Origin of the sequence: Sutterella massiliensis (assembly GCF_016899755.1) — a bacterium.
Lineage (GTDB): Bacteria > Pseudomonadota > Gammaproteobacteria > Burkholderiales > Burkholderiaceae_F > Sutterella > Sutterella massiliensis.
On sequence record NZ_JACJJC010000012.1, the window covers coordinates 1 to 57,671 of the forward strand.

The following is a 57,671-nucleotide window of genomic DNA, read 5'->3' on the forward strand; positions in this document are numbered from 1 at the left end:
CGCCGAATGTACGGCAGGCGACCTTGATCAGACCGCGTTGGGCCCAGCGCCTGATCGTACTGGGAGAAACACCGTAGTGCTTGGCGATAATGCCAATCGAGCAGAGCATAGAAGTCCCCCTGGTAGTTTCGGAAGACTTCTCTTCAACCAGTTTAACCCCAGTGCCGCTAAAAAAACGGGGACACGCCGATGAAGCATGTCCCCTGTTCTTTTCAGCTGCCGGCGCTTTATTCCGCAGGCTTCTCGATGCGAAGGAGCTCTTCGGTGTAGCCCTCGTCCAGGGCCTTGACGTACCAGCGCGGCGCACGGCCCGTACCGTTCCAGGTCACGCCTTCTTCATAGGGGCTCTGGAACTTCGGCGCAGCGGGCTTGCGGGGCTTGCGCGGCTTCAGAGCGACGGCGGCGCGCCCGAAACCGAGCTCTTCGGGCGTGAACTCGAACTTGCGGATAAGTTCGATGCACTCCTCGAGCATCTTGCCGCGAAGCTTCGCCATCTTGAGGTCCCAGTTCTTCTTTTCTTCGAGAAGCTCGCTCAGTTCGGTATTGAGATCGTTGTCCATTTGAGACATTCCGTTGACGTTGAAATTATTCAAGTACTCGGGATTTTACGCATACGGCGTCGTTTGTCAATTCCAATTTCGAATCCGGCTTTCGATTCGAACGAATCCTTCTGGAATCCGTTTCTCACGAATGAAAACCCCGCACCCGCGAGCAAATTCGGCATTTTTCGACATTCGAAGCGCTTATGCCGAAGGGCGGCTCTTTTCAGAGAACGTAGAGCGGGCGCAGACGGCGTCGAGATCCGTCGAGGCCGACGCACCGCAACGATCATCCAACGCACGTCACGAAACCGATCAAGCGCCGAGAAGCTTCGCAATCGTGAGAATGTCCTGCGGAAGCGTACGGCAGCAGCCACCGATGCATTTGGCGCCCGCACGCTGCCAGAGCGGTACGAAGTGCGACCAGTCGTGTCCGCCCGCGACCGGATGGTGCCAGGTCTTCGTTGCGGGATCGTACGTCTCGCCCGAATTCGGATAGACGATGAGGGGCTTCTTCGTGGCGGCGGCAAGCCGCTTCAGGGCCGGTTCGGCCAATTCCCGCTTGATGCAGTTGAGTCCCATGGCTTCAACGTGCGGATTGACATCGAGCAGCGCTGCGACCGCTTCAAGCGGCGTGCCGTCGGGCAGATGCGCTTCGTCGCCGAGCGTCATCGTCACCCAGCAAACGGCGTCGCGCCCTTCGAGCATCGAGAGAATCGCTTCGATTTCGTCGAGCCGCGGCTGCGTTTCAACGGCGAGAAGATCGGCGCCCGCATCGAGAAGCGCCTCAAAGCGCAGCTTGTGAAAAGCGACGAACTCGTCCTTCGTGAGGTTGTATTGACCGGTGTATTCGCTGCCGTTGGCGAGAAACGCGCCGTAGGGACCAATGGAGCCCGCCACCACGAGGTCGCGGGGATCGCGTTCGGGATTTTCTTCGAGCACACGCCGCTTGGCGTTGAGGCCGAGCTTGACCGAGAGGCCGATGAGCTCGGCCGCACGGTCGGCGCCGATTCCCTTTTTCGCAAAGCCGGCTTCGCTCGCCTGATAGGAGGCCGTGATCGCCGCATTGGCTCCCGCACAGAAGTAGTCGTAGTGCACGCGTTCGATGCGTTCGGGCGCTTCCACGAGCTCCTTGGCGCTCCAGAGCGAGTCGTTCAAATCGGCGCCGAGCGCCTCGAGCGCGGTCGACATCGCCCCGTCGACAACAAGTGCGCCATGGCGGTCGATGATGTCGGTCAAGGGATGTCGAATGATGTTCTGCATGGGATGTTCCTTTCTTCTCGAGCCGTTTATCGAGTGTTTTTCTGCATAAACCGGTGCCGTCAGCGTGCTGCGACAAGCGCCGTGCGCTTCTGCGGTCCGGACACAATGCCTAAAATCTTAGCCGTTTTGAGAGAGCCGCCATGCAAAACACTATGTGCCCAGCTTTTACTGCGCCGCCAACCGCCTCGATCGCGCCCATCGAAGGACCGCGCCTCACGCTGCGTCTTTGGCGCGAAGCCGACCGCGATCCCTTTCGCGCACTCAACGCAGACCCGCGCGTGATGGCGCATTTCCCAAGTCCGCTCTCGGCGGACGCGTCCGACGCGCTCATGGCGCGCATTCAAAGGGAGTTTGCCGAGAACGGCTTCGGTCTTTGGGCGCTTGACATCCGCCCGGGCCTCTCCGAATGCGCGGGGTTCTCGCCCGATCACGGCTTTGCCGGCTTCGTCGGCCTCTCGCGCCCGTCGTTTGCGCCCGAGACGGTTGAAATTGCCTGGCGGCTTGCGTTGCCGTTTCAAAAGAAGGGATTTGCCGCAGAAGCGGCGGCACTCGCGCTCGAAGCGGGCTTCACGCGCTTCGGCCTCAGAAGGATCGTCGCCTTCACGGCCGTCTGCAATGAGCCGAGCCGCCGACTGATGGTGCGGCTCGGGATGGCGTACGAGCGCACTTTTGCGCATCCTGCGCTCCAGCCCGAAGATCGGCTGAGCAAACACGTCCTCTACGTAATGTCGTGCGAGCGCTGGCACGTCGAACGGCGCCGCTTTCCGTTTTTGCCCAGTTGAGCAATTGCGCCGAGTTGGTGGTCTTTCGCCGAAATTAAGCAGCCGATCGCCCGAAAAAGCGCCGGTGAAGGTACAAAGGCGCGCCCAACTTTGTCTTCGCCGCTAGTCCTCTACGACTTTTTTATTAGCGAGAGCGCTTGCTCGAAACGCTTGCAGTTGAGAAGATGTTTTCAAGGCGCCGCCCAAGGCCAGCGAATCCAAAGCCGCAGGCCGACCGGACGGACGCTCACGATTGCTTAAAAAGCATCCCACGAAGCAACAATAACGCTGAAGGACAAGTCGCCATGTTCGTTGAAACCGATGCCCGCATCGATTGCATGCACTTCGATTCGAAGTGCAGCCTTCGTGCGTGCGCGGCCGACGCGTGCAGCGATGCATCCGCGATGCTTCAGTGCTGGTGGTGGCGGGCAACGAACTCCCGCCCTGCTGCCTGATCGCATACGCAACAGTCACGCATAAAGCTTCACAAAACCCGGGCGGGCGTTCCAAGGACGCACCGCCCGGTTTCTTACCAGCATCGAAAAGATCTTCCAAAAGCGAAACGGACGGCAGGCTCCTCGAGAACGCCAAAGAAAGCGCCCCAAACGAATTCTCGATAAAAAGGACCGCCGCCATGACAAACCGCATCAAAGAAGCTGCGCAGGCCGTTACCCGCCGCTCGAGCACCGCGCTCGTTTGCGCCGCGATCGGGGCCTTCGCTCTCACGGGCGCTTTTGCCGCCGAAGCCGAAGCCAAGGAAATCACGGTCGCGCTCTCGGCCGCCTTCACGACGCTTGATTCTTACGACTCGCCCGACACCATCACGAAGGCCGTTGGCCGCGCCGTCTACGAAGGACTCATGAAGTTCGACGAGAACATGAATCCGGTGCCGAACCTCGCCGAATCCGTGGAAATGAGCCCGGACGGACTGCGCTACGTCTTTAAGCTGCGCCAGAACGTCCGCTTTCACGACGGCACGCCTTTTGACGCCGAAGCGGTCAAGATCAACTTCGACCGCGTGCTCGATCCGGCGAACCACCTGACGCGCCGCGCCGTCTACGCCTTCATCGACCATGTTGAGGTCGTCGACACGCACGCGGTCGCCTTCGTTCTCAAGCACCCGCACGCGGGCTTTCTGCGCCGCATGGCCATGAACAACGCCATGATCATCTGCCCGAAGCACATCAAGGAATATGCGGGCACGAAGGGCCTTGCCTTTCACGCCTGCGGCACGGGCCCGTACAAACAGGTCGCGTTCAACCCGAGCGAGCGCTTTGTCGTGAAGAAGAACCCCGACTACCGCATTCCGGGACTGCCCAAGCTCGAGGGCATCACGTTCGTGCCGGTCCCCGAAAACGCCACGCGTGCGGCGATGCTGCGCACGGGCGAAGCCGACTTCATCACGACGGTGCCCGTCGAACAGATGAAGACGCTCGAAGCGGATCCGAACCTCGTCGTGACGGCGATTCCCTCGATCATGCAAAAGCACCTCGACCTCAACAACCACTTCAAGCCTTTTACCGACAAACGCGTTCGCCAGGCCATCAATTACGCAATCAACAAAGAGGCGCTCGCCAAAGTCGCCTATGCGGGCTATGCCGTGCCGCAGTACGGCATTCTCGCAAAGAACTATCCGGGCGCCGTCAACTTCGGCCCGTGGCCCTACGACCCGAAGAAAGCGCGCGAACTTCTGAAGGAAGCGGGTTACCCGCAGGGCTTCAAGACGACGCTCTGGGCGGGCTACAACGACACGACGAGCTCGAAAGTCGTACAGTTTTTGCAGCAGCAGCTCCGTCAGGTCGGCATTCAGGTGGAAACGAAGCTCCTCGAGCCGGGTGTTCGCAGCGATCTCGTTCTTAACGTGAAGGGCCCGGAAGACTCGAAAACGCGGCTCTTTTACATCGGCTGGAGCGACGGCACGCTCGACCCCGACCAGGTGCTTCGGCCGATTCTGCACAGCAAGCAGCACCCGCCCGTCTATATGAACACGGCCTATTACGCCAACCCCGAATTCGACCGTCTGATCGACGCGGCGCTCGTTGAGGTCGACGAAGCGAAGCGCCTCAAGCTCTACGAAGACGCGCAGCGCATCGCCTGGGAAGACGCGCCGTGGGCCTTCCTTCTCTTTGAAATGGCAACGGGTGCGCATACGAAGCACCTGAAAAACTTCAAGATGCTTGTCGATCAGTCGTTCGATTTTTCCGAAGCCGAATGGGTCGACTGAAGGCTGCCTGCCTCGTGTTTCTCACAACGCGCTAAAATACTGCCTTCGCTAAAAAGCCGGTGCGCCCGAACGGTGCGCCGGCCTTCGTTTTTTTCAAATAACGACCCGCTTTTCTTCCGACTTCGACCTCGAGCGGCCCGCATCTGAAAGGGGGCCGCTCACTCTTTTTCGCCGCGCACGCCAAAACGTCTCGCCGCCTCGAGAAGCCGCCTGACAAGAGGGACGCTCCCACGAGTGAGGACGCCCTACATGCCGCCACTTTTTGCGCGCAATGCCGCGCTTGAAGCGATTTTCTCAAAAACCTTCGTCGCCATCTCGCTGATCAACATGCTCGGTCTTGCGGGCTACTACGCGATTTTCGTCGTAAGCACCCGCTACCTCTCCGAGGTCTTTCATGCCTCAACGGGCACGGCGGGCCTCGCAACAGGCATCATCGTGATCGGGTGCCTTGTCGGGCGTTTCTTCACGGGCAGCATCGTTCACCGGGCGGGCTACCTGCGCGTTCTCACCTGCGGCGTGCTCCTTTATCTCATCACGAACGCGTCCTACTTCTTTGCTGATTCGCTCGCGCTCATCTTCCTCGTTCGCTTCGTTTCCGGCATTGCCGTCGGCATGATCGGCACGGTAACGGGCACGATCGTGGCACTCATTGTGCCCGCGCAATACCACGGCCGCGGCATTGCGTATTTCTCCATGAGTACGGCGCTCGCGCTCTGCTTCGGGCCCTTCATCGGGATTGCGCTTTTGGGGTCTCTCGGCTACAAAGGAATCTTTGCGATCGGCACGGGCCTCGCGTGCCTGAGCCTTGCGCTGCTGCCGCTCGTGCGCGTTGCCGCACAGCGCAAGCACGTGCCGCACAAGCTGACGCTTGCCGACTTCATTGAGCCGAAGCTCATCCCCTTCAGCCTCCTCGTCTGCGTCACGTGCCTTGCCTGGGGCAACATTCAGGCCTTTATGGGCGCGTACGCCGAACACTTTGACGTGGTTGCCGCCGCTTCGCTCTTTTTCCTTATCTACGCGATCGCGATCCTCGTCTCCCGTCCCTGGTCGGGCAAGATCTACGACGCCCACGGTCCGGCCGTCATTCTCTATCCGGCCTACGTGCTCCTCACGATCGGTCTCGCCATTTTGTGGCTGTGGCCTTCGAGCATCACGGTGCTTGCCGCGGGCGCACTTGCGGGGCTCGGCTTCGGCAACTTCCAGTCGGTCGCCCAGGTGAGCGCCATTTCGATGGTCGAGCGCGAACGCTACGCACAGGCAACGAGCACCTTCTACATCTTCTTTGACCTCGGTCTCGGCCTCGCCCCCTATTTGGCGGGCACGTTCGCACCGATCCTCGGCTACGACGGCATCTTCGGCGCCAACGCGCTCATCGTCCTCCTTTGCTTGGGCTGGTACGCCGTGCTCGAACGCACGGGACGCCTCTCGAAGCGCCCAGCACGCGGTCAGGCGGTCGACTTCTCGAAGACCAAGGCCGATTAAGCAGAACGGCGACCAAGCGGCGCAGGTCCGCTCGACGTGCGCCGCCCACAAAAAAGCACGCAGCGATTCAAAACTGCGTGCTTTTTCTATTGAGCCGTCATTGGCGGAATCCGGACAACAACGGATCCCGCCAAGCGCTTTTACTTGCCGAGCGCCGCACGCGCAGCGTTTTCGCCCGCAATGCGCCCCGACGTGTAAGCGATGCCAAGCCCCGTACCGGACGTGTAGACGCGGTTGTAATACGGGCGGTTCATGACTTCGCCGCCTGCGTAGAGGCCCTTCACGGGCGTGCCGTCGGCACGAACGACTTCAAAGCGGTCGTTCACCTTGACGCCGCCCATGGTGCCGCCCGTCTGCGGAATGACGCGCACGGCATAGAAAGGCGCCTTGGCAAAGGGCTTCAGGTACGCCGCGGGCTTGCCGAACGTCTTGTCGACACCCGTCTCGCAGGCCTTGTTGTACTCGGTCATCGTGCGCTCAAGCGCTTCGCCGGGCACGCCCATCGCTTCGCCGAGTTCACGCCACGTATTGCCCTTGGCGGCAATCTTCGGGTCCTTGCACTCGTTCAGAAGGGCCGCATTTTTTGCGTTCGAGCTGTCGACGATCGCCCAGGCAGCACCCTGCATCGCGACGGGATCCGTGAGGTACGGCAGATCTTCGTTTACGAAGCGTTCACCCTTTTCGTTCACAAAGACGCGGTCCTTGTACTTGTCCTTCGATGTATACGTTTTCGAGAGTTTCGGGTCGAGGCTCGACACATAGAGTCCGATCACCCAAGCGTCGTCATACATCACGCCGCCCGCGTCGACGGCCATGCGGATGCCGTCGCCCGTCGCGCCCACGGTCGCGACCGACTTGTCAACATAGGGCGCGTACGCGGGAACAAGCTTTTCCATCATTTCGCGGCTGTGCGCGAAGCCGCCCGTCGCGAGAACGACGGCCTTGGCGGACACTTCGTAGCGGTTCTTCCCGTCATGAGCGCGCACGCCCGCAACGGCGCCGGACTTGTCGAGAATGAGACTGTCAACGGGCGTCGACGTACGAACGGGCACCCCGGCCTTGTCGAGATAGAGCTTCAGATTCTTGATGACAAAGCGACCGCCCGCGGGCGAAGAGCCGCGACCGGATGCCGGCACGGGCGACTCTGCGGGCGCGTGCGCATAGTTGGGGCCGCCGTAGCCGAAGGGGCGGGGCTTGGCGAACGGATGTCCGATTTCGGATTCGAGCCAATTGACGGTATCCGTAAAGGCAATCGTCATCGAGCGAACGAGCTGCTCGTCGGGATAAGCGGGGTTGCCGCCCTTATAGGAGCGCTTCTGGTCGTCAAGCCAGATTTTCATGAAGCCTTCGGGCGTCGTGTCCTTTTCACCGGCCTTGGCTTGTGCGTTGGAGCCGCCCGCCGCGATCGCGCCGCCCGCAAAGGCGGAGCTGCCGCCAATCATCGCAAGCTTTTCAAACACGATCACCTTGGCGCCGGCACCCGCTGCGCTCGCAGCCGCCGCCATACCGGTGCCACCCGCGCCGACCACGACCACATCGGCCGTGAGTTGCTCCAGCGGGAGCGTCGCCGGATCGACACCGGCCTGCGCGCAGGCGGCAACGATGCCCGCGGCAAACGCAAAAGCGGTTTTCTCGAAAATCTTCATGGTTCTCTCCTCTACGTTCGGGGCGTCTTCGCTTGGTCGGCGACTTCGACGACCAAGCGGCGCAGTCCGCCCTCGCGAAACAATTGCCTTGCATTTTCGCTCGGCGCCCAGTTTGCAGCCCATTCGAGAGAACCATAAGGTCAAGCTGTTGCACTCGTTCCCGGCAACTTTTGCTCTGCAGCAACCGAAACGAATCCGATAGGCCGATCCGCCCCGCTTGACGCAATTGGGTCTGGCGCCGCCAAGCCGAGAGATCGCCGTTTCGACTGCGCTCCGTCACAAAATCGTGATCGTATTATGGAAATTTGGCGATATTTCCATAATACGTTATGGAAATTTTTCGACCGACTGTCGCCAAAAACCGCCTAAACACCTGTCTGCCAGGCTTTCATGGCTGTCCGGCAAAATAGTTCCAAGCCGTCTTGGCAAAAAGCATCAAGAGCACCACGCCGATGATGGGACGCACGATTTTCGAACCGTTTTTGAGCACCAGCCCGGCGCCGATGTAGTGCCCGGCGATACCGAAAGCGCCCGCAGCAAACCCGAGCACCCAGTCGACTTCGCCGGCCATCGCAAACATGAGGAAGGCGGCAAGTCCGCTCGAAAAATTCGTGATCTTCATCTGTCCGGCCGCGTCGCGTACGGCAAGGTGCGCAGCTGCCGAGAACAAAATCAGCATGAAGGTACCCGCACCCGGTCCGTAAAAGCCGTCGTAGGCGCCGCAGGCAAAGGCGCAGAGCGCGAGGAGCCGGCGCTGACGCTCGGGCGAAATCGCGTGCACATCGGGTTCGAGCGTTTTCTTGCGCATGACGGCCACGGCCGCAATCGGCAGAAGCGCGATCAAAATGATCTCGAAAACGGACTCGGGCACGAGGAGTGCGCCGCGCGCGCCAGCGAGGCTCCCGACGAAAGCCGAAACGATCGGCACGAGCGCAAGCCGCATGTCGATGAAGCCGCCCCGATAAAGGCGCCAGGTCGACATCGCCATGCCGAGCCCGCTTGAAAGCTTGTTCGTGCCGATCGCCAAATGCGCGGGGACTCCTGCCATCAGGTAGGCGGGCAGCGTAATCAGGCCGCCGCCCCCCGCAATGGCGTCGACGAGGCCGCCCAAGAACACGAGCGGACAGACAATGGCAAGCGTGAGAAGATCGGTTTCCATTTCGAGTTCTTCGTTTTTTGTTTGTTCGAAGCGGGACTGGCAGGCGGACGAACGCACGCCTCAAGCCTAAGGCTGCGCGTTTTTGCGCCAGTAGGCGCGCACAAAGTCAAAGTCCGCATTCGCATAAACGTCAAACGCTTCGAGCCCCGTTCGTCGGCCCGAAGCCGCATTTTCGTAGACAAGGAAAACGGCGGGCACATCCGACCAGATGGTGTGCTGCAGCGTGTCGTAAAGCGTCGAGCGCTTCGCTTCGTCCGTCTCGGCGAGCGCCTCGTCCAAAAGCCGATCCACTTCGGGGTTCGAATAGTAGGCCGTGTTCTGCAGCACAGGCGGCCACTTTCTCGAGTCGAAAATCGGCCGCAGCCCCCAGTCGGGTTCGGACGCGGAATTGGACCACCCGGTGTAGTAGAGACGGTTGGGCGCACGGGCAGGAACTTTATTGCCCGTCACGAGCGCGCTGCGCTCGCCCGACTCAAGGAGCCGCAGCTTCGTGTCGATCCCGACAGCGCGAAGCTGCTGCTGCAGAAACTGCAGTACGCGGCTTGAAGTCGCGTCCGGATAGGCCGACCAGAGCGGCAGCGTGAGACGCTTGCCCTGCACCCCTTTTGCAACGGCATAGCCCGCTTCGCGCAAGAGCGCCTTGGCGCGCTCGCGGTCAAACGGCCACGGTCCGAGGCGAAGGGCCCCGGGAATGGCCTCGGGCAGAACCCCTTCGGCTGCCCGTGCGTCGCCGCCGAACGCCACGCGAGCGAGCGCCGCCTTGTCAATTGCGTACGCAATCGCCTGACGCACTCGAAGATCGTCCAAGGGAGGCGCAAGCATGTTCATCGTGAGGAACCGCGCTTGAACCCCTGGAACAACTTCAAGGCGCACACTTGGACTTTTCAGAAGCATGCGCTTTTCCTCGAAGGGCACGGGAAAGACAAAGTCGGCTTCGCCCGTTCGAAGCATCGTTGCGCGCGTGTGGTTTTCCGGAACGACGAGCCACGTGATGCGGTCGAGCTTCGGGAGCTCCTTGATGCGGTAATCGGTATTTCGTACGACCTCGAACACCTCGCCCGGCACAAAGCGCTTGAAGCGAAAGGGCCCCGTGCCGCAGGCAAGCGTCTCGGGGCGGCCTTTATCCCATTGCTCTATGGCGCTCGGGCAGATGATGGCGGCCGACCCCGTCGCGAGCTTCGCGAGGAAGCTCGACGTAGGCGACTTCAGAACGAAGCGCACGCTCAGGGGATCGTCCGTTGTTTCGACGCGCTCGATGAAGCTGAAGACCTCACGGCGCTTCAGGGCGTTCTTTTTGTCTAGAAGGCGCTCGAAAGAAAGCTTCACCGCACGCGCGTCAAGGATCGAGCCGTCGTGAAAGCGCACGCCCGCGCGCAGCCTAAATTCGTAAGTCCTGCCGTCCTCGGAAATCACCCAGGACTCGGCGAGCTGCGGGCGCACGTCAAGCGACTCATCAAAAACGACGAGACTCTCGAAAATGGACTTCCCGACGTTGCGCGTCATCGCGTCGACACTGTCGGCGGGGTCGAGCGTCGTCACTGCCGAACCGATGGCTGCGACGACGCTGTTGTCCTGCGGATGCGCTTCCAAAGCGGGCGACAAACCGGCGAAGGCCGCACAGAAGATTGCCGCCCTTGCAGCCCGAAGGGGGGCCTTAAAAAAAAGCTGCGACAATGCCGGCTGGCGGCTCGTAAGCCATAGGGCGCAGAAAATTCGGGAAATGACCATCTCGGAGAAGCGCTTCGATAGAAATAACGCCCGCAAAAAACGGACGGATCGGAAACGATAGCGAAGCGCGTCCCGAAAGGCAAACGTCGGCTCTCCGTGCGGCTCAACAAAGGCTCGACACCGAATCAAATCTTTCCGCGCTCGATCAGTACCGTGAGCGGCGCGAGTTCCGCAACATTGTGCACACCGAGCTTCTTATAGGCTGCCTGTCGGTGAATGTGCACAGTTCGATCGGAGATGCCGAGGCGCGCCGCGATCTCGCGGTTAAGTCGTCCCTTGGCGACCTCGGTAATCACGGTCCGTTCGCGTGCGGTGAGCGCCTCAAAGTTCGCGCGCCAAGCCGCCTCGTCGATCGGGCAGGCTCTGCGGTCGAGGTCCTCCTGCACGACAGTCGCGATGGCCGTCAGCAAGCGCTCGCTTTCGACGGGTTTTTGGATGAAGTCCTTCGCGCCGAGCTTCAAAACATGGACAGCCATGTCGATGTCGCCGTGGCCGGTCAAGAAGATGATCGGCAGCGGATAGTCGCGCGCCTTCATCATCGCCTGCATTTCGATGCCGGTGATGTCAGGCATGCGCACGTCAAGAATGAGGCAGCCCGGGCGAGACGGCATGTCGCCCGCGAAAAACGCACGTGCCGAGTCGTAAGCGGCCACTTCCCAGCCTTCCATCGAGAGCATGAGTTCGATGCTTTGGCGCTGGTCTTCTTCGTCATCAACGATCCGGATAAGCGGTTTCTCAATCATGTTTATTGTCTTTTTCGGCAATTGTCTTCTTCGGTTGCAGGCGCGGCAGCGCAACTGAAACGCAGAGTCCCGGATCCGCCCAGCGCGCTGCGAGACTGCCCGACGTGCGCTCGACAATCGTCCGCACGATGAGTAGCCCCAGGCCGAGGCCGCTCGCTTTGCGGCTCGCGAGCGGCGTTGTTGCGAAAAATCCCACGTCTTCAGGCTTCGTCTTTACGGCATTGTCCTGCACCTCAATGCGTACGCGGGCGTCCTGGGCTACAACGCAAACGCGGATGCAGGGCTCGTCCGTGCCTTCGAGCGCTTCAACGGCATTTTTCACGAGGTTCGTGAGGAGAAGTTCTATTTCGAGCGGATCAGCTGGCACTAGAAGCGGTTCCTCGGGCCACTCGCACGCAAAGCGCACACCCGGGTGCTTCATCGACTGATCGCGCACGACCGTTTTGGCCGCTGCCGTGACGTCGACGGGCAGGTGCACGATCTCGCGGCGCTTCACGTACACGCGCACGTGCTGCACGATTTCGGACGCTTTGACGCACTGCCGACCGATGAGCGCCAACGCTTTTTCAACGGGAGCGGGCGGCGGTTCGTTTTCAAAATAGCGCTCAAGCGTGCGGATGCTGCTCGTGATGGCGTTCAGGGGCGCGTTGAGTTCGTGCGTGATGAGGCTCGACATGGCGCCCACGACACTCACCTGCTCAAGAAGTTCTTTCTGCCGCTCGGCTTCCCGCGCCGAAGCGACGGCTTCGCGCTCCTTGCGCATGGCGTCTTCGAGCTCTGCGGTTCGCTCTCGAATAAGCGTGCGGCAGCGCCAGCTGTGAAGCATGAGACCGGCGACAAAAAGCGCGAATGCGAAGAACCCCGGCCAGTAGCGCTCGACAAAGTCCGAAACACTTCTGACGCGCAGGTACTCGTAGGGACCGCGCTTCAAGTCGCGGTAGAGTTCGTCAACCGAAACGAAGTCGGACACAACCGCCCAGGAGAAGCCTTCGCGCGTCGCAGGCATGCTTAGAAGGGCCGCCGTCACGTCGCGGCTTACCTGCCAGGGCGCGCGCGACGTCGATACGATCGTCCAGTTGGGAAAGAGCGCCGTCGAATGCGCGCACGCAAGCGACGCCGAATCGTTTTTAAGCCCAACGGGACGGAATTTCTTCGTGAATTCGGGGTCTTCGGCCACGAGCTCTTCCCACGTGCAGGCGCGCGCAAAGGCAACGTCGCCCTCGCCGGCTTCCACCGCTTCAAGAAGCCGCCGCATCGGCGAGCCGCCCTGCACGAAAGCGCTGAAAAAGTTGTCGGGATCAAAGCCCTGCGCGTGGATTTCCGAGAGCGGAATAAAAAAGCCCGTGAAGCCCTCGCGCCAGCTCACGACGCCGCGCTTGCCCTGCATGTCGGCCACACTTTCGATGGGCGAATCGTTTCGTACGATGAAAACAGAGCCCGAGCCCGTGTTCGGGTCCGGCGCTTCGGGCGTCGTCATCGTCACGAGGTCGCGCAGCCCCCGATGGTAGACACGGCGATAGAAACCCGAACTTGCCAAAAAGATGTCGAGTTCCCCCTGCTTCACAGCCGTCTCGAGGTCGGCGACAGCATAGCTGCGCACTTCAATGCGGTATTGCGGCAAGCGGCGCGAAAGGTAGAGAAATGTCTCGGCGAGCGCCCGACGCTCGGCATTGGAGAGACTGCGGTCGGTCGTGCCGATGCGAATGAGGGGCGGCTCGACGGCCGAGGACGACTCGCGGATTTGCGCAGCAGCGGGCGACGGCGGCGCCGAATGCGACAACGCCGGCGCACTCGCGCGAGCAGCCTGCACCGGAGAATCGTCGCCGAGCGCCGAAGCAAGAATGAAACCGGCGAAAAGGAGAGAGAAAAGTCGCAGTAGCTTCCGCATTCGGCTGAGCATTTTCTCGAGTGATGCCGTCCGAAGAGCTGGCACATCGTTCGGACGGCGTCGATTGAAGTCCCGCGAGTCGGCTGTGCTTAAAGCACATGCGGCACATGCGCTGCGCATACCGACTCGACCCGACTTCCAGTTTAGTCGGCCTTGGCCGCGCTGCGGCCTGCCGTACGGCCGAAGACCATGCAGTCTGCCACGGCATTCCCGCCCAAGCGGTTTTCGCCATGGATGCCGCCCGTCACTTCACCCGCGGCGTAAAGGCCCGGAATGACATGGCCGGCTTTGTCGATCACTTCGGCGTTCGTGTTGATCTTGATGCCGCCCATCGTGTGGTGAATGGTCGGCACTTTACGCGCAAAGTACCAAGGCCCTTCCGTCATCGGACGGTCATCCGTGTGATTGGCCTTGAAGCCGAAGCGGTCCGTCTCCACCTTGTGGGAAGCCACCTGGTTGTATTCCTCGACCGCAGCCTTGAGGCGCGCGTAGTCAACGCCCATCATCTTGGCGGCTTCTTCGAGCGTTTCTGCCTTCTGCACGCGCCCCTGCGCAAGCATGTCCTTCATTTTGCGCCCACTCAAGAGGTCGATCTTGTTTTCGTCCGGGTAGCGCAGGTGATTCTGCAGCAGCCAGTAGGTCTGACCGGGCTGCGCGAAGACGGCTTTACTCAGCACATCGCGCGGTGCGCCTTCGTCAACGAAGCGGTCTCCCGCCTTGTTGATGAAGAGACGATTGCGGCCCGACGTCTTGATGTCGAGCATGAGGCCCGTACCGGGCGTACCATTCGGGTGCACCTGAATATCGGCAAGACCGATCAAGTCGGCATTGACCTTTTCGGCCATGATGAGGCCATCGCCCTGTGCGGCCGCGCTGATGTTCGAGCAACCGATTTCCTTGTCGAGCTTGGCTTCCTTCCAGATGCCGGTATTGACCTTCTGGCGGAATTCGATATTCGCGCCAAAGCCGCCCGTCGCGATAATGACGCCCTTGTCGGCAAAGACCTTCACTTTCTTGCCGTGGTTCTGGGCTTCAACGCCCACGACACGACCGTTCTCTTCGATCAAGTTAAGCGCCTTGGTTTCGAGGCAGATCCGAACGCGGTCGCCGTACTTCTGAAGCGCTTTTTCAAGCGTGGCGATATAGGTGTGACCGCCTGCGGGGTCGGGGTAGTGCGAGCGCTGATAGAGCGCGCCCGTCGCGGCGCCCACCTTCGGATTGACGACGAGCCCCATGCTCTCGAGCCAGCCGAGCGCTTCGGTCGCGTGATCGGCGAGGTAGTGCACGAGCTCGGGATTGTTCGTGTTGTGGCCGCCCTTCATCGTCTGCTCGAAGTGCTTCTGCGGATTGTCTTCGATGCCGAGCTTTGCCTGGTACTTCGTGCCAGAGGCGTTGAGCGCGCCGCCGCAAACGTTGGTCGAACCGCCCAAATAGCCGAGCTTTTCGACAATCGTGACGGTCGCACCGTTTTCGAGCGCGGAGACCGCAGCCGCGAGACCCGCACCGCCGCCGCCCACGATGACGACGTTCGACTTCATTTCGTCGGGCAGCGCCGACTGTTCGGTCGCCTTCTTAAAGAAGGACTCGTCCGCACCCGCCGCCTTCAGTGCCTTGCGTGCGCCCTGCAGCATCGCAAAGCTCGTCATCGTGGCGCCCGAAACGCCGTCGACCGCCGCGCTCTGGTTCTTCACAATGCGCTCGGACAAAATACCGATCGCTTCGGCGCCAACGCCCGGGCTTTCGAGCGCGTCGGGCACTTCGACCTTCTCGATCTTACCGTCGTGCAGCGTCACCGAAACGGTAAAGGGCGCGATGAGGCCCATCACTTTTTCACTGTACGTACCGTCCTTCGGCGCGGCAACGGCGTTCGTGGACGCAAGCGCTGCGATCGCGCAAAGGAGGCTCCCGATGAACGCCGCTTTGCGGACTTGTTTCTTCGATTCCATGGTGTTCTCCCTTTTTTCCGTGGTGTTGGATCCGCTCGCGATTGAGCTTGAGAGAACCATAAAACCGACCGCAGTCTAGACTGCTCGATCGACCGCAAAGCGCATGCAAATTCCGTTTTCGCTGCGCTCGGGCCGATGCCGAAAGATCGGCGCCCACCGCACGATCAGACAAGCTCGTAGCTCGAAATCTGAATCGGCATGCGCAGATTGGGTAGCACTCGCTCGAGGAGGATCCCCTCGCGGTTGTCGTGTTGGTAACCAAACGTCGCGCGAATGCCTTGCAAAATAAACTGCACAGCACGGTCGAGCGCGATCGGGAGACTGTCGCCCTGAAGGAGGCTCCCCGTCACAACGCTCGTAAACGTGTCGCCCGTACCGGGATAATGCGCAGGGAGATACGGACATGTCACCTTCCAGGTACGCCCGTCGGATCGGCTCTTGGCAATGACCGCAGTCAGCTTCGGTTCGTCCTTCACCGGCACACCTGTGATGATGACCGTATCCGGTCCCATCGCAGACAATTCGGCGATCATGTCCTTCAACTCTTCGTCCGTACAGTCCGGATGATAGGCATGCCCCAAGAGCGCGAAAACTTCCGTGAGGTTGGGCGTCAGGACGTCACCGCGCTTGGCAAGCACGCGCATCTCGGAAACCATCTCTTCGGTGATCTTGTTGTAAAGCCGCCCGTTGTCGCCCAAGACCGGGTCAACGACGACAAGCGTATCGTCTTGCCGGAAGTCGTCGATGAAACCCGCAATGATGCGAATTTGCCGAGGCGATCCGAGGTAGCCCGTGTATATGGCGCTGAAATCGATTGCGAGGCGCTTCCACTCGGCAATGATCTTCGGGAGTTCCTCCGTCAGGTCGAGAAAGCTGAAGCTCGGGTACTGAGTGTGATTTGAGAGTATCGCTGTAGGAAGCGGACAGACCTCAAAGCCCATCGTCGACAAAACGGGGACGACGGTCATGAGCGACACGCGTCCGACGCCCGAGAGATCGTGAACTGCTGCGACGCGGCGAATAATCGGCAAATTGTTGCGCACGGTGCGCTCCTCCTTGCTGCAGGATAATCTTTCAGGTCCGCTCTTTCTCGCGGCGAACCTCCGAGGCCTTTACCGATACCTGAACACGAATGCCCGCCGCCTTCACCCGCTCGCCGATCTCGATCAAGCGTTCCGGCGCCGCCTTTTTGAGCGTGCTGCAGGGCGCATCGCGGTCGAGCGAATAAATGGAAACATACTTCGGCCGAATGCGGCGCAGGACCTCTAGCCACGGCTCGACAAAGTCGTCCGTCGTGTTGTCAACCGAAACGCCCTCTGCCGTGCCGCAGAGGAACATTGTCTGAATGATGCACCTGCCTTGCCAGGCTTTGAGTGCTTCAACGAGCGCCGCCTGATTGTACGGACACTGCGGGCGGTTGACGCGCCGCACCCAGTCGTCGTCGAGCGCATCAATCTTGAACATCGGCAAATCAAAGCGAGCGAGCGCTTCGGCGACCTTGGGTTTTAAGAGATTCGTCGAATTCGTGAGCACGCAGAGTTTCGCCGCAGGCGCGAGTCGGTCGCGGACAGCGATCGTGTCCTCGACAATCTCTGCAAATTCGGGATGCATCGTGGGTTCGCCGTTGCCGGCAAACGTAATTGCATCGATCGGCGTACCCGCTTGAGCGAGCGCACGGATACGCGCTTCGAGCCTGTCAGCGACAAGCGTTCGCGCAGGCATATCCGTTTTCGGACGCGCATCGGCGTTGCGCCCGCACTCGCAGTACAAGCAGTCGAACGTGCAGAGTTTCCCGTCCGCCGGGAGCAGATTGACGCCGAGCGAGAGACCGAGCCGGCGGGAATGCACCGGCCCGAAAACGGGCGAAGCGAAAAGAAACGTGGGCATCCGCGCAATGTCCTTTAAACGCAGTCCAAGAAACCTGACGCCGCGAAGATTCCGTCAACGTCAGCCGAACAGGTATTGTAGGACGCGTGCGTGAGATGTATCTCGCGCGGATGCTCAAGGACTTCGCCATCGGGCGAATGATTTCCGTTGGTTTTAAGAGGCCGGGAGTCCGATCGCCGCTTGCTGCATCGACTGACGAATCCAAAGCGCGAAGAAAGGATCTTCGAGAACAAATTCCTCATCGCGCACGATGACCCCATCTTTTTTCATTCGGGCAACCGCTGCATAGACCGTACTTGACGGGAAATCGCGAATACTCTGAAGTTTGCCGCCTTGGGACAAAACAGCCAGTATGTGGCGGTTGGTTCGATTCTGCTTCGACCACAAAATCATGTAAGCGGCTGAAAGACCGCGAATAATCTCTTCCGCTGCCCGTTGAACGGTGGCTTGCTCGGCGTTTCGTTCGCAAAGGTCCCAGAAAACGGATGCCAGCTGTTGGGTGTAAAACGGATGACACTTCGTGAGCTCAAGGATCGTACGAGCCTCATTGTCGGATTTGTCGCCGCGAATCGCCTTCAATCGATCGACCAGAAAGCGCTGGAAGTCATCGTACGGGATGCGCCTAAGCCGCATCAGCGCGCCGAAGTGGAAAAACGGCGATTTGATGTCCTCGAAAATGGCCGTCATCATGCTTTCTTCACTGCCCAAGAAAAGGTAGTTGATATTTTTGTGAAGCTGCATGATGCCGCGAAGAAGCTTGTCGGTTCCGGCTTCGAGATTCACGATCTCTTGGAATTCGTCCAAAACAACAATCAGGCGGTTTTGCGGATCACTTTTTTCATCCATCAAATTGAGAACATCTTCAAGCGCAACTGTGCCCTTGACAGAAGTGTCGAAGGAAACCTCCATCCCGTTTGTTTCAATGTTGTACGTGAAGGTTGGCTTTGCACGGAATCTTTTGAGGGATTCCTTAAAGCGTTCCCAAGGATGGACAGAAAGAAAGGACTTGAGAAGCAGCTCGGCAAGCGCGGACGCTGAGACGGCCATCTGGACGTTGACGAAAACAGCCGGACGTCCAGATTCGAGAATGGCTTTGCGCACCAGACTTGTTTTTCCGTAGCGCCGCGGGCTGATCAGAACAAGATGGTTGTGGCCGGCCAGCATTTGTCGAACCTTGGGCAATTCCTCCGTCCGATCGGTAAAAAACTCTCCGTCAACGTCGGTGCCAAACTTGAACGGATTGAATGGATCGGTCATGATCTGATCTGCAACTTTTTACGAGATTTGATGGAATGATCATAACGCAGAACTTCGTTACGAAATTCTGCGAGTAGCTCGTCTTCTTGTCCGATGACGTCTTCAGCGGACGTTTTCGTCGAGTTCCGCTGCGCACCGATACGGAAGATGCAAAAAGGCTTCGCAGCTCGTTTTGAGAAGCTGCGAAGCCTTCGTTTGCTTTGATACTCAAGCGCCAATCGACTGATTGCGCTTAAGCGCTCACCCCGTCATTAGAAGAGGTGAAAGAGACCGAGACCAGCTTCAACGGCGCTCGGCTTCACACTCGAAGCACCGTCTTCATTGTCTTCAAAGGAAGCATAGGAGAGTGCACCGTAGACGGACGTGCGCTTGCTCAGGCCGTACTGATAGCCGGCAGACACGGCCCAGGCGGAGAAGTCACCCTTAAACGCATCGGTACCTTCAGCGTTTAATAGCCAATCCATTACGCACCAGGCATTTCGATCGCGATAGATTTCGTGCCTGCAGAATCAGCTCGGAAAATGGTCGAACGGTTTGGATGCGGATGTCTCGACGAGTAACGTAAAAGAGTTGATCGCCTCCAGATCACCCAAGCAAAAGTTCAACTTGTTGAACTTCTTGCCTGCGTTGTTGAAGTTCAACGTGCTTGCCGTTCAAGAATGAGAAAACGGACGCCCGAAAGAATCCGAACGTCCGTTGCCTCCATGCCTCCAAACGGCGACCTCAGGCTGCGTACTCAAATACGCAACCGGCGGTCCCGCAGCAAGGTCAATGCTCGACCTGTGCGCGTTCCGCAGCGGCCCGACCCGCGTCCGAGTCATCCACCTTGCCGCAGACGAGCGGAATGATGCGCTGATTGTCGCTGCCGCGCCAGGCGCCCTGCTTCGTCATCTTGTGCTTTTCGATGAAGGGGCCGTCGACAAGCATGTCGATCAAGGGCAAGAGCGGACTCGAGGCGATTTTCTCAAACGTGCGTCCCGTCCAAGCCCAGACGGACTTCTCGGGAAAGCGCCCGCGAATCGTCGTCAAAAGCTTCACGAGCGTTTCTTCGTGCTCGGGCTCAAAGGGATCGCCCCCGAGGAGCGAAAAGCCCGACACCCACTTCGAATCGAGCGCCTTCAGGATCTCTTCGGTCGTCTCGTCGGTAAAGGGCTTACCGGCTTTGAAGTCCCAGCTCTCCTCGTTAAAGCAGCCGCGGCAGTGCACCGTGCAGCCGGAAACGAAAAGCGAAACGCGCACGCCGGGACCGTTGGCGGTGTCGTATTTGCTCAGACCGATGTAGTTCATGATGAGTCGAAATCGCAGAGAAACTGAGAGAAATCGCGAAAAAATGCCCTTCGAACCCGAAGACTCGAAGGGGCGGCAGCTTTGAGCCGGGCCCGAGGGCCCGGGGAGCGTCCGTTACATGCTCTTGCGGTTGTGAATTTCGGCCATCTTCCCTTCGTTCATGCGGGAGATGCCGTTGACGTTGCTGTAGCCGAGGTAGCCGCAGACGCGCGAAATCACGGAGATGTCGCGGCTGCCGCAGTGCGGGCACTGCATAAGCACGTTCGTGCTGTGTGCGCCGCACTCGTTGCAGTAGGCGCTGTCGAAATTCACGCCCTGATAGAAGCCCATTTCCATGCCGCGCTCGACCACGGCCTTCACCGCATCGAGGTTCTCGGGGTTGTCGAGACGCACGTACTGGATGTGGCCGCCTTCGCAGAGGTGGAAGTCGCGGAATTCGTGATCCTGCTTCTCAAACGGCGTGATCTCCTCGGTCACGTTCACGTGGAAGGAATTCGTGAAGTACTCGGGGCTGTAGTGCTCGACGTGCTCGAAAACGTTTTCCGTCGCACGCGCGCGGCAGAAGGCGGCATACTGCTTGGCCTGCGTCGCACAGAGGCTTTCGGCGGGCGTGCCGTAGATGGCGTAAAGCCAGCCGTCTTCCTTCTTGTACTCGTTGATCTTGGCCTGCAGGTGGCGAAGCACTTCGGCGGAGAAGTCGCCGCCCTCTTCGAGAAGGCGCTTGCCCGTCCAGAGATACGTCGCTTCGTCAAGCGCCGTAATGCCGAAGGAGGCCGTCATGTAGCGAACGAGGTCGCCCACTTCGTCGTCCGGATCCTTCGTGCCTTCGTAGAAGCCGCCCTGCGTGAAGGCGAGCGGATTCGAGGAGCACTTCTGGTGACGGATGATGTCGTAGCGCTTCTTGAAGAATTCGCGGATCACTTCGAGGCGTTCGTCGAGAACGGCCCAGAAAGCGGTGCGCCAATTGTTCGGGTGATCGAGCTGCGAGAGCTTGATGATGAGCGGCAGATTGAGACTCACGGCACCGATGTTGCAGCGGCCGATCGTGATGTACTGGCCCTCTTCGTTCGCCCAGGGCGAGAGATAGGCGCGGCAGCCCATCGGGCTCGTGATGACGCCGTGCTCGCGGAAGAGCTTCGAAACCGTGCCGTACTCGGAGGAGAGCGAGAGGTAGTCCGGATACATGCATTCCGAGGACGTGCGAACCGCTTCGTCAAAGAGTTCGGAAGAGAAGCTGTCTTCGGCGATCTGCTTGGCGTCGTAAAGATAAACGAGCTTCGGGAAGACCACGGGCTTCTTGTCCGGGCCGTGGCCGTTGCGGCGCACGCGCAGCATCACTTCGTTCGTGCGGGCGAGCCACTTGCGCTCGAGCGGCGCATAGTCCTTCGTGTTCCACTGACCGAACGTAATCGTCGTGAAGGCGAAGTCGCCGCGCGAGCACGGCACCGTGTTGAGCTTGAGTTCAAGCGACTGGAAGCCCTGCTCGAGCTCGCGGATGACGTCCTTTTCGGCCTGTTCGATCGAACGAGCCTGATCGAGACCGAGCGAGAGGTACTTCTCCTTCGCGGCTTCGAGGCTCTTCATGACGTAGGGCAAGAGCACCTTGTCGAGCTCGGCGAGCGTGAAGCCGCCGAACTGCTGCGCGGTCGCCACGAGCGTGATGTCGCCCACGACCTGCAGGGCCGAGAGAACAGTCTTCGGTTCCGTGTACTCGACGTTGCTCATCTCGAAGCCGCCGCGCAGGATCGCGCCGATATCGAAGAGGCAGCAGTTGATGCAGCCCAGAATCATGTCGCGCAAGTCGTGAATGTAGATGTCGCCGCGCTCGATGAGTTCCTTCTCCTTGCCCGAAAGATAGAACTGCTTGTAGAGGCTCTTCGTAAGGTAGCCCTTGATGAGCGAGCCCTTCGTCGAGACGAGCGAGCTGTCGAAATTCGCGTTTTCACGGTCGCCCAAGCGCAGCACGTCATCGGCATCCTGGCGCAGCTGCTCGAAGGTCTTGGCGTAGTTGTTCTTGTAGTAGCGGTACTCGGCGTAGGAGTCGGCCACGTCCTTGTAGCCGAAGCCCGCGAGCGTCGCGATCACGAGCTCGTGCAGTTCGGCAACGGCCACTTTCTTGCGCGCGGCGAGGCGATCGCGGATGGAATTGGCCATGGCAAACATCGCCTCGTCGGCGATCACCTTGTCGCAGCGAAACGCCGCCTTCTTGATGGCGTCAACGATCTTCGTCGGGGCGAAGTCTTCAAGCGTGTTGTCTTTCTTGATTACCTTGAACATGGCCGGGCTTCCGTGATTGTTGTTATGAGAAATAAGCGCAAAACGCCCGATCAAGATCTGCGGCGGCCGCAGGGCTTCGATCGAGACAAGGGGCGGCGTTTTGCGCCGCTTCGCGTCGCCCGGGTCGTGCTCGCCGACAAACGACATCAGAGTGCCGCCGCCGAAAAAGGCCGCCGTACCGCAAGCGAAGGACGTGCAGTGTACTCGTCCGAAGGCCTTTCGGGGAGGCAGTTTGCGATAGAAATTCTTTATTAAAAGCGCAAGAAAGTCGAAGTCGTTGAGAGGCTTGAAAAAATTTTCCACTAATCTCTTCGGATTAGCCAAAATATTCTGCCATACATTTAATAGCGGTGCTAGGCAAACGAAAACACAAAATATAGTGCCGCCGAAGCAAGACACCGCAAGAAGTTGCCTTTCGCATCAAAATAAGGGGAAACCCGCTCTTTCTTGCGAAAAAGCGGGTTTCAAGTGTTTTCGGCCATCGGCCGGAGAGTCCGTCGGATGCGCCTCACGCGCCGCTGCGGCAGCGCATCAGAAGGCACCGCAGCGGTCAGTGTTCGAGCGCTTCGGTCGCCTGCGCCGAGGCGGCATCGGCGCCGTCTCCGGCCTTGAGGCGGCGAACGTGGCGCTTCGGGGATTCGTTGAAGAGCTTGCCGTAGTCGCGTGAAAACTGCGCGGGACTGCGGTAGCCGACGCGGTAGGCGGCCGTCGCCGCATCAAGCCCCTCCGTCATCATGAGGCGCTGCGCGGCAGTGAGCCGCAGGCGCTTCTGGTACTGCAGCGGGCTCATTTGCGTCACGGCCTTAAAGTGGCGGTGGAAGGTCGAGGGCGCCATGTGCACCATGTCGGCAAGCTCGTCGGCGTCAAAGGGCTTCTCGAAGTTTTCGCGCAGCCACGACACGGCGCGCCCGACGCGGTTCGAGAGCGTATCCTTCGTGAAGATTTCCCGCAGCATCCGGCCCGCAGGCCCCAAAAGAAGCTGCATGTGGAGCTCGCGGGAAATGAGCGGCGCCATGTACTTCGATTCGATCGGATCCTGCGCGCAGTTAAAGAGCCGCTCGAGGTGAAAGAGCACGCTCTCGTCGGGCTTCGGTACCGCAAAGGCGAGACAATCGTCCTCGCAGATGCGCGAATCGATTTCGGCGAGCTGCGGCTCAAGCATCACAAGGAGTTCGCTTAAGACCGAGGCATCGAGCCGCATGTGCAGACCGATGAAGGGGTCGGCCGCTGAAGCGCGCATCGCGCAATAGGCGCTCGGCACGTCCATGCCGGTGAGAATCATCGCGCCCGCATCGTAGTGAAAGACCTCGTCGCCGATGACGGACGTTTTGCTCCCCGAGATCACAAAGCCGATCGAGGGTTCGTAAAAGCCGCAGCCCGTGGCGTTTTCTTCCGTTCGCACCGTTACGGCAAGTCCCGGCACACCGAGCTGCACGACGCCGGGCAGCGGCACGAGCGCAAGAATTCGCTTTCTGAGCGTCTCGATCGTCGAAAGGCCGCGTGCGGAGAGATAGCGCTTGTACGGGCACAAAGAAACGTGTTCACCCATTTGAATGATTCCTTGAGCGCAAAAGGAGTAGCTGTTCTCTCCGGAAGTTTACCGAAGCGGCGGGACGTCGATTTTCGACTTTTTCTCGCATTCTTGCGCTGTTTTGGCATCCAAATACTTCGGCAGTCTTCATTCGCTTTTTCGTTAAATCGAACTTCAAACGCCGACCTGCGTCCGTTTCGGGCGAACGTTGGGCAAACGTTACCTTCGCTTAGACGAAAGGCCCGCCATCTTGCCCGCAAACGTCGAGAACCGGCTCAACCGAGCCGCGCGGCCGCGTCGCGCAGCATCGCCCAGAAGCGCGGCGCATCGAGTCGCAGCGCCGCATGCGTCGTCGTGCCTTCGGGGGCGGGACGACGCAAATCCGTCACCGTCATGCCGCGCGTGTGCGCCCCGGCGAGCTCCACGTGAATCGGTGCGGGATCGGCTTCGACCACCGTCGGATCGATCACGTAGGCAACGGCGCAGGGGTCGTGCAGGGGCGGCGCGTCAAAGCCGCGGTTCTTGCGGTACTTCTCGCCGAAAGCTTCGAGCACCTCGTAAAGGAATTGCGCCGCCGGCGTATTGATCGCCTTGAAGGACGCCCGCACGTCGGGCGTCGCTCTCGCCTGATACGTGAGGTCGAGCCCCACCATGACGAGCTTGCGCCACTTTTCTTCAAAAACGATCGCAGCCGCTTCCGGATCGTTTTCAATATTGAATTCGGCAAAGGGGCCGACGTTGCCGATGCGGCAGCCCCCGCCCATGAGAACGACGGTCTTGACGCGCTCGACGATCTTGGGCTCAAGACGAACTGCGAGCGCAATGTTCGTGAGCGGCCCCGTCGGCACGAGCGTGACCGTCCCTTCGGGCTCGCGCATGACGATGTCGACAATCAGCTGCGCGGCGTGCCGGCTGTCGACCGCCACCTCTTCGCCTTCGCTGGCGAGCGTCGTGCCGTCGAGCCCCGTTTCGCCGTGAATTTCCGGGCAGACGACGGGCGGATTGATGAGCGGGCGCGTCGCGCCCTTGGCGAGCGGCACATCCGTAAGTCCCGCTAGCGCCATCACGCGGCGCGCGTTGCGCGTCACCTTTTCGATCGTCTGATTGCCCGCCACGGTCGTCACGGCCAGGATTTCAATGTCGGGGCTGCCCGCAGCGAGAATGAGTGCGGCCGCGTCGTCGTACCCGGGATCGCAGTCAAGAATGATGCGCGACTTCGCGCAGGCGTTCGTCGTATTGCTCATAGCGATTCCTTTGTCGAATTCGTTGGCTCAAAAATCTCACGCTTCGTTCGCAGCAAGCGCCCGCTCGACGGCCTCGAGCGTCGGAATCGAGTCGGCGGCGCCGGGCTTTGTGACCGATAGGGCCGCAGCCATGGCCGCGAGCCGCATGCCCGCCGCAAAAGCCGCTTCGTCTGCGTCGTCCGAAAGCAGCGCGCGAACCGCATAGCCCGCAAACGTATCGCCCGCGCCTGTCGTATCGACGGCCTTCACGGGAAAGGCGGGCACGAACCCGGGCGCTTCGCCCGGGCGCACCCAAAGGGCGCCCTTCGAGCCGAGCGTCAGAATGATGACGGTCTTCGGGAACTTCGCGGCGAGCGCCGCGAGCATCCGTTCGCCCGCGTCGGGACGAGCCCCATCGACCTCGGGATCGAGTCCGAGGATGCCGCAGGCCTCCGTGACGTTCAAGCAAAGCGCAAAAAGCCGCTCGAGCGCAAGCGCCGTCACCGAGTCGTCAAACGGCGCGGGATTGAAGATGACGCGCAGGCCCTTTTCGAGAGCCGCTTCGACGATGTCGGCGACCGCGCTCGTCTCGTTCTGCAGCAGCACCGCGTCCTCTGCTCCGGCTGCCCCGATAATGCCGCGCACGAATTCCGCATCGATCGTCGCATTCGTACCCGCGTAATAGAGGATGGCATTTTCGCCTTCGGGCGTTACTTGGATGACGGTATGTCCCGACGGGTGCTCTGGATCGACCGCAACATGCGTCGCATCAACGCCCGCGTCCGAGAGAAGCGTTTTCAAAAAAAGACCGTCGAGCCCGACCGCACCCGCATGCAGAGTCGCGAGCCCCGCCCGCGCGAGCGCAATGCTCTGGTTGAGCCCTTTGCCGCCCGCATGGATGCTGCGCGCGGTCGCTGCAAGCGTTTCGCCGCCGCGCACGAAATGCGGCGCCGCGTAGACATAGTCGATGTTGAGAGAACCGAAATTGATGACTCGGGACATGTGAAGAAACTAGCAAAACCGTTGCGAAGAAGGCAGACGCGCCGTCGAGGATGCCGTCGGGCCGCCGTTTTAGGGCGCCTTGCCCAACACCTATCGACGGCATAATACGGCATAGTCGGCAGCAGACAGACGCTGCGGCGCTGTCTGCCGTCCGCCTTCCCGCGCAGTCTTTTTTCTGCCGCTTTTCCACAAGCGGCGCCGCACCATGCCTCTTCAAACGGACTTTCATCCCTTGCGCCGACTCGTGGCTTCGCTGCTTTGTACGACGCTTCTTTACGCTCTGCCGGCAGCGTCCGGCGAGACATCTGAGACAGCCGCAGCGCCCACGGCAGCGAGCGAACCGTTCGAGCTCGTCATCGTGCACGCCAACGACACGCACGCCTATGCGGCGGGCATGACCGAGCGCGGCGCCCCCTGCGACGCCGACGAAGCCTGCCTTGGCGGCTACGCGCGCATCGCAGCAAAAATCAAAAGCGAAAAAGCCGCGCACCCGCACGTGCTCGCGCTCGACGCAGGCGACCGCTGGCAGGGAACGCTTTTCTTTCGAACGGGCGGGGAAGTCTTCATCGGACGCGCGACGAATGCCATCCCCTGGGATGCGCTCACGCTCGGCAATCACGAATTCGACCTCGGTGTCGACGTACTCGCCGAACACCTGAAGCGCTCGACGCATCCGACGCTTGCCGCGAACATCGCCCCCAAAGCGGGGAGCGCGCTCGACAAATTGCCGCGCACCGTTTTTGCACCCGATCGCCTTTTCGAATTCGACGGCGTCAAAGTGGGCGTTTTCGGACTTGCCAACAGCGAAGAAGACTCCTTTGCGGCGCGTGCCGACGAGATGGCCGAGAACCTCGATTTTCTTGAGAACATCGAAGCCGCCCGAGCGGCCGTCGCGAGACTCGAAACGGCGGGCGCCGACATCGTCATTGCACTCACGCACCAGGGCTACGAAGCCGACCAAGCACTCGCCGAAGCGGTACGCGGCATTGACGTTATCGTCGGCGGCCACACGCACAGTCTTTTGGGCGAAGGGCTTCCGGGCAACGAAGGTCCTTACCCGACCGTTGTCGTTTCGCCGGAGGGCGAGCGTACGCTCGTCGTGCAGGCGAAGCGCTCGACCGAATACCTCGGTCGGCTCGTCGTTCGCTTTTCGCACGACGGTCGCGCCATCGACTGGTCGGGCGGCCCCGTTCGGCTCGAGAAAGACCTGCCGCGTGATCCCGAGCTCGAAAGCATCGTCACCGAAGCCGCCCAAGACATTGCCGAATTTCGCGCGGCCTACGTCTCGACCAACCCCAACCGCTACGCCGACGGGCTTGACGCGTGCCGCGAGGGCGAGTGCCTCTCGGGACTGCTCGCTGCGGACGCCTTTCTTGACTTTGCGCGCAAGAGCGGCGCGCAGATTGCGCTCGTCAACGGCGGCGCGATCCGCTCGGCGCTCCCCGTCGGACGCATCGACCGAGGCTCGATACTCGAGATGCATCCCTTCGGCAACCGGCTTGCCGTCATTGAAGTCGCCGGACGCGACATCGTTGCCGCGCTCGAACACGGTACGGCCGAGCCCACCGTTGACGGGCCGCACCTGCTGCAACCCGCAGGGCTTCGCTACGAAATCGATCCGACGGCACCCGTCGGTCGGCGCATCGTGCGCGTCGAGGTCCCCGTTGCGGCCGAAAGCGGAACGCACTGGCGTGCCATTTCGCCCGAAAAGCGCTATCGCGTGGTGACGCTTGACTACTTGGCTCGAGGGGGCGACGGCTTTACGTTCTTCGCGCGCGCCAAGCACCTCTCGTGCGAGCCCTGCGAAGCCGAGCGCGGTGCGCTCGACCTTGAGATTTTCGCCAAGCACCTTGAAGCCCGCGATCCCGTGCCGATGCCGAGCACGGGCCGCATCACGGGCTTTGGTCCCGCGGCTTACTGAGTGCCATCAGTTGTCGAACTGCTTTTTCGTTCGCGCGCCGCAGCCGTGAGCGCTTCGATCAGTGCGGCCGCTTCGGGTTTGTCGTTGAGCGTCGATTCGCGCACGCAAATCTTGAGCTCACGCAGCGCCCAAGGTTCATCAAGCTCGATGCACGCGCCCGTGAAATCCGACTGCACGCACCCGCGCGGCTGAATCGTGAGACCTACGCCCGTGGTCACAAGCATGCGCGCCGACGCGTAAAAGCCGACGCGCATGCGGATGCGCGGCGCAATGCCCGCTTCCGCGGCCTTCTCTTCCACAATCTGCTCGAGCGCGTAATTAGGCGTCAAGCCGATGTAGTCGAATGTCATGGCTTCGGCAAAACGAACGGCTCGCCCAAGACGCGCGAGCGGATGATCGACGGGCGCGAGAACGACGAGACGATCGGTGTCGTAAGGATAAAAGCGAAGACCGGCAAAATCGCCTGCCGACGCGGTCACGCCGATATCCGATTCGCCGAGCGCGACGTTCGTGAGAAGCTCCGTTGCGCGCGAAAAATGCGCGAGCGTCACCGACAAATCGGGGTGCGCCTGCATAAATCGGCCGAGGTCGGCCGGCAAAACGCTCACCATGGCGTTGACGTTCGACGCGATCCGAAGCGTCGTATTCGTGCGGCGCAAATGTTCGGCTTCGCTCACGAGCGCCTCGGCTTCAAGCACCATCCTGCGCGCCCGGCGAACGAACGCCGCACCAGCGGGCGTCGTGCTGACGCCGTGCGCGCGGCGCTCGAAAAGACGAACACCCAAGCGTGACTCGGTCGCCGCGAGCCGGCCGCTCGCCGAGCTCACGGCCAAGTGAACGCTCTCGGCGGCTTCGCTGATATTGCCGCAGCGGTCAATCGCAATGACGAGCTTGAGATCCTTGTCGTCGAAGTGAAACATCGGTAGATACCCGAAAATGATTTCGGAATTTTCGAAATGATGATTCGAACATTCCATCGAAGTTTTTTTGCGTATTTTAGCTACTCGCTCTTTACGATACGGTTTGTCGAACGGTGAAGACCGATCACCTTTCAGACTTCTTCTTTTTCGGAAATTCTGAAAAGAGAAGTCCAGACAAAAAGGAGAGAGTAAACATGAAAAAATTCAAAATGACGGCCCTCGGGCTGGCGCTTTTGCCGATGTTTTTCGTCAGCGCCGAACCGGTTTCGGCAGCCGCCCCTGAAACAGCAGTCGTTCAGAAGGCGCCCTACCTGCAGACCGTTCGCTGGGACGCCGAATACGACGTCGTGATTGCGGGCTACGGCTTTGCGGGCGGCGCGGCCGCGATTGCGGCGGCCGACGCCGGCGCGCGCGTGCTGCTCCTTGAAAAGGCGCCCCTGGGCCAGGAAGGCGGCAACAGCCGCTATGCGGCGCAGCAGGCGCTCTGGATTGACGACACGAAGGCAAGCGAAGCCGACATCCTTCGCTACTTCCAGACGCTGCGCGGCAAGAACACCAACCCGAGCGACGAGGTCTACAAGACCTTCATCGCCGAAGCCAAGAAGCAGGTCGACTATCTGAAATTCTTGGGCGCGAAGGATCCTGTGAAGAGTTACTACGCCGAATATCCGGAATATCCGGGCGCAGCGGCGATCGGCCTCACGATCGTGAAGGCGCCGGGCGGCGACGGCCGTCTTTACGGCCTGATCCAGGCGAACGTGAAGAAGCGCGCCGATAAGATCGACGTTTGGTTCGAAGCACCCGCCACGAAGCTCCTGCAGGATCGCGACACGGGCATCGTGCACGGCGTCGTCGCCAAGGTGAACGGCAAAACCGTCAACATCCGCGCCAAGAACGGCGTCGTTCTCGCGACGGGCGGCTACGAAAACAATCCGGACATGTTCCGCAATTTCGCCAATACACCCGTCGCCTACGCCAAGGGGGCGCGCTTCAATACGGGCGACGGCATACTGATGGCAATGGACGTTGACGCGCGGCTCGTCAACATGGCCAACAACAACGGGCCCGATCCCAACGTGCTCAATCCGGAAACGGGCATTTCCTTCGGCTACATGACAGCGGGCTCGAAGGACTCGGCTTGGGGCGGCCCCGCCTTCACGCGTCATAACGTGATCATGGTCGGCGCCGACGGCAAGCGCTTCTGGAACGAAACCGAAAAGACGAAGCACGGCCGCATCAAGTTCCACAACGACTACCGTCACCTGCAGATGCCCGATCCCGCCTTCATGATCTTTGACGACGAAGCACGCACGACGTCGCGCGTCTACGGCGCCTGGAGCGAAGGCGCGGTGAAGGAAATTGAGTCGGGGCTCGTGAAGAAGGCCGACACGATCGAAGAGCTCGCCAAGCTTGTCGGCATCGATCCCGACGGCCTGCTCGCTCAGATCGACCGTTACAACGCGTTCTGCAAAGCGGGTGTCGACCAAGAGTTCGGCCGCAGCGCCAAGCTTTTGAAGCCGCTCCTCAAGGCGCCCTTCTATGCCGTCGAGGTCGTTCCGACCTACACGAACACCCAGGGCGGGCCGGAGCGCGACGAAACTGCTGCGATCCTCAGCCGCTCGGGCGAACGCATCCCGCATCTTTACGGCGCGGGCGAACTCGGTTCGATCTTCTCGCACAAATACAACGGTACGGGCAACATCGGCGAATCGCTCATTTTCGGGCGCATCGCAGGTGCCTCGGCCGCGCAGGTGAAGACGGACGTCTCGCAGGAAAGCGTGCTCACAGGCCCGGGCTTCAAGCCCGCTGCCGCCAAGGCTGAAGCAAAGAGCGAAGCCGGCGAAAAGGTGGGCCGCGCCCGCGGCATGGGCGGCGACGTCGTTCTCGGCGTACGCACGAAGGACGGCAAGATCTCGGCCGTTCGCGTGATCGAAGCCAACGAAACGCCGGGCATCGGCACGAAGGCGCTCGAACGCCTCCCCGAAGAAGCCGTCCGCACGAACGGCAAGGTCGATACGGTGTCGGGCGCGACTGTGACGTCGGACGCCTTCCGTGCAGCGCTTGAAGACGCGCTTCGCTAACCGTCGGTTCGCTTCACGAACTTAGTGAAGCACAAAGGGGCGCCGAAACTTCGGCGCCCCTTTTTCCTATCTGCGAATTCGGCCGCGGATCTCTAAAACGGTCCGCGCACCGGTTGGTCGTTATCTAAACAGTCGATCGCCGATCGCGCGCGCAGCTTCGCGGCGGCGCTCTTCTTCCGCACGACGTTCGTCCTGACGTCGAATCGCTTCGTCGCGACGGCGCACGGCCTCGTCATTGCGGCGCACGCGCTCGTCGTCACGGCGCTGACGTTCGCGTTCTTCGCGCTGGCGCTCGCGCTCACGACGGCGCTCTTCCGCAGCACGGCGTTCGTCCTGACGACGAATCGCTTCGTCGCGGCGGCGCACGGCTTCGTCGTTGCGTCTCACGCGTTCTTCGTCGCGGCGTTGGCGCTCCTGTTCGCGACGGAACTTGCGGTATTCCTTGCCGTAGCGCTTTTCTTCCCAGGCGCGGCGCTTGCTGTCGCGCCAGTCGCGCCCTTCGTCTTCAGCGCGCGCACGGCGCTCGAGCTCTCTGCGCCATTCGTCGCGCGTGTAGCGGCGATTGTCGTAGTTGTCGTAGTAATAGCGGCCGTCCCAGCGGCCCTCGTCGCGATAGCGTTCGGCATAGCGGCGGGTTGCCACATCGGCAATGCCGCCGAGAAGGTCGCTCAAGCCGGTGCTGTCCGCCGCCCAAGCATTGACGGCAAACGGGGAAACGGCCGCGGCGAGAAATGCCGATACGATCTGGCGCCTTGTCGTCATAGAAAAACCTCCTTATCGAACTCACGAGCTTTTTCCGGCGAACGACTGCCAAAGTGGAGCGCTGCCTGCGCCGGCACTTTTCGGTCGTTCGAGGAAAGCTTCATGATCATCGTGAAGTTGTCGGCAAGAAAAATCTATGCGTGCTAACAGCAAAATAGTCTTTTTCAAACAAATTTAACAACCCGATAAGATACCCAAAGCGTACCTATTTGCACTTATTTGAGGCACTTTCGAATCGGCTCGAGCTCGGAAGGCTTCCGGATGCCAAGCTTGCGCATAACGGCGGCGCGGTGCACTTCGACCGTGCGCTGCGCAATCGAAAGGCGCGCGGCAATTTCTCGGTTGACGAGCCCGTCGGCGAGCGCTGCAGCAATTTCTTTTTCGCGATCGGTGAGTTCTGCCGCACGCTTGAGAAGCGTTTCGCCGTCAACACGCCCGCTTCGCGCCGCCAAATGTTTGTTCGCCGCATAAGCAATCACCGCAAGCAGCCGTTCGTTGTCGACAGGCTTTTGAATAAAATCAACCGCTCCTTCCTGGAGCGCACCGACCGCCATATCGATGTCGCCGTGCCCGGTGAGAAACACAATCGGCAGATCGATCCCGCGCTCGCTCATCGCTCGCTGCGCTTCAAGGCCCGACATGCCGGGCATGCGAATATCAAGAACGACGCAGCCGGGCACCGACGGCGAATCGCTCTTCAAAAACTCGGAGGCACTGGCATGCGCTGCCGTTTTCCAGCCTTCCGTTTCGAGCACGAAGCAAAGCGCATCGCGCAGCGAATCATCGTCATCAACAACGCGAATGAGCACTTCGCGCTTTGCTTGAGAAATTTCCTCGTCGCTCAGTACAACGTCTTGCGGCCGCATAGTTGAATCCACCTCATGCTTTCGATTGTTCGACGCCGTCCCGGTCGGCGTCGCCGCCCGCCAGCGGCAAATAAACGCAAACGATCAAGCCGCCCGTTTCGCATCTTGAAAAAGTCAGGCGTCCCGAGTGCCGTTCAAGAATGCTGCGCACGATCGCAAGACCAAGTCCGAGACCTTCGGACTTTTGACTCGGCCGCAGCGCAGACAAAGCGGCAAAGCCCTCTTCGGAAAGCGGCAGGCCGTTGTCGGCGATTTCAAGCACCGCTTCGCGTGCGCCGTTGTTCAAGATGCGAATGGTTACGCGGCCGGCCTCGGCAAGCGGCTTCACGGCATCGAGCGCGTTCTTGACAAGATTGAGGATGACAAGCTCGAGATCGAGCGCATCGAACGTCACGGATACGGAGTTCTGAGGCGGCTCGAAAGCGATATGCGCCTGCGCGCGCCCCGTCACGCGCAGATTGTCTATTGCGCGCTTGACCGCCTCTGTGAGATCGAGTGCCGTTGTCTTGATTGCACCCGCCTTGGCATAAGTCCTTACTCTTTCCACGATTTGACTCGCACGCGCAGCTTGGTCCACGAGCTTGGCAAGCGTTTTGGCAAAAACGTTCTCGTCGTACTGGCCGGCATCAACGCGCTTTTTGAGCCCAAAGGCATAAAGCGAAATGGCGCCGAGCGGCTGGCGCATCTCGTGCGCAAAAATCGTCGAAAGCTGTCCGACGGCGCTTGCCTTCTCTATGCGTGAGAGTCTGTCGTTGGCGGCCTGTGCCTCATGCTTGAGATGCTTCTCGCGCTCAAGCGCCTGGGCAAGTTCCGCCGTCCGAATTTGCACGAGACGGCTCGTTCGCATGACGTGCAGCAGCAGCCCGCAAACAAAAAGTCCGACAAAACCGACATAAGTGCCGTATTCGTCAAAAAGCCGGCGGATCGTCCAGCTTCTTAAGTACGCGTAGGGACCGAGCCGCAGATCGCGAAAAAGGGCGTCAACCTCGGAATAGTTCGTAGCGACTCCCCAATACAGCCCCGATTCGCCTGCCGGCGGCATTTGAAGAAGGACGCGCGTAACGAGGCGGGAGATTCTAGGATCGGCCGATGGCGTCGACCCCGCCGTCCAGGACGGATAAAGCCGCGTTGATCGGCGGCAGGCTTCGCCAGGCTCCGTTTGCTCGTTTATCACGCGAAAGCGCGCAGCACGCTCGGGACTTTTCTTTTCGAGCGCTTCAAAAAGACAAAGGCGGAAAAAAGCTGTGTCCACCTCTCCGTCTTCCAGCAGATCGAAGGCGCCGATCATTTTGTCATCGTCGCCGAGAAAGCGGATATGTTTGAAAAAATCGTCGGGATCATATCCCGCAGCATAAATCTCACGATTGGGCACCTGAAGTCCCGTAAAGGCATACGGAGTACTCGTCGCGAGCCGTTTGCCGCGCAAATCTTCGAGCGAAACGAGGTCTTTGCGATCCCGTCGAACGAGCATGAGCGTGCCGTCGTTGCCGTTCGGATTGGGATAGTTCCGAGAAACGACTGTCGCAAGGCTTCTGACGCCCCAAGGCGTCATTCGGATGTAAAAACCCGCACTCGCAATGAAGATGTCGACTTCACCCTTACGCACCGCTTCCTCAAGACCGAAAAGGCTGTAGTACGCCACATGAACGTTGTCGCGGCCGAAGGCCTCAACAAGCGCGTGCGTCGTCGCATCAAGCACGGGCTCGTTCGGATTGGGGCGTACAAATTCGACGATGCCGACCCGAACGGGAAGTGCCGTGGCGGGAACGGCATCCGCCTGCAGTTTGAGTGCACGGAGGTCAGCAGCGGCAGACACGGCTTGCACCGGCACCGAAATAGCCGCCAGGCTCGCCGCACACATCACGGAAAGCAAGCAAGCACGAGCCGTTTTAAGAAGCGCAAAAGGATGACGAGCTGCTCGGACGAGGGCACGAAAGAAAGAAAAGGTTGTCATGCCGCCAATTTACAGGGCTCTCGAGCGAAGTGAAAGCCTCGCCTGATCAAGTTCGCCGATGAGCTGTCCGCCGCTGGCCGTTCCTTGACGCAACGCCCGGGTACTTAGTGGATTACTGCGTGCAGAATCTCCACCGACTCGATCGCGCTCGAGCAACAACGAGACGGCCAAGCCGTGTTCTCGACGCTTCGACGCACCCCCCATTTTCTAGGAGAGCAAAATGTCCAAAATCGAAATGAGCCGCCGCGGCCTTCTGAAGACCTCGATCTTCGGTGCGGCGAGCGTCGCCGCGATCGGCGCTGCCGGCGCCGCCAAAGCGGCAGAAGAGAAAACCGACGGCGCATACGACGCAATCGTCCTCGGTGCAGGTCCCTCGGGCCTCATCACGGCCATCACCGCCCACGACGCGGGCGCCAAGGTTGTCGTCTTCGAAAAGATGGACCGCCCCGACGGCAACGCCATTTATGCGCTCGGTTCCGTCTGCGGCTGGGGGACGCGCCACCAGAAGGAACAGGGAATCGAAGACACGGCCGACGCCTTCTACGCGATGATGATGGATATTTCGAAGCAGATGGGCGACAAGGCGCTCAATCGCTGCTACACCGACAACATCACCGCCGGGATCGACTGGCTCGAGAGCGAAATCGGCGTGAAGTTCGGCAAGATCCGCCCGATGCCCTATCCGCGCCTCGGTCGCACCTGCCGCGTGGTGGGCGACAAGGGCCTCACGGGCGGCGCCGCACTCGTGCAGAAGCTCCTTGAAGCCTGCAGGAAGCGCGGCATCGAAATCCGCTACGAACACAAGGCGATCGAGCTTCTTCACAACGACCGCTTCGAAGTGACGGGCGTCAAGGTCCTCACGCCCGAGGGCACGAAATGCTTTACGGCGCGTGCGGGCGTTGCGATCGCAACGGGCGGGTTCTCCGCAAACCCCGAAATGGTCGACCGCTACATCGGCGGCTGGGCCACGCGCATGGTGCTTCGCGGTTCGCGCTCGACGACGGGCGAAAACATCTCGCTCACGCTGCCGCTCTTTACGAAGTTCGTGAACATGGACCAGTTCCACTCGGGCCCGATCGTCGGCGCGACGCACGTCAATCCGGCCGACGTGCTCAATTCGGGCTACGGCGTGCAGGTGAACACCTCGGGCGAACGATTCATGGACGAGAACAACACGTACGTCATCAAGGCCCGCACGACCGCGCAGCGCACGCTCGACAACTTCGCCTGGGTGATCGTCGACAGCGACTGCTCCGTGCTCGACAAGGTCATTCCGAAGTTCGACCGACTCAACAATCCGTACGGCAAGGCCGACACGATCGAAGCGCTCTGCAAGTCGGTGAATCTGCCCGTCGAACGCGTCACCGCCGTTGTGAAGGCCTATAACGAAGCGCTCAAAAAGGGCGAGCTCGACAAGATGAATCCGCCCTGCACCTACAAGAAGCCGCACCCGATCGCCAAGGCGCCCTTCTACGCCATCCCGTTCCAGGGCGGCATGACAGCGACCTTCGGCGGACCGCTCATCAATACGAAGGCTGAAGTGCAGAACCTCGACCGCCGCAGCATTCCGGGCCTTTACGCCGTCGGCAACTCCGCGGGCGGCATCTTCTTCCACAACTATGCTGGCGGCGCGCAGCTCGGCGCGGCCACCGTTTTCGGCCGCATCGCGGGCAATGAACTCGCCCGCCGCGCGAAGTCGCTCAAGGCCTGATTGCAGCCCTTTGACACAGACACCAGGAACAAAAAATGCTGAAGAATTCGATTTCCGCGGCGCTCTGCGCCTCGCTCCTTGCGCTCTTTGCCGCCGCTCCTGCCGGCGCGGCCGACCACTTTACGGCTGACCGTCACCTCGGCTACGGCCTCAAGTGCGAAACCTGTCACAAGTCGGCGGGCATGCCGCAGCCGGGCGCCCGCGTCTCGAAGGACACGTGCAAGAGCTGCCACGATCCGGCCGAACTCGCGAAGAAAACCGCCAAGCTCGACCAGAACCCGCACTACAACCACTTGGGCGACGTCAACTGCACCGAGTGCCATAAGGGCCATCAGCCCTCGACCCTTATGTGCAACGACTGCCACAAGTTCAACCTGAAGACGCCGTGAGATATCCGTGCGTGTGCAGACTTGCGGTGAACCGCGCTCTATTGAAGTGAGTGAATTCGCCGCAGATGCCTGCATGAGGTACTTGCTACGCCGCAGCGAGATTCTTACTCGTTGCGGCGTTTTTTTGCACTGCAGCACGTCGGTGCTCAGCCGATCACTTCGGCGCCTTCTGGAATTTTGATGCCGAGCGCTTCGGCCGCAGCCTTGTTCCAGACGGTCTTCGTCGTCTTCGCGGAGCCGATCGGCATATCGCCGGGCTTGGCGCGCCCTTCGAGGATCTCAACACCCATTTCCGCCGTCATACGGCCAAGCTCGTAATGACTCACCGTCACGGTAGCGAGGCACCCGCCCTGCACGAACGAGAGGTCGCCCGCGACGAGCGGAATCTTGGCCTGCGCGGCGCTCTTGGCGAGAATGGGCGAGCCGCTCGCGAGCACGTTGTCGGTCGGGACCCAAATGCCGGAAACCTTCCCGGCGAGCGACGCAACGCACTGCTGAATGTCGTTCACGGAGGCGACGGCCGTTTCGACGAGCTTGACGCCCTTCTTTTCGGCCGCGGCGCGCAGCCGCTCGACCTGCACGAGCGAATTGTCTTCGCTTGCCGTGTAGAGAACGCCGATCGCGGGCGCGGCGTCTTGGGGCAGCATCGAAAGGAGAAGCTCGAGCTGCTTGTCGATCGGCCCGGCGTTGGAGACGCCCGTGACGTTGCCGCTCGGCTTGGCGTCGCTCTTCACCACCTTGGCGCGCTCGAAACTTGTCACGGCCGTTGCAACGATCGGAATCGTGCGCGTTGCGCGCGCAGCCGCCTGAAGGGCGGGCGTGGAAACCGCGTAAATCAAGTCGCAGTCGTTTGAGACGAAGCGCGAAACGATCGCCTGCAGCGTTGCCGTGTCGCCGTGCGCGTTCTGCAGATCGATCGTCGCGGCTTTGCCGTCTTTGCCCGCAGCACCATCGACAGCGTAGCCGAGCTCGGTCAAACGTTCGCGGAAGCCGCGCACCGCATCGTCGAGCGCTTCGTGCGTGATGAGCTGCACGATGCCGATCTTTTTGGCGACGTTTGTCGCGGCCGCTGCCCCCGCTGCCGGCGCACCGGCAGGTGCTGCGGCGGTCTTTTTCGCGGCATCTTCGCCGCAGCCCGTCAAAAGGATGCTGCCGCCGAAGGAAGCGATGAGGCAGGCGCCGAGCATCGAGCGTCGGGAAAGACAAACCGATTGGGTGCGGATAGCGTCGTGGCGGTTCGAAGTCATAGTGGAAGTCCTCGGTCGTGAAGTGAAAGAAATCGGTGCGGCAGGCTTCGCACTCGGAGATCGGGACTTCAGGGATTGATTGTCTTTTGGGCTTGAACTTCTTTCGGCTTTCAACTCAAGAAGTCTTCCTTCAAAAGGCGCCCCATAGACACGAAGGCCCGCTCTCTTCGGGCGGGCCGTATTCGCTTGGATATTGGGAAAAAGAAGACGCGATTAACGATCCCGCTCGCAGCGCGTAAGGTACGCAAAGCTGAAGCGGACGCTAAATCGTTCGGCATGGAGAATGCCGCTCAAGGCGTGGGTCTTCTTCGTCATGGTTTTTCCAATGTACAGGAAAAGCGCTCGCCTGAAAATAAGGCCGATTGCTTAGAACCGGTGTTTTGCCGAGGCTTTCTCCGCCGCTCCAAGCTTGGCGGCGACTTCTTGAGCACTTTCTCTCAGTCGAGCGGCGGTTTCGTCAAAGCAAAGCGCCCGAGCGATCAAACTTGAGCGGCCTGAACCTCGAGAATGCGGCTAGATTGCTTGCATGCTTTCGCTTAGCTGCCACGGCCTCACCAGCCGGCGACAAAGTCGAAGTACCAGAAACGTCCGTTCAATGCCCGAAACAATGTCCAAAGGAGTTGAAGCCATGCCGCAAGCACCCGCACGCAAAAGCGAACCCTGCACGCCGAACATGCCGAGCCTTGAGTCGCTCATCGGCCGGGAAGCCGCCGAGCGCATCGTCGCCTTTCGGCGCGACCTCCACAGGCATCCCGAAATCGGCATGGAAACCGTCCGCACGAGCGACAAGGTCGAGGCGATGCTGCGCGAGCTCGGTGTCGACGAGATCGCGCGCTTTGCCAAGACCGGCATCGCGGCCGTCGTGCGCGGTGCGGCGGGAAGCGCCGCGCCCCCCGCGAGGATCGGCTTTCGGGCGGACATGGACGCGCTCCCCGCGCCCGACGAGTGCGGCGCGGCCTGGGCGAGCGAAACACCGATGCGCGCGCACCTCTGCGGCCACGACGGCCACACGGCGGGACTTTTGGCTTTTGCCGCCTGGGCGGTGCAGAACCGATCGGCCTTCGCCGGCGAAGTGCTCCTCATCTTCCAGCCGGGCGAAGAAGGCTGGGCAGGTGCAGACAAGATGCTCAAGGACGGACTCTTTGAAAAGTACCCGGTGCGCGAGGTCTACGCCGCGCACATCGCCGGACTCGAGCCCCTTGGGAAAATTTTGGCGCGCGCGGGCGCCATGACCGCCTCGGCGGACCTCTTTGACATTGAGGTCGTCGGGCATGGCGGGCACGGGGCAAGACCGCATCAGACGCGCGACCCGGTGCCGGCAGCCGCGCAGCTCATTCTGGCGCTGCAGACGATCGTCTCGCGAAACGTCAATCCGGCCGACCCCGCCGTCATTTCCGTGTGCTCGATTCAGGCTGGCGACCCGGGCGCGCCGAGCGTCATCCCCGAGCGCGTGCGCATCACGGGCACGGTTCGAACCCTTTCGCCTGCAGTGCGCGATCTCATTGAAGCGCGCATCCGAGAGACGGCCGAAAGCGCGGCCGCACTTGCCGGTGCCGAAGCACACGTCGTCTACGACCGCCGCTATCCCCCGCAAATCAACGATGCGGCGCTTGCAGAGGCGGTTCTTCCCGTCATTGGCCGCACGGCCGAAAGCATGAACGTCGAACTCGACGACGGCTTCCCGGCAAGCATGGGCGGCGAAGATTTCGCTTTCATGTCCGAAGTCGTGCCGGGTCTTTACATCCGGATCGGCAACGACGATGCCGGCCACAACACGGGCGTGCACAACCCGAAGTTCGATTTCAACGACCGCGCGCTCGCCGTCTGGACGGCGGTCTTTGCCGACATTGTCCGCGCGCGGCTCCCGATCGCGAATTCGTAACGATCGAAACACCGCTCGAAAGACCGAAGGCGCTCGAAAAGCCCTTTGCTAGAATGCATGCCGCGCCGCTCGCCGAGAAGCAAGACTCGGGCGGCGCGGTTTGCTTTTGCTTCAAGATTCGGCTCCGGCCCAAACTCTTCCCGAGGTTCGCCCGTGCTCACCGCTCTTCAGATTCTCGACTGCCGCTTCTGGGCCCCCGGGCTCGACGACGCTCGTACGCTCGCCGAGCGAGCTCGGCATCCCGCTTTCGGCCTCACGGACGCGACGCTCGTCTTAAGTGCGGCCCCGGGTGCGGCAGAACCCAAAGCGGCCGCAGCGGGCGTGGCGCCGATGCTGCGCCGGCGCCTCACGCCCTTGGGGCGCGCTGCGGCAGACGTACTCTGGGCAATCGAAGATCCGACAACGGGACGCAATCCCTTCCTCGCGCCCGAAGATGCCAATAGCACGGCCCTCGTTTTCGCCTCGCGCTGGGGCGACATCGACGAAGCGATTCGCCAGGTGAAGGACGTCGCCCAAGGGGCGCCGCTCTCGCCCGCCCGATTTGCGACGAGCGTTCACAACGGCATTGCCGCCGTGCTTACGATCGCCGCAGGCTTTCGCGGCAACGTGCTCGCGCTTGCGAACGGTCCCCTGTCGCTCGCTGCCGCCTTCGATGCGGCGGTGGGGCTTTTGACCGAAGTCGAGCGCGTCATCGTCGTTTCCTACGACTTGAAGCCCCCCGTCGACTTCGCGGCACCGGGGAGCACGCACGCGCTTGCTTTTCTCTGCGCGCGCGCCGAAGACGATTCGAACCCCGCCCGCATGCGCGAACTCATGAACCGCGGTCCTGTTCTCGCGCAGCGCACCCGTGCCTTCAAGGGTTCGGAAGCGCCCGACCCGCGCCTCGATCAGCCGGGCGCGCCGTCGGCCGACCTCGACATTCTGCGCTGGCTCATGACCGAGGGCTCCGAAGCGCGCACGACGACCTTTTTCGCGCGGCACGGTGCGGTCGTGCTCGGCAAGGACGGCACGCTCACGCGCATCAACGGCGTCGACTTCTCTCAGGAGGCACAGCAGTGACGGCCTCGCCCCGTCGCTCGAAGCTCGCCGCCAAGTGCCTTAAGCCCTTCCGCTTTCTCGGCACCGCGATTGCGTTCGGGCTTTTCGGCGCGAGCGGCATGCTCTTTCGCTTCGGCATCACGCCCTGGCTCAACCTCGCGGAAAAGGACGCGCTCAAGCGCGTGCGCATCTCGCGCTTTGTCGTCTGGCGCTGGTTCGGGATTTTCGTCTCGATCATCCGCTCGCTCGGCCTTGTGCGCGTTGAAGTGAAGAATCCCGAGCGGCTCGAGCGAAAGGGCCTCATCATTGCGGCCAATCACCCGTCGCTCATCGATGTCGTCTGCCTCATCAGCCGCATTCCGCAGGCAACAACGATCGTGAAGGCGTCGCTGGCGAAAAACTGGTTCACCGCGCCCCCCGTTCGGGCGGCCGGCTACGCGACGAACGACCTCGGACCCGAAGCGCTCGAGCAACTCGAAGCCGACCTCAGGCGAGGCGCCGCCTTCGTCGTTTTCCCCGAAGGCACGCGCACGCCCGTGGATCTGCCGAACGGCGAAACGCCCCGCATGCACCGCGGCGCGGCCGCCGTGGCGCTTCACACGGCCACCCCCGTCACCCCCGTGAGAATCACGGCAGAGCCGCGCTGGCTCACGAAAGACCGCGGCTGGTGGCACATGCCCGACGAGCCGATGACGCTTACCTTCGAGGTCCTTGAAGACCTGCCCGTCGACGACCTTCTGCCTCTTTATAATGAGAGGCCTTCTCTTGCGGCGCGGCGGCTCAACAAACGGCTCGCCGCGGTTTTGTTCCCAGGGAAAGGAAGCTGAAGCAGCCTCAATCCGGGCGGCCAAAAGCGCAACATTCGAGCGTTCGCACGTCGTTCGATCCCTTGAACAAAAACGCAGGAGAAACCCTGACAAGCCGATCCCGACGGGAACGCGCCAGAACACAAGCTTAAGGACGTTTCATGCAAGCGCTCATTGAAGACATCAAGCGACTCATCATCTCCTCGCTCAACCTTGAAGATGTCGCGCCCGAAGACATCGACCCGAATGCGCCGCTCTTTGGCGAAGGGCTTGGGCTCGACAGCATCGACGCGCTTGAGCTCGGACTCGCTCTTAAAAAAGCCTACGGCATCTCGCTGGCCGCCGAGAGTGAGGAGGCACGCCGTGTTTTCTCAAGCGTTGCTTCAATTGCCGAATACGTCGCGGCCCACCGCGTCTGATTTTTTTCGACGATGCGCCCTCACAGCCATCCGAATCAGGCTGCTCTTTAAAGGAGCGGCGCTCGTCGCAGGTATCTCAAAAACTGTCGGTCCAAGCCGGCCACACATGAAAAGCACCCTCTTAGCTCAGCCGCTTGAGGGATGCGACTGAAAACCCATGATCGCCAACCAGAACGAACAAAAAATCTACGACATCCTCAAGGACATTCTCGTGCGCGACTTTGAGATCCCCGAGGAGAAGATCCGCCCCGAGGCGCGTCTTTATGAAGACTTCGACATTGACTCGATCGACGCTGTCGACATGATCGTGCAGCTGAAGCCCTACCTCGAAGGCCGCCGCGTCTCACCCGAAGCTTTCAAACAGGTGCGCACGATGGGCGACGTCGTCACGACGGTCGCTAAGCTCCTTGAAGAACCCGCCGAAAGCGAAGACGGCAAGAAGGCCGAATAAGGCAGACCGGAAGCTTCGGCATTTGACCGAAGCTTCCCTCGGGCGGTCGCTCGAAGCGCTTTGATCTCTCAATGAAGCACTTCGAGCGCCCGCCTTCGTTTATCCGAACGCCTCCCTGCAAAAATCCACTTTCACGACCGACGATGACACGAACGATCCTTAAAGTCTTTTTGGCCGCGCTCCTTGTCATCTTCCCCTTCTGGGCCTATTTCGGTCTCATGCGCTTCGGACTTGTGCCCGTCGCGGCCGCGCTCCTGGCAATTGCGTTCGTGCGGCTCGCCCTCGACGCCAACAAAACGACAGCCGCGCAATTCGTTTTGGCGCTCGTTCTTTCCTTGGCGGCGCTTCTTATGCGCTCGCACAAGGCCGTGCTCCTCTATCCCGTTCTCATGAACGGCTTTTTCCTCGCGATTTTCGCTTCGAGCCTGCGCCGGGGCGCAATACCCATGGCCGAACGGTTTGCGCGCCTTAAAGAGAAGACGCTTCCGCCCGAAGCCATTCGCTGGTGCCGCGGCGTTACCCAAGCCTGGTGCGTCTTTTTCGTTGTGAACGGCGGCATTGCGCTCTGGACCGTTTTTCTTGAAGACAAACAGTACTGGACGCTCTGGAACGGGCTCTTGAGCTACATCGCGATCGGCCTCATGTTTGCGGTCGAATACGTGCTGCGCCGCCGAAAGATGCGGCAGACTCACCGATAACTGTCGCTCCGCCCCGAAAAAGTGCCGCACCCGCTGCACGCCGAGAGCGTGAAGCGAATGCGGCACAAATGACTCAGCGAACGGTGCAGCCCGCGAGAGGACTCGAGTCAAACTGCACCAATCGAACGCAAGCGCTTACTGCCAGGGCTTTTCCTTGGCGGCTTCGCGGCCCGCAATGCGGCCGAAGACGATGCACTCGGCGTTATTCGTCGCACCCTGGTAGATCGAGCCCCACATCGAGCCGAGTTCGCCCGCGGCGTAAAGGCGCGGAATCGGACGATCGGTCGGATCCATCACCTGACCGCGCACGTTCTTCTTCGGGCCGCCCTGGGTGTTCAGCATCGTCGGATAGAGCGCGGTCGCGTAGAAAGGACCGTTTTCGTCGAGCGGCTCGGAAACGATCGGTGCTTCGCGGCCGGCAAAAGCAGTTTTGCCTTTCGGATCGCGCTTCAGGATGCGGCCGAACTCGGTATCTTTGCCTGCCTTGATGTCGGCATTCCACTTCTTCACCGTTGCTTCAAGCGCGTCGGCGGTAACCTTGATCTTCTCGGCAAGCTCGCGAATCGTATCAGCCTTCACAATGATGCCTTTTTCGACCTCGACCGAGTTGTCCGCAGACCACTTGTAGCCTTCGCGATTGAGGGCGTAGCCCGACGTAGCTCCGCCGCTGATAGGACCGGCCTTGCGGGCCTTTTCGTCGAAGACGAGCCAGCACGGGATGCGCGGATAACGATGGCGGATCGGATCCATCTGGTTCACGGCATAAAGGCACGTATGGTTGTCGAGCCCCTTTTCGTTCACGAAGCGCTTCCCGTCCTGGTCGACCCAGATGTGAGAAGGAGCGAGAATGTTGAGCTGAATCGCGGACTTGAGGCCGGGCACCTTCATGCCGACAGGGCACGAATAGGAGGTCATGTGCCAGAGGCGCGCGCCCATCGACTGCGACATACGGAGGCCGTCGCCCGTGTTGCCGGGAGACCCAAGGCCCTGAATGTCGCGCCCGAGCGCGAACGTGCGCAGGCTCTGCGGGTCGAATTCGTAGCCGCCCGTAGCGAGAATCACCGCACGACGGGCCTTCACGCAGATCTTCTTTCCCTTGGCAGACGCAATGACGCCCACCGCCTCTTCGCCGCGGCGCACGATTTCGAGTGCAGGCGTTTCGTACATCACTTCGATGCCGCGCTTTTCTTCGACCGCGTACTTGTAGGTATCGAAGAGCATGTCGCCGCCGCGCTTCTTGCCGCGGATGCGGTACTTGTCGATCGTGTCGGCGCCCGGAAGCGTCTTGAAGCCCGCGTGGCCGTAGATCATGAGCTTCGTCTCGGGCTTCAAGCCCGTGATGAAGTCCTTCACGCCCATGATTTCGTCGCAGAAGGTCGTGAGGAGCGCTTCGTCCTTTTCGCTGTCGGAGAACGCATACGTTGCGTCAAGGTACTTGTAGGCTTCGTCGCGATTCTTCGGCACCATAAAGCCGCCCGAGGACACCGCAGTGTTGCCGCCGCCTTCGGAAAGCTTTTCAAGGATGAGGACCTTCGCACCGGCATCATGCGCTTCGATCGCGGCGCACGCGCCCGCACCGCCATAGCCGAGAATGACGACGTCGGCTTCCTTGTCCCACTTCGTATCCTTCGTGAGTTCAACGGCCTTGACGCCCGCCATCGGAAGCGCCATCGCGGCGGCAAGCGACCCGCGCAGAATGTTTCGACGCTGCAGATTCATTTTTTATCTCCTTTGAGTGGTTTATCCAATTCGTTCCAAGGTGGTCCCGAGCATTTTTCGCACGGCTCCTCAGGGCACGCGGATGTCTTCGAATTCGTGGCAGCTGTCGCACGAGAGGCGCGGCGGCTTGTGACCCTGATGACATGTGACGCACTGCGCTTCGCCCAAATGCGTTTCGTGCGGGTTGATGTCGTCGCTTTCAGTCTTTTTGGCAAGCGCCTGATAACTGCCGCCGTGGCACTGCAGACATGTCTTCATGTCGACGTTGGCATCCGGCTTCGCGCCCGTGTGGCAGCTCTCGCACTTGACACCGCGTTCGATGTGGCGATCGGCGAGAAACTTGTCTGCGGCAGCGGCAGGGCCCGCCACAGATAGCGCGGCGACAACGACGAGTGCGGCACGGATCAAATTCGTCATAGTGATTCTCCTTGCGGGGCGAGACTCTTCTTTGAGCTCGGCTTTGGATCTCCTTCAGAAGTGCATCTTGAAAATCGCGGCTTGCACCGCTTGTTTCCTGAGCCCTTCTTCCTTGAAAGGAATCTTCTCCCGCGCCGCTACGTAGGTACGTTGCCATTTCTCAGGTGTACGTCGCTTTTTTCTCTCCCTCCTCATCCGTCACCGTCAAGGCCGGCACCGCGCGGCGAGCGTACTGCCGAATCGCGGTTGAATTCCGATCGAATCGCACTTAAAACGCCCGGCGCTCGGCAAAATAGCTTCGCCGAGCGCCGTTTTCAGAGCATGGATGCCGTTCGTATTCGCCGCCCGCAGGCAGCGCATTGGTTCGATCAATCAGCCGAGTCCGCCGTCCTCGTCTGTCTGCGCGGCCGCCCAGAGGGCCGCGGCTTCCGCTGCGTTCTTGACGCGCAGCTTCACGTAGGCCGAGGCCCGGTGCGCTTCAACGGTGCGTATGCTCAAGCCCAGCCGATCGGCGATGTCGGCATTCAAGCGCCCTTCGGCCAAAAGCGACATCACTTCGCGTTCGCGGGGGCGCAGCGCCGCAATGCGAGCCCTAATCTCTTCGACGGGCGGCATCCCGAGACGCCTGCGCTTGTCGAGCTCCACGGCCTGCGCGACAGCCGAGAGAAGCTTCTCGGGATCCAGGGGCTTCTGCAGGAAATGGAACGCCCCGCGCCGAAGTTCCTCAACCGCCATATCAATGTCGCCGTGCGCGGTCAGAAAGATGACGGGCTGCTCGAACCCGCGGCGGCGCAGCTCCCTGTGGAGCTCAATGCCACTCATCCCTGGCATGCGAACGTCGAGGATCAGCACACCCGGCGCCGAAGGTGCTTCCGAGCGCAGGAAGCTTTCGCCGTCGGGGAAGGCAACGGCCTGCCAGCCTTCCTGCGAGAGCATGAAAAGAAGCGCGTCGCGCAGATTCGGGTCGTCATCCACGATTCGAATGAGCGGCACCTCCGCGTCGCGCGCCGGGTCGGCAGCTGTCATATGTTCGCTCCTTTCGCCGCCGCGGGGTCGGCGTTTTGCTGTTTTTCACTCTCTCGAGCGGCTGAATCGAAGGCACACAAAAGCGGCAGCCGCACCGTGACTGCGAGGCCGTCGCCTTCTGCGCGCCGGAAGTCCATGCGCCCGCCGTGCAGCTCCACAATTGTTCGGCAGATCGAGAGTCCGAGACCGAGCCCCTCTGCCTTGCTCGTTTCAAAGAGGCGCGAGAGCTTCGCAAAGGCTTCGTCCGAGAGCCTCTCGCCGTTGTCGGCAACGGTGAGGACCGCTTCGTCGGCCGCGGCGTCTCGCTCGAGCGTGACGGCAATCTTCGCCGCCTTTCTGCCGCGAAGCGCATCGGCGGCATTCTTGAGGAGGTTCGCCGCAACGAGCTCGATCTCAAGCGGATCGACGTGCGAGACGAGCTTCTCGCCCGAGTGCCGGACCTCGATTTCAGCGATGCCGCCGCGCGAAGTGATGCGGAAGTTGCGGACCGCGTCGTCAAGAAGCACATCGAGGTCCGTCGGCCGGCGCCGCTCCTTCTTCGACCTAGCGTATTCGCGCACATGTTCAAGAATCGACTGCGCGTGCGCTGCCTGCGCGTCGATGCGACGGATCCCGTCGCTCAGGCCCTCGCCCGTACCGCGCCCGTTTTCAATCGAACGCAACAATCCGTGCGCATAAAGCCGCACGGCGCCAAGCGGCTGCCCGAGCTCGTGAGCGATGAGGCTGGAAATCTGCCCGACAACGCCCGCTTTCTGCAGCGCGTACATCTTTTCGCGCAGCGCTGACGCGCGGCGCTCGAGCGCGCGCTCCTGCGCCATGGCCGCTTCGAGCTCGGCCGTGCGGCGCTTTACGAGCACCTCGCTTCGCCAGCCATGCGCGGCAAGCCCGAAGAAAATGAGGACCGCGGCAACGATCGCGCTTTTGTACTCTTCCCAGACGCGCACGAGGCTCCACTCGCGCAGGAACGCGTAGGGCCCGAGCTTGAGCGTGCGGTAAAGGTTGTCGACGGCGCTGAAGTCCGTACCGATCGCCCAGTAGAGGCCGTCCTTCGTTGCGGGCGCTGCGAGCACCGCTGCAGCCGCCCGCGCGGCGTCGGCGGGCGCTATGGAGCGCGTGACAACAAGCACCCAGCTCGGATAAAGATCAGTCGAGTGCCGGCATGCGAATCCCGGGTGCTTGCGCTCGGCCACGACGCGCAGCCGATCGAAATACGCCGGATTGACGTCGATGATGTCTTCGAACGTGCACGCACGCACGATCCCGACGTCGGCGCGTCCGGCAAGCACCTCGTCGATCACTTTCGTCTGGTCGTGCCCGAAGAAGCCCACTTCGCCGAAGAACGCCTCCGGATCTTCGCCGTGGTCAGCAATTTCCTTCATGCCGGCGAGAAATCCCGTGAAGCCCTGTGGCATGTTCGCCGCGAGCCGCAGCCCGCGCATGGTCTCAAACGTGAGGATGTCGGGGCGGTCGCGAGAAACGATGAAAACAGATCCTTCGGCCTCATTCGGATCCGAGATGTGCGGCCCCATGACGCTCGCGATGTCGCGCACGCCTTTGTCGAGAAGTCGACGGTAGAGACCTGCGCTCGAGAGAAAGAGGTCAACCTCGCCCGCCGCGGCCGCCCGCTCGAGTTCGCTCGTCGAATAGGTGCGCGTGCAGACGCGCTTCTCAGGAAACGCGGAGCGGATCGCCGCGATCGTGGGCTTGATGATCCCGAAGTTGGGATTGGGTTCGGCAAAGGAGCCGATCCCAACGCGCAGGCCGCAGCCCGTCCAGCCGGCGCCGTGTGCGTCGTGATTGTCGTCGACTCCGGATGGCGCGGGAGCGTAACGCTCCGCCTGCGTTGCGCCCGAAACCGCTTCATGATCGCCCTCTCTGCGAGGCGCTGCCGCGTCCGGTGCACCTGCAGTCGCCGGCGATACCGAAGCTAAGTCCTCGCAGCCGTCTTCTGCGAGAAGCGGCGCCTTTTCGATTACCTCTGGCGCACGCTCGTAATGCGCCGCCTGTGGTTCTAGCGCACAGGTTGCTTCGGGCGACGCGGCCCGCACCGCGCTCCCGAGAAGCGCGAACGATAAGACCGAGAGCGCGAAAAACGCCGCCCGCCCGCACTTCGGGCGGGAAGCTGCTCGATGGCACCGCTGCGGCTGCAGCGCCCGGCGATAGCGGTCGATAAGTCGGTTCGGCATGCGCTCGAGAATAGTCGAGCCGCTACGTACGTGTCATGACGCCGATCAACGCGCACGATGCATCCTTCTTTCCGTGCTGCAAAGCAATCGACGGCGGGCGATCTGTTCGAAGGCTCACGGACTGAAAATAAAAAAACGCCTGGCGGCAGCGGAGCTCGACTGCCTAACCGGGCGCAACTTTCCCAATTGTTTGCTTGAGCGCCGAGCCTTCAAACGAAGTCGGCGCTTCTGTCCCAACCGCTTCTTCGATCGATTCCTCAGAACTTCTTCACAATGCCGAAGGTCGCCGCGTAGATGTTCTCTTCAGCGCTCGGGTGCTCATCGGCATAGGCCTTTGAGTAGTCGGAATGAATCCAGTTGAGGGCGGTGTAGAGCGTCGTCTGCTTGCTGAGACTGTAGAGATACCCGAGCGTCGTCTGGCACGTGTCCATCGAGACTCCCTTCGTGTCGCTTGCTTCGAAATCGCCGTAGCCGAAGCCCGCCTTCACGGTGCCGCCCAAGGCGGGCAGCTCAAAGCCGATGTTGACTCCCCAGCCGTCGACGCCCGTCGGATCGGTGAAGGTCGTCGTTTTCGCGGCGGCCGCATAGTTTTCGAAGATCTGCGTATAGAAGAAGAACTTCGCCCAGCCGACGTTGTAGTTCGCGCCGAGATTGTAGGAGATCGCGTCGTCCATGCCGGCCAGGTCGGCAGCAGGCTGCGCATGGTTGATCGTTTCGATGCCAGCGGCCACCATGAGCGCGCTGTCCTGGTAGCGAACCGCACCGCTCATCATGCGCTCGACACTCGATTTTCCTTCTGTGCCGTCGCCGTAAGTGGTCGTGTCCGAGCCAAACGAGTACTGCACCGTCGCGTCAAGGTTGCCGAACTTCGGCGACGTGTACGCAACGACGTTGTCGATGAATTCGTAGCCGAGAGAGACGACCTGAAGGTGTCCGCCCAAGTCCCCCCAGCCGCAGGAGAACGGACTCACGACGTGGCCGAAGCGCGCGTACGGACCGTTGCCACCCACGAGCGAGCCCATGCGGCCGAAGGACAGGTAGCCGAAGCGGCTGTCAACAAAGAGGCGAGCGTCTCGCCCGAAAAGCCGCCCGCCCTGGCTCAAAGCACCCGTGTCGGTCCCGAAGCCGTTTTCGAGCACCACGCCCACCTTTACGCCGTTGCCGAGGTCTTCGGTGGTCTTGATGCCCACGCGAGAGCCGATGTACTGACCGGAGAGCATCTGGATCGAGGACGAGTCGGCGCCGTTCACCATTTCGCTCTTTTCCCACGTGAGGCCGTAGTCGAGCACGCCGTAGATCTCAACGTCAGAAGCTGCGGCGCCCGATGAGGCGAGTGCGACGGCGCTGCCGAAGGAAAGCGCGAGGAGAGTGTGCTTCATTGGAATTGTTCCTTTTTTTGAATTTGAGGGTTGGCTTTCTTTTGACTTCGGTCGGCCGCGGCCCGGTTTTTCTTGCGGGTGAGCTCGTCGGCCGGCACGGGAAAAGGATCCGAAGAGCCGGCCGCCCCCGCTTCAAATAGGAGGGACGGCCGGCATGAGGAGAGAAAGGTGCTTTCTCAAGCTCGCGCTATCAGGCCTTGGCGAGCTTCAAGCCCACAAGGCGGCCGAAGGTCACCGTGCGGCCGCAGGCCATGCCGGTCGCGAGATTCGGGTACTCGTTGGCGAAGTACCCGCCCGAGTCGTTACCGATCACATAAAGGCCTGGAATCGGATTGCCTTCCGTGTCGATCGCGTTCATGTCCGTGTTGATCTGGATGCCGTCCAGCGTGCAGAGCATCCAGCCGGTGTTCTTCGCTCCGTAGAAAGGCGCCGCGTCAACGGGCGTCAAGCGATGCGGCTCCTTCCCGTAATCCGTGTCTTCGCCCTTTTTGGCGAGCGCGTTGTAGCGCTCGACCGTGGCCTTGAGCGCTTTGGGCGGCAGACCGAGCTTCTGAGCGAGTTCTTCGATCGTGTCGGCCTTGACGACAAAGCCCTTTTCAATCAGGCCCGGCAGCATCTTGTCGCGGACGATCTTCCACGAGATGTTGGGATCGGCGCCGTTTTCGAACGGGAACATGCGCGAGCAGCCGTGCATCTTGAACTGCTCCGCGTACTTCACCCAGTTGCTGTCAAAGAGCGTGTAGTGGCAGTGGCCCTTCTGGTATTCGTCGGCGTGCAGAATGTTTTCGTACGTGCCCGATTCGTTCATGAAGCGGCGGCCGTCAGCATTGACCTTGAGCCAAGGCTGCGAACCCATCCAGAAGAAGCCGCTGTCGCCCGACTGAATCGTCTTCGTGCCGGGCGTCTGATCCGGACGAAGCGCGCAGCGGTCGAACTTCAGGAGCGAATGCGTTTCGTCCATTTTGGCCCCCACCCAGAGGCAGGCGCGGATGCCGTCGCCTCGCGCGCCAGGCATGGCGCCCGTTCGGCCCGTAACGCGCAGATTCCACGGCTGAAGCGCTTCGAGCATCTTGAAGTTCTGCGCGTAACCGCCCGTCGCGACAACAACGCCCTTCTTCGCGTTGTATCGAACGAACTTGCCTTCGGCGTTTTCGGCAATAACGCCCGTCACGCGCCCGTTCGTCTTTTCGAGCTTCACCATCTTCGTGCTGAAGTCAAAACGCGCGCCCTTCTTCACGGCGTAGTCGAGAAGAACCGTGTTGAGGCTCACCTCTTCCTTACCATCCTTATTGAGCTTCATGCGCGGCGAATGGCCGATCGGAAAGTGCTTGTAGCGGGTTTCGTCGCCCCGGTCGCCCGATTCGAGCCACATTTCAATGCCGCGTTCGGCACAGCGGTCGGCAAACCAATCGAGCACGGCGCCCGATTCGTCGCACCAGAGCTTGACGAGGTCCTGCTGAATGTGGCCGCCCGCATACTGCGTGGCCATCGCAATGAATTCGAACTTGTCGATCTTCGTGCCCGAAGACTTCTGGTAGCGCGAATTCATCGCGCCGATGTCTTCTCGGATCCCGGTGCCCACGGGGAAGCGGTCGATACCGATCACCTTGGCGCCTGCTTCGGCGGCGGAAGCAACGGCAAACATGCCGCCCGTGCCGCAACCGACGACGAGAATGTCGGTGTTGACAGTCGAAACAATGTCCTTTTCGGCAATTTCGGGCGGCTGCCCAAGCCAGTCGCCGTCATTGGCTTCCGACGCCTCAGCCTTTTCGAGCACTTCGACCGGAATTTCGCCCTTGGCTTGTGCAATGCACTTCGCAGCAGCCTGATGAACGGCACGCGACGTAATGGAAGCGCCAGAAACAGCATCGATTTCTGCCGACTGAGCTGCCATGAGCGACTTCTTGAGCGATTCGGCGGCGGCCTGACCGATCGAAGGCGTTTCGTGCGAAACATCTAGCACGACATCCGTAATTTTCTCGGCGTCGAACGTCATCGTCACAACGACGTCGCCGATGCCGGCTGCCTTGGCCGAATAGGTACCGGGCTTGTAAATACCCGCGGGAGCGGCGTGCACGGCTGCTGCCGCGAGCGACGCGCCGCTCGCAAGCGTGGTGCGCAAAAAGGCACGACGAGAGAGCTGCTTGGACATGATTTCCTCTGATGAAAAAGACTGCGGCTCTAGGACCGCAAAAGTGGTTCGCCTACGAGGGAAAAAGTCTATGGGCAGGTTTGTGACGCAAGTCAAATATCTCGCCAGGGGTATTTTTCCAACCCGAATCCTTTCGTACACTTCAGGGTTAACCCAGGGATTTACTTCGAATCACTTGAAAAAGGACGATGGGTATCCTGCGGGTAAGCCTCGAGTCAGCTAAGACATTTGTTGTAGATGAACGTCCAATTGCGGACAATCTTCGTCGCATTAACGAGGATTGCGGGTTTTTACCTATCATCTGTAAAATGACGCACTTCAGCTTTCTGCCTCCATCAAAAACTTGCTGCGGTAGCGCGGCTCGCTCGCGAGGACGCCACATGAACACGAACGACAACTCCGACAATCCCGGCTTCAAGCATTACCGAATCGGCGACTTTGCGAAATTCTGCGGCGTCACGTCCGACTTTCTGAAGCACTATGAAGAAGCGGGCCTCATCAATGTCGTGCAGCGAGAAAGCGGCTACCGCTACTATCCGTTCGATCAGTCGGCTCGCATCATTGAATACATGCGACTTCGCAACTACGGCGTCACCGTCAAAGAGATGCAAGGCGTTCTCAAGGGCGGCGCCGAAGATGCGTTCGCGCTTCTCGATGACAAGGCCCAGGCGATTCGGGAAACGGTACGCCGCCTCGATGGACTCCTTGAGGAACACGAGCGGCTTGCCGCCTGGTACGCGAAGCGAAAAGAAAAGCCCGTCGACTGGGAAATTCGAGAGGTCGAGCCCTACTGTTTTTTGCCGCACACGAACAGTCAGTCCTTCCGCAAAGACGAACGGATATACCAGCTTGTTCGGACGTGGGGCATGTGGCTGCCGGTCGTCAAATCTGCGCTGACGATCGAGCCCTCGCTTCTGCGCGACAATCCGGAGTCACTTCACTGGGGATTCGCTGTACCTGCCTCGCTTCTCGAACGCTACGGTCTGCCCGTCAACGACGCGGTTGAAACGCTTCAATTCGGCAAAGCTCTCGTTTTTCACTTCAACGAACTTGAGGGCGCCTTCAATATGGCGGACGTTGTTGCCGGACGCCACCCGGCTTTCGAACCTGTGCGGGAACTCGGTTTTCATGTGACAGGCACGGGACTTCTTATTAATGAAATGAAGTTCCAAAACGACGAGAAGGGCCTCAACATGGGAACGGGCCGCTTTATTATTCCGATCGCACGTTAACCGAGGAATCGTTGTCAACGCTTCAAGAACGTCTGAGGAAAGAAGGCAAACAATTACCGGCAGGCAGCGGTCTTTCACCGTACTTAATGTTCTTAAAAGCAATCCACCCCGGTACCGAAAATGCTAACCTGCGCTTTTTGACGCACTTCAATGTGCAAGCGACCAACATCGTACACCTGCTCGACAGAACTGTTTAGCCGTACGCTTTCTTCTGAGTGACGACTCGTATAATCGGGACGGTAATTTGCCAAAGACGCTCGGCTTTCGCGGCTTTGGCAACCGAAACCGATATGAAGGAGTTGCCCGGTGAGCCACTGCGAGTCCAGAGACTGTCGAATCGACAACGACGGCGCCGAACGCGATATCGCGCCGCAAGGTCCGTCTCGTCTATCGCAGTTTCTCACCATTTCGCCCAGAGGGCTTCCCGTAGCCCTTCGCGCCGACGGAACCGTCATGACGGACCGCGCGTTTCTTATGGAAGCGGGCGCCTGGGCTGAAGCGTTCCGGCGCGCAGCCGGCCGCTCGCGCGACACGGGCTGCTGCCGAAAGCGCCGCGTGGCGATCCACACCGAAGACACCGCCGCGCTCCTGCCCGCGCTTTTTGGGGCTTGGTCAGCAGGCGTCGAGACGGTGCTCGCCGGCGACGCGTTGCCCGGCACGCTTGCACGCATGCGCCGCGCAGCCATTGTTGAACCCGGCGTCGATATGGCAGCGCTTGACATGGCGGCCTTTGCCAAAGACAGCAAAAGCGGCAGCGGACTCTTAGCCGTGGAAGCACCGCTAGCGATTGACACAGCAGCTTCTGCTCCTCTGCCCCTTTTCGGACCGCTTTCCGACGAAGCGGTTCTCTGCTCGCTTTTCACGAGCGGCTCGACGGGAGAGGCCAAACGCGTGCCCAAGCGTCTGGGGCAGCTTTTCTTTGAAACCGAAGGCGTTGCGCGTGCGCTTCACGAAACGGGCATGACTTTTGATATGCCCACGGTCGCGGTTTCGACCGTGACAGCGCAGCACATTTACGGAATTCTCTTCCGTGCACTTCTTGCACTCGTCGAACCTCAGCTTATGGCCGACTCTCCGCGGACACACTTCCCGGAGGCGCTCGCCGCGCGCATGGAAGCCCTTGCCGAGGGCGGCCGCAGAATTCTCCTCGTGAGTTCGCCTGCACACCTCGGACGTTTTACGGAGCCCGAGCTTTTTGCTCGATCCCGTGCGAGTATCGTCGGCGTCACGTCCTCGGCCGGCCCCCTTTCCGACGACGCGGCCCGTTCGGCACGTCTTGCCTTCGGTCACTGGCCGCTAGAAGTTCTCGGCTCGACCGAAACGGGCGGCATTGCACGGAGAATGCGAAAATTTGCCGACCCCGAATTCGAGGTTGACGCAGAAGAGAACCTTGCTCGTTCTCTTGGTGCAGCGATCGTCACGCCCGCTTGGCGACCGATGCCCGGCGTTGACATAGGCGTTGCTGTGTCCGATCGAACTGAAACGGCCGAGTCGATCGAACCCAGAACCCCTGCTGTTGCGAAAGAAGGTGTCGGACGCATCGCACTCAAAGCGCGCCACTTGGCCGAGCGCGGCTGGACGATTGGCGACGATGCCGTGCGTCTTGAGCGAAATGCGGCCGCCCCTCTCTTCACGCTGCTCGGCCGCGCGGACCGCATTGCAAAGATCGAAGGGAAACGCGTGGCCTTGGCAGAAGTCGAGGCGGTGCTCCTTGCGACGGGATGCTTCAAAGTTGCAAAAGTCTTCGCCGTGTCGCGCGGCGAGCGTCTTTTCACCCACTCCGCCATCACCGAAGACCCCGCACTGCGCGACGAGCTTGCGGCCGTTGTTGTACCCACGGCCGAAATGAAGCGTCGCTTCCTTTCGCTCGGAAAGAACGCGGCGCTCGTCGACGTACGCCGCACGCTCCTCGAGCGCTTCTCGCCCGTTGTGATCCCGAAGCGCTGGCGTTTTGTCGAGCGGATGCCTGTAAATGCCCAGGGAAAGACCACGCGTGCGGCGCTTGCCTCGCTCTTTGACCCGCGTCGCCCGGAATGGCTTCTCGTAAGGGACGAGCGCACCGAGTCCGTCCGCTCGATTGAAGTCGAGCTCGCGCTCTCACCCAACCTCATTTGGTTCCGCGGTCATTTTCCTGAACTTCCGATTCTGCCCGGTGTCGCGCAGCTTCTCTTGGCCAAAGAAGCACTCGAAGAATTCGCCGGCGACGATCCTTTCGTGCGAACCCGCCTCGCCTCGGGCGTGTCTGCCGTAAAAAACCTCAAATTCAAGTCGATTACGTACCCGGGCATGCAGATGCATCTGCGGCTCGAATTCGATGCCGCAACGCACACAAGCACTTCCCCGCTCAGGGTGAAGTTCGCCTGGCTCCGCTCGGAAGCGAGCAAGAAGCCCGCAGACGCACCGGCACTGCTTCCACACTCGCTCGGTACGCTCGAATTTTCAGCCCCCGAGCCCGGGTGACGAAGCGAGAAACCGAAACCAAAGACGAAACCGAGGACGCCGCCCGAGAGGCTTCTTCCACCTTGGGCCGACGCCTGCCGATTCGATTCGCATCAGGACGATTCTTACATCGCCCAACTGCATCGCCGGCAGGCTTTTCGTTCTGAGAGAAGCTCTTCGAGCAGTTTCCAGACCGATGAAGCGGGGAGATTCCTGCAGCAAAAGCGCCCAAGCAACAAAAAGCGAGCACAAAAGAAGAAAGGGAAAGAAAAAAAATATGGATCAAAAAGTCGAACAAAAACAACAATCCCAAGATCAAACCTCAAATTTCGCAGCAGCCAAACAACCGAAGGCGTCCGAGCGCCGCCTCCGGCAGCTTGACGTTGCCGACGTCGAAACGCCAGAAATTCGTGCCTACGCGGAAAAAACCAAGCGCATCGACATGGCGCTCAGGATCCTGCTTCTCCTCGCTGGCATGTTTGTCGCAGCCTTCGGCATCTCACTCATCGCCGTTCTCAACCTCGGCTCAACGCCGATCAGCTCGCTGCCGCTCGTTGTCGCGGCGATTACGGGGCTTTCCTTCGGAACGACAACCTTCATCGTCAATCTGTTTTTTGTTCTCGGACAAATCGCGCTTTTGCGGCGAAAATTCAACCCTTGGAACCTGCTTCAGATTCCGTCCGTTTTTGTTTTTTCGATTTTTATCGACCTCTCGATGCATCTCCTCTCAGGCGTGACCGGTTTCGGCTACGTCACCGCGCTCGCACTCTCGCTTGTCGGCAACCTTCTGCTCGCGTTCGGCATCGTCATGCAGATCCGCTCGAAGACACTCGTGCAGCCCGGTGAAGGCATCGTGCTAGCGGTTGCCGTTACGCTCAAAAAGCCCTTCGGCTACATGAAGATCTGCAATGACGTATCGCTCGTCGCGACCGCCGCCGTAGTGAGCTGGTGCGTGCTCGGCGAAATCATCCAAATCCGCGAAGGCACGCTCCTCTCGGCCGTCCTCGTGGGGCTCCTCGTCAAAGCGATCGACGGTCTGCGCCGCCGCATCACGGGCAAGGACTAAGCGGGGGCTTGCGCGCAAAATTCAACTGCTGACGCAATCGCTGCGAGCGAGCAGCGCGCTTCCCGAAATAAGGAAGTGCGCCGCTCGCTTTGGTCATTAACTATTTTTGTATCTCTCCGTTTTATACAGAGAAAAGAATTTAATTTTTCAATTCGACTAATCACCCTCCGTCAAGTCGAACGCCTTGCGGTAGGTCTTGCTCTCGACGTTGAGGAGCCCGAGAACGGTCGAGTAGAGGTGCTCATGCGTGGCGTCCTTCTTCGCGCGTTCGGCAAGCGCCGCGCGGTCGACGCCGTAGGTTTCCGCAAACGCGTCGGAGAACCACATCACCATCGGCACGACAAGCTGCTCATCGGGCGCCATCATGTAGGGGGCGCCATGAAGGAACAAACCGTTTTCCCCGAGGCTCTCGCCGTGGTCCGACACCCAGAGCATCCCGGTATTGACGCCCTTTTCTTCTGCGGCTTTTCTGAGCACGCCGATCGCGTCAGCGAGCACCGAATCCGTTTCGATCACACTGTTGTCGTAAGCGTTGCGAATGTCTTCGATGGGGCAGCTCGAAAGGTCTGCGGCCGTGCATTCGGGGCGAAAGACCTTGCGCTCGTCGGGCGAACCTTTGAAATAAGCGGGACCGTGCGAGCCATACATATGGAGGAACAAAACCGTCGTTGAACCGGGCTTGAGATCGGCCGCAGCGCGCGCGATCTCGCTCGTAAAGACCGCGTCGTAACAGACTCCGTCGGGACAGTTCTTATCATCCGCGGTTGGCCGGCGCGAGGGCACGCCCGCGCAGACGCCCTTGCAGCCCGACTGGTTGTCGATCCAGAGCACCTCGGCGCCCGCGCGCTTCAGAACATCGGGGAGCGCCTCTTCGGCGAGGATTCGCTTGCGGTCATAGTCCGAGCGGCCGATGCGGTTCATCATGCATGGCAGCGACACGTCCGTCGACGTCCCGCAGGCTGCAACGCGCGGGAAGGAGATGAGATCCTTGACGGTCGAGAGCTTCGGATTCGTCGCGCGCTCGTAGCCCGAAAGCTGCCAGTTGGCCGATCGCGTCGTTTCGCCCA

General features: G+C 60.7%; 48 protein-coding genes (1 of these 48 running past the window's edge). 18 read left to right on the top strand and 30 right to left on the bottom strand.

Annotated elements, in window-relative coordinates; all coding sequences use genetic code 11:
- The 3 genes from H6A60_RS14035 to mmuM all read right to left on the bottom strand — a co-directional run.
- On the bottom strand, window positions 1-109 hold a 109-nt coding region (locus H6A60_RS14035), incomplete at its 3' end, for a MerR family DNA-binding transcriptional regulator (protein ID WP_205103386.1).
- 118 nt (window positions 110-227) lie between these two features.
- A complete protein-coding gene (locus H6A60_RS08055; RefSeq protein ID WP_205103227.1) occupies window positions 228-560 on the bottom strand; it encodes an H-NS histone family protein in 333 nt (110 codons plus the stop codon).
- Between the two features lie 294 nt (window positions 561-854).
- Window positions 855-1,802, bottom strand: a complete 948-nt coding sequence (gene mmuM / locus H6A60_RS08060; protein WP_205103229.1) for a homocysteine S-methyltransferase — start codon at window positions 1,800-1,802, stop codon at window positions 855-857.
- Window positions 1,803-1,942: 140 nt separating this feature from the next.
- Here mmuM and H6A60_RS08065 point away from each other — a divergent pair, with 140 nt between their 5' ends.
- The 4 genes from H6A60_RS08065 (at window position 1,943) to H6A60_RS08080 (ending at window position 6,269) form a co-directional block, all read left to right on the top strand.
- On the top strand, window positions 1,943-2,584 hold the full coding sequence (locus H6A60_RS08065; protein WP_239477660.1) for a GNAT family N-acetyltransferase: 642 nt from the start codon (window positions 1,943-1,945) through the stop codon (window positions 2,582-2,584).
- 284 nt (window positions 2,585-2,868) lie between these two features.
- Window positions 2,869-3,018 carry a hypothetical protein gene (locus H6A60_RS08070; RefSeq protein ID WP_205103231.1) on the top strand — a complete coding sequence of 50 codons (150 nt, stop codon included), beginning with the start codon at window positions 2,869-2,871 and terminating at the stop codon, window positions 3,016-3,018.
- Between the two features lie 179 nt (window positions 3,019-3,197).
- A complete protein-coding gene (locus H6A60_RS08075; protein WP_205103233.1) occupies window positions 3,198-4,787 on the top strand; it encodes a glutathione ABC transporter substrate-binding protein in 1,590 nt (529 codons plus the stop codon).
- A 249-nt stretch (window positions 4,788-5,036) separates the two neighbouring features.
- The gene (locus H6A60_RS08080; RefSeq protein WP_205103235.1) at window positions 5,037-6,269 is read left to right on the top strand and encodes an MFS transporter; all 1,233 of its coding nucleotides are present in this window, start codon (window positions 5,037-5,039) and stop codon (window positions 6,267-6,269) included.
- A 140-nt stretch (window positions 6,270-6,409) separates the two neighbouring features.
- On the opposite strand, the gene H6A60_RS08085 is transcribed toward H6A60_RS08080, so the two are convergent.
- The 15 genes from H6A60_RS08085 to H6A60_RS08155 all read right to left on the bottom strand — a co-directional run bounded on the left by H6A60_RS08085 (window position 6,410) and on the right by H6A60_RS08155 (window position 25,843).
- Entirely contained in the window at window positions 6,410-7,915 is a 1,506-nt protein-coding gene (locus H6A60_RS08085) for an FAD-dependent oxidoreductase (protein ID WP_205103237.1), read from the bottom strand.
- A 388-nt stretch (window positions 7,916-8,303) separates the two neighbouring features.
- Complete coding sequence (locus H6A60_RS08090) at window positions 8,304-9,074, bottom strand: sulfite exporter TauE/SafE family protein (RefSeq protein WP_205103245.1); 771 nt, start codon at window positions 9,072-9,074, stop codon at window positions 8,304-8,306.
- Between the two features lie 66 nt (window positions 9,075-9,140).
- A complete protein-coding gene (locus tag H6A60_RS08095; protein WP_205103247.1) occupies window positions 9,141-10,676 on the bottom strand; it encodes an ABC transporter substrate-binding protein in 1,536 nt (511 codons plus the stop codon).
- Between the two features lie 251 nt (window positions 10,677-10,927).
- The gene (locus H6A60_RS08100; protein WP_205103249.1) at window positions 10,928-11,545 is read right to left on the bottom strand and encodes a response regulator transcription factor; all 618 of its coding nucleotides are present in this window, start codon (window positions 11,543-11,545) and stop codon (window positions 10,928-10,930) included.
- Window positions 11,538-13,433 carry a sensor histidine kinase gene (locus tag H6A60_RS08105; protein WP_205103251.1) on the bottom strand — a complete coding sequence of 632 codons (1,896 nt, stop codon included), beginning with the start codon at window positions 13,431-13,433 and terminating at the stop codon, window positions 11,538-11,540. Before H6A60_RS08105 ends, H6A60_RS08100 begins: the two co-directional genes overlap by 8 nt.
- A 143-nt stretch (window positions 13,434-13,576) precedes the next feature.
- A complete protein-coding gene (locus H6A60_RS08110; RefSeq protein WP_205103253.1) occupies window positions 13,577-15,379 on the bottom strand; it encodes a flavocytochrome c in 1,803 nt (600 codons plus the stop codon).
- A 164-nt stretch (window positions 15,380-15,543) separates the two neighbouring features.
- The gene (locus H6A60_RS08115) at window positions 15,544-16,422 is read right to left on the bottom strand and encodes a pyridoxamine kinase (protein WP_205103255.1); all 879 of its coding nucleotides are present in this window, start codon (window positions 16,420-16,422) and stop codon (window positions 15,544-15,546) included.
- Window positions 16,423-16,453: 31 nt separating this feature from the next.
- The gene (locus H6A60_RS08120; protein ID WP_205103264.1) at window positions 16,454-17,266 is read right to left on the bottom strand and encodes a radical SAM protein; all 813 of its coding nucleotides are present in this window, start codon (window positions 17,264-17,266) and stop codon (window positions 16,454-16,456) included.
- A gap of 153 nt (window positions 17,267-17,419) precedes the next feature.
- Window positions 17,420-18,523 (bottom strand): AAA family ATPase, encoded by a 1,104-nt coding sequence (locus tag H6A60_RS08125; RefSeq protein WP_205103266.1) that lies wholly within the window; start codon window positions 18,521-18,523, stop codon window positions 17,420-17,422.
- A 251-nt stretch (window positions 18,524-18,774) separates the two neighbouring features.
- Window positions 18,775-18,987, bottom strand: a complete 213-nt coding sequence (locus H6A60_RS08130; protein ID WP_205103268.1) for a hypothetical protein — start codon at window positions 18,985-18,987, stop codon at window positions 18,775-18,777.
- 304 nt (window positions 18,988-19,291) lie between these two features.
- Window positions 19,292-19,810, bottom strand: a complete 519-nt coding sequence (nrdG, locus tag H6A60_RS08135) for an anaerobic ribonucleoside-triphosphate reductase activating protein (protein WP_205103276.1) — start codon at window positions 19,808-19,810, stop codon at window positions 19,292-19,294.
- A 114-nt stretch (window positions 19,811-19,924) separates the two neighbouring features.
- On the bottom strand, window positions 19,925-22,234 hold the full coding sequence (gene nrdD / locus H6A60_RS08140; protein ID WP_239477661.1) for an anaerobic ribonucleoside-triphosphate reductase: 2,310 nt from the start codon (window positions 22,232-22,234) through the stop codon (window positions 19,925-19,927).
- 403 nt (window positions 22,235-22,637) lie between these two features.
- On the bottom strand, window positions 22,638-23,636 hold the full coding sequence (locus tag H6A60_RS08145; RefSeq protein ID WP_205103278.1) for an AraC family transcriptional regulator: 999 nt from the start codon (window positions 23,634-23,636) through the stop codon (window positions 22,638-22,640).
- A 257-nt stretch (window positions 23,637-23,893) separates the two neighbouring features.
- Window positions 23,894-24,862: a nucleoside hydrolase gene (locus H6A60_RS08150; RefSeq protein WP_205103280.1), complete on the bottom strand. Its 969-nt coding sequence runs from the start codon at window positions 24,860-24,862 to the stop codon at window positions 23,894-23,896.
- Between the two features lie 36 nt (window positions 24,863-24,898).
- Window positions 24,899-25,843 (bottom strand): ribokinase, encoded by a 945-nt coding sequence (locus H6A60_RS08155; protein WP_205103282.1) that lies wholly within the window; start codon window positions 25,841-25,843, stop codon window positions 24,899-24,901.
- Window positions 25,844-26,048: 205 nt separating this feature from the next.
- On the opposite strand from H6A60_RS08155, the gene H6A60_RS08160 reads away from it, so the two are divergent.
- Window positions 26,049-27,764, top strand: a complete 1,716-nt coding sequence (locus tag H6A60_RS08160) for a bifunctional metallophosphatase/5'-nucleotidase (RefSeq protein ID WP_205103284.1) — start codon at window positions 26,049-26,051, stop codon at window positions 27,762-27,764.
- On the opposite strand, the gene H6A60_RS08165 is transcribed toward H6A60_RS08160, so the two are convergent.
- Entirely contained in the window at window positions 27,758-28,684 is a 927-nt protein-coding gene (locus H6A60_RS08165) for a LysR substrate-binding domain-containing protein (protein WP_205103286.1), read from the bottom strand. The genes H6A60_RS08160 and H6A60_RS08165 overlap by 7 nt on opposite strands.
- 194 nt (window positions 28,685-28,878) lie before the next feature.
- Between H6A60_RS08165 and H6A60_RS08170 the strand changes: the two genes are divergently transcribed.
- Window positions 28,879-30,765, top strand: coding sequence for an FAD-binding protein (locus H6A60_RS08170; RefSeq protein ID WP_205103289.1), 1,887 nt, complete (start codon window positions 28,879-28,881; stop codon window positions 30,763-30,765).
- A gap of 120 nt (window positions 30,766-30,885) precedes the next feature.
- Here the strand turns inward: H6A60_RS08170 and H6A60_RS08175 are convergent, their stop codons facing one another.
- From H6A60_RS08175 to H6A60_RS08185, 3 genes are all read right to left on the bottom strand, one after another.
- The gene (locus H6A60_RS08175) at window positions 30,886-31,527 is read right to left on the bottom strand and encodes a hypothetical protein (RefSeq protein ID WP_205103290.1); all 642 of its coding nucleotides are present in this window, start codon (window positions 31,525-31,527) and stop codon (window positions 30,886-30,888) included.
- A 215-nt stretch (window positions 31,528-31,742) separates the two neighbouring features.
- Window positions 31,743-32,393, bottom strand: a complete 651-nt coding sequence (locus tag H6A60_RS08180; protein WP_205103293.1) for a response regulator transcription factor — start codon at window positions 32,391-32,393, stop codon at window positions 31,743-31,745.
- Between the two features lie 13 nt (window positions 32,394-32,406).
- Window positions 32,407-34,209, bottom strand: coding sequence for a PhnD/SsuA/transferrin family substrate-binding protein (locus tag H6A60_RS08185; protein WP_205103301.1), 1,803 nt, complete (start codon window positions 34,207-34,209; stop codon window positions 32,407-32,409).
- A gap of 358 nt (window positions 34,210-34,567) precedes the next feature.
- On the opposite strand from H6A60_RS08185, the gene H6A60_RS08190 reads away from it, so the two are divergent.
- Window positions 34,568-36,058 carry an FAD-dependent oxidoreductase gene (locus H6A60_RS08190; protein WP_205103303.1) on the top strand — a complete coding sequence of 497 codons (1,491 nt, stop codon included), beginning with the start codon at window positions 34,568-34,570 and terminating at the stop codon, window positions 36,056-36,058.
- Window positions 36,059-36,093: 35 nt separating this feature from the next.
- Window positions 36,094-36,447 carry a cytochrome c3 family protein gene (locus H6A60_RS08195; protein ID WP_205103305.1) on the top strand — a complete coding sequence of 118 codons (354 nt, stop codon included), beginning with the start codon at window positions 36,094-36,096 and terminating at the stop codon, window positions 36,445-36,447.
- A gap of 146 nt (window positions 36,448-36,593) precedes the next feature.
- Here the strand turns inward: H6A60_RS08195 and H6A60_RS08200 are convergent, their stop codons facing one another.
- Window positions 36,594-37,694: an ABC transporter substrate-binding protein gene (locus H6A60_RS08200; RefSeq protein ID WP_205103307.1), complete on the bottom strand. Its 1,101-nt coding sequence runs from the start codon at window positions 37,692-37,694 to the stop codon at window positions 36,594-36,596.
- A gap of 186 nt (window positions 37,695-37,880) precedes the next feature.
- Between H6A60_RS08200 and H6A60_RS08205 the strand changes: the two genes are divergently transcribed.
- From H6A60_RS08205 to H6A60_RS08235, 7 genes are all read left to right on the top strand, one after another.
- A complete protein-coding gene (locus H6A60_RS08205; protein ID WP_205103309.1) occupies window positions 37,881-38,183 on the top strand; it encodes a hypothetical protein in 303 nt (100 codons plus the stop codon).
- Between the two features lie 139 nt (window positions 38,184-38,322).
- On the top strand, window positions 38,323-39,576 hold the full coding sequence (locus H6A60_RS08210; protein WP_239477662.1) for a M20 metallopeptidase family protein: 1,254 nt from the start codon (window positions 38,323-38,325) through the stop codon (window positions 39,574-39,576).
- 153 nt (window positions 39,577-39,729) lie between these two features.
- Entirely contained in the window at window positions 39,730-40,635 is a 906-nt protein-coding gene (locus tag H6A60_RS08215) for a beta-ketoacyl synthase chain length factor (RefSeq protein WP_205103311.1), read from the top strand.
- Window positions 40,632-41,441 carry a lysophospholipid acyltransferase family protein gene (locus H6A60_RS08220; RefSeq protein ID WP_338054853.1) on the top strand — a complete coding sequence of 270 codons (810 nt, stop codon included), beginning with the start codon at window positions 40,632-40,634 and terminating at the stop codon, window positions 41,439-41,441. The genes H6A60_RS08215 and H6A60_RS08220 overlap by 4 nt, the downstream gene beginning before the upstream one ends.
- A gap of 140 nt (window positions 41,442-41,581) precedes the next feature.
- Window positions 41,582-41,839, top strand: a complete 258-nt coding sequence (locus H6A60_RS08225) for a phosphopantetheine-binding protein (protein WP_205103313.1) — start codon at window positions 41,582-41,584, stop codon at window positions 41,837-41,839.
- Between the two features lie 157 nt (window positions 41,840-41,996).
- Window positions 41,997-42,290 carry an acyl carrier protein gene (locus H6A60_RS08230; RefSeq protein ID WP_205103315.1) on the top strand — a complete coding sequence of 98 codons (294 nt, stop codon included), beginning with the start codon at window positions 41,997-41,999 and terminating at the stop codon, window positions 42,288-42,290.
- A gap of 143 nt (window positions 42,291-42,433) precedes the next feature.
- Window positions 42,434-42,988 carry a COG4648 family protein gene (locus H6A60_RS08235; protein ID WP_205103317.1) on the top strand — a complete coding sequence of 185 codons (555 nt, stop codon included), beginning with the start codon at window positions 42,434-42,436 and terminating at the stop codon, window positions 42,986-42,988.
- A gap of 135 nt (window positions 42,989-43,123) precedes the next feature.
- On the opposite strand, the gene H6A60_RS08240 is transcribed toward H6A60_RS08235, so the two are convergent.
- From H6A60_RS08240 to H6A60_RS08265, 6 genes are all read right to left on the bottom strand, one after another.
- Entirely contained in the window at window positions 43,124-44,707 is a 1,584-nt protein-coding gene (locus tag H6A60_RS08240; RefSeq protein ID WP_205103326.1) for an FAD-dependent oxidoreductase, read from the bottom strand.
- Window positions 44,708-44,776: 69 nt separating this feature from the next.
- Window positions 44,777-45,124, bottom strand: coding sequence for a cytochrome c3 family protein (locus tag H6A60_RS08245; protein ID WP_205103328.1), 348 nt, complete (start codon window positions 45,122-45,124; stop codon window positions 44,777-44,779).
- Window positions 45,125-45,496: 372 nt separating this feature from the next.
- The gene (locus H6A60_RS08250; RefSeq protein ID WP_205103331.1) at window positions 45,497-46,150 is read right to left on the bottom strand and encodes a response regulator transcription factor; all 654 of its coding nucleotides are present in this window, start codon (window positions 46,148-46,150) and stop codon (window positions 45,497-45,499) included.
- A complete protein-coding gene (locus H6A60_RS08255; protein WP_205103333.1) occupies window positions 46,147-48,336 on the bottom strand; it encodes a sensor histidine kinase in 2,190 nt (729 codons plus the stop codon). The genes H6A60_RS08250 and H6A60_RS08255 overlap by 4 nt, the downstream gene beginning before the upstream one ends.
- Before the next feature lie 257 nt (window positions 48,337-48,593).
- Window positions 48,594-49,715 (bottom strand): porin, encoded by a 1,122-nt coding sequence (locus H6A60_RS08260; RefSeq protein WP_205103335.1) that lies wholly within the window; start codon window positions 49,713-49,715, stop codon window positions 48,594-48,596.
- Between the two features lie 190 nt (window positions 49,716-49,905).
- Complete coding sequence (locus H6A60_RS08265) at window positions 49,906-51,867, bottom strand: FAD-binding protein (RefSeq protein ID WP_205103337.1); 1,962 nt, start codon at window positions 51,865-51,867, stop codon at window positions 49,906-49,908.
- Between the two features lie 380 nt (window positions 51,868-52,247).
- On the opposite strand from H6A60_RS08265, the gene H6A60_RS08270 reads away from it, so the two are divergent.
- The 3 genes from H6A60_RS08270 (at window position 52,248) to H6A60_RS08280 (ending at window position 56,604) form a co-directional block, all read left to right on the top strand.
- Window positions 52,248-53,099: a MerR family transcriptional regulator gene (locus tag H6A60_RS08270; protein WP_205103339.1), complete on the top strand. Its 852-nt coding sequence runs from the start codon at window positions 52,248-52,250 to the stop codon at window positions 53,097-53,099.
- 453 nt (window positions 53,100-53,552) lie between these two features.
- The gene (locus H6A60_RS08275; protein WP_205103341.1) at window positions 53,553-55,559 is read left to right on the top strand and encodes an ApeI family dehydratase; all 2,007 of its coding nucleotides are present in this window, start codon (window positions 53,553-53,555) and stop codon (window positions 55,557-55,559) included.
- A gap of 256 nt (window positions 55,560-55,815) precedes the next feature.
- Window positions 55,816-56,604, top strand: coding sequence for a YczE/YyaS/YitT family protein (locus H6A60_RS08280; protein ID WP_205103343.1), 789 nt, complete (start codon window positions 55,816-55,818; stop codon window positions 56,602-56,604).
- Between the two features lie 156 nt (window positions 56,605-56,760).
- Here H6A60_RS08280 and H6A60_RS08285 read toward each other — a convergent pair whose 3' ends face one another.
- Window positions 56,761-57,671, bottom strand: partial view of a sulfatase-like hydrolase/transferase gene (locus tag H6A60_RS08285; RefSeq protein ID WP_239477663.1) — the final stretch only. The gene runs 1,534 nt beyond the window's last position; the window shows 911 of its 2,445 coding nt (coding positions 1,535-2,445); its start codon lies off the right edge, out of view; it ends in the stop codon at window positions 56,761-56,763.

What these genes read in the sequence shown, in the direction of transcription:
- H6A60_RS08055 (WP_205103227.1), bottom strand. Translation starts at nt 560, where the DNA reads ATGGACAACGATCTCAATACCGAACTGAGCGAGCTTCTCGAAGAAAAG.
- mmuM (WP_205103229.1), bottom strand. Translation starts at nt 1,802, where the DNA reads ATGCAGAACATCATTCGACATCCCTTGACCGACATCATCGACCGCCAT.
- H6A60_RS08065 (WP_239477660.1), top strand. Translation starts at nt 1,943, where the DNA reads ATGCAAAACACTATGTGCCCAGCTTTTACTGCGCCGCCAACCGCCTCG.
- H6A60_RS08070 (WP_205103231.1), top strand. Translation starts at nt 2,869, where the DNA reads ATGTTCGTTGAAACCGATGCCCGCATCGATTGCATGCACTTCGATTCG.
- H6A60_RS08075 (WP_205103233.1), top strand. Translation starts at nt 3,198, where the DNA reads ATGACAAACCGCATCAAAGAAGCTGCGCAGGCCGTTACCCGCCGCTCG.
- H6A60_RS08080 (WP_205103235.1), top strand. Translation starts at nt 5,037, where the DNA reads ATGCCGCCACTTTTTGCGCGCAATGCCGCGCTTGAAGCGATTTTCTCA.
- H6A60_RS08085 (WP_205103237.1), bottom strand. Translation starts at nt 7,915, where the DNA reads ATGAAGATTTTCGAGAAAACCGCTTTTGCGTTTGCCGCGGGCATCGTT.
- H6A60_RS08090 (WP_205103245.1), bottom strand. Translation starts at nt 9,074, where the DNA reads ATGGAAACCGATCTTCTCACGCTTGCCATTGTCTGTCCGCTCGTGTTC.
- H6A60_RS08100 (WP_205103249.1), bottom strand. Translation starts at nt 11,545, where the DNA reads ATGATTGAGAAACCGCTTATCCGGATCGTTGATGACGAAGAAGACCAG.
- H6A60_RS08105 (WP_205103251.1), bottom strand. Translation starts at nt 13,433, where the DNA reads ATGCGGAAGCTACTGCGACTTTTCTCTCTCCTTTTCGCCGGTTTCATT.
- H6A60_RS08110 (WP_205103253.1), bottom strand. Translation starts at nt 15,379, where the DNA reads ATGGAATCGAAGAAACAAGTCCGCAAAGCGGCGTTCATCGGGAGCCTC.
- H6A60_RS08120 (WP_205103264.1), bottom strand. Translation starts at nt 17,266, where the DNA reads ATGCCCACGTTTCTTTTCGCTTCGCCCGTTTTCGGGCCGGTGCATTCC.
- H6A60_RS08125 (WP_205103266.1), bottom strand. Translation starts at nt 18,523, where the DNA reads ATGACCGATCCATTCAATCCGTTCAAGTTTGGCACCGACGTTGACGGA.
- H6A60_RS08130 (WP_205103268.1), bottom strand. Translation starts at nt 18,987, where the DNA reads ATGGATTGGCTATTAAACGCTGAAGGTACCGATGCGTTTAAGGGTGAC.
- nrdG (WP_205103276.1), bottom strand. Translation starts at nt 19,810, where the DNA reads ATGAACTACATCGGTCTGAGCAAATACGACACCGCCAACGGTCCCGGC.
- nrdD (WP_239477661.1), bottom strand. Translation starts at nt 22,234, where the DNA reads ATGTCGTTTGTCGGCGAGCACGACCCGGGCGACGCGAAGCGGCGCAAA.
- H6A60_RS08145 (WP_205103278.1), bottom strand. Translation starts at nt 23,636, where the DNA reads ATGGGTGAACACGTTTCTTTGTGCCCGTACAAGCGCTATCTCTCCGCA.
- H6A60_RS08150 (WP_205103280.1), bottom strand. Translation starts at nt 24,862, where the DNA reads ATGAGCAATACGACGAACGCCTGCGCGAAGTCGCGCATCATTCTTGAC.
- H6A60_RS08155 (WP_205103282.1), bottom strand. Translation starts at nt 25,843, where the DNA reads ATGTCCCGAGTCATCAATTTCGGTTCTCTCAACATCGACTATGTCTAC.
- H6A60_RS08160 (WP_205103284.1), top strand. Translation starts at nt 26,049, where the DNA reads ATGCCTCTTCAAACGGACTTTCATCCCTTGCGCCGACTCGTGGCTTCG.
- H6A60_RS08165 (WP_205103286.1), bottom strand. Translation starts at nt 28,684, where the DNA reads ATGTTTCACTTCGACGACAAGGATCTCAAGCTCGTCATTGCGATTGAC.
- H6A60_RS08170 (WP_205103289.1), top strand. Translation starts at nt 28,879, where the DNA reads ATGAAAAAATTCAAAATGACGGCCCTCGGGCTGGCGCTTTTGCCGATG.
- H6A60_RS08175 (WP_205103290.1), bottom strand. Translation starts at nt 31,527, where the DNA reads ATGACGACAAGGCGCCAGATCGTATCGGCATTTCTCGCCGCGGCCGTT.
- H6A60_RS08180 (WP_205103293.1), bottom strand. Translation starts at nt 32,393, where the DNA reads ATGCGGCCGCAAGACGTTGTACTGAGCGACGAGGAAATTTCTCAAGCA.
- H6A60_RS08190 (WP_205103303.1), top strand. Translation starts at nt 34,568, where the DNA reads ATGTCCAAAATCGAAATGAGCCGCCGCGGCCTTCTGAAGACCTCGATC.
- H6A60_RS08195 (WP_205103305.1), top strand. Translation starts at nt 36,094, where the DNA reads ATGCTGAAGAATTCGATTTCCGCGGCGCTCTGCGCCTCGCTCCTTGCG.
- H6A60_RS08200 (WP_205103307.1), bottom strand. Translation starts at nt 37,694, where the DNA reads ATGACTTCGAACCGCCACGACGCTATCCGCACCCAATCGGTTTGTCTT.
- H6A60_RS08210 (WP_239477662.1), top strand. Translation starts at nt 38,323, where the DNA reads ATGCCGCAAGCACCCGCACGCAAAAGCGAACCCTGCACGCCGAACATG.
- H6A60_RS08225 (WP_205103313.1), top strand. Translation starts at nt 41,582, where the DNA reads ATGCAAGCGCTCATTGAAGACATCAAGCGACTCATCATCTCCTCGCTC.
- H6A60_RS08230 (WP_205103315.1), top strand. Translation starts at nt 41,997, where the DNA reads ATGATCGCCAACCAGAACGAACAAAAAATCTACGACATCCTCAAGGAC.
- H6A60_RS08235 (WP_205103317.1), top strand. Translation starts at nt 42,434, where the DNA reads ATGACACGAACGATCCTTAAAGTCTTTTTGGCCGCGCTCCTTGTCATC.
- H6A60_RS08240 (WP_205103326.1), bottom strand. Translation starts at nt 44,707, where the DNA reads ATGAATCTGCAGCGTCGAAACATTCTGCGCGGGTCGCTTGCCGCCGCG.
- H6A60_RS08245 (WP_205103328.1), bottom strand. Translation starts at nt 45,124, where the DNA reads ATGACGAATTTGATCCGTGCCGCACTCGTCGTTGTCGCCGCGCTATCT.
- H6A60_RS08250 (WP_205103331.1), bottom strand. Translation starts at nt 46,150, where the DNA reads ATGACAGCTGCCGACCCGGCGCGCGACGCGGAGGTGCCGCTCATTCGA.
- H6A60_RS08255 (WP_205103333.1), bottom strand. Translation starts at nt 48,336, where the DNA reads ATGCCGAACCGACTTATCGACCGCTATCGCCGGGCGCTGCAGCCGCAG.
- H6A60_RS08260 (WP_205103335.1), bottom strand. Translation starts at nt 49,715, where the DNA reads ATGAAGCACACTCTCCTCGCGCTTTCCTTCGGCAGCGCCGTCGCACTC.
- H6A60_RS08265 (WP_205103337.1), bottom strand. Translation starts at nt 51,867, where the DNA reads ATGTCCAAGCAGCTCTCTCGTCGTGCCTTTTTGCGCACCACGCTTGCG.
- H6A60_RS08270 (WP_205103339.1), top strand. Translation starts at nt 52,248, where the DNA reads ATGAACACGAACGACAACTCCGACAATCCCGGCTTCAAGCATTACCGA.
- H6A60_RS08275 (WP_205103341.1), top strand. Translation starts at nt 53,553, where the DNA reads ATGACGGACCGCGCGTTTCTTATGGAAGCGGGCGCCTGGGCTGAAGCG.
- H6A60_RS08280 (WP_205103343.1), top strand. Translation starts at nt 55,816, where the DNA reads ATGGATCAAAAAGTCGAACAAAAACAACAATCCCAAGATCAAACCTCA.